Source organism: Amycolatopsis ultiminotia, from assembly GCF_039536925.1.
Lineage (GTDB): Bacteria > Actinomycetota > Actinomycetes > Mycobacteriales > Pseudonocardiaceae > Amycolatopsis > Amycolatopsis ultiminotia.
In genome coordinates this window covers 40,086-95,782 of the sequence record NZ_BAAAZN010000025.1, presented here as the reverse complement: position 1 = coordinate 95,782, position 55,697 = coordinate 40,086, and the positions used below count along the sequence as shown (strand labels likewise).

55 protein-coding genes (1 of these 55 only partly in view) are annotated in these 55,697 nt (G+C 70.3%); 18 read left to right on the top strand and 37 right to left on the bottom strand.

Annotated elements, in window-relative coordinates; genetic code table 11:
* On the top strand, positions 1 to 221 hold the final stretch of the coding sequence (locus ABD793_RS37945) for a GntR family transcriptional regulator (RefSeq protein WP_344868352.1). It extends 457 nt beyond the left edge of the window; 221 of the gene's 678 nt are visible here — the last part of the coding sequence; its start codon lies beyond the left edge, outside the window; the stop codon is at positions 219 to 221.
* A gap of 13 nt (positions 222 to 234) precedes the next feature.
* Here the strand turns inward: ABD793_RS37945 and ABD793_RS37940 are convergent, their stop codons facing one another.
* The 15 genes from ABD793_RS37940 to ABD793_RS37870 form a co-directional block, all read right to left on the bottom strand.
* Positions 235 to 1,446 (bottom strand): alpha-hydroxy acid oxidase, encoded by a 1,212-nt coding sequence (locus ABD793_RS37940; protein ID WP_344868350.1) that lies wholly within the window; start codon positions 1,444 to 1,446, stop codon positions 235 to 237.
* Positions 1,443 to 2,294: a fumarylacetoacetate hydrolase family protein gene (locus tag ABD793_RS37935; RefSeq protein ID WP_344868349.1), complete on the bottom strand. Its 852-nt coding sequence runs from the start codon at positions 2,292 to 2,294 to the stop codon at positions 1,443 to 1,445. Before ABD793_RS37935 ends, ABD793_RS37940 begins: the two co-directional genes overlap by 4 nt.
* Positions 2,295 to 2,313: 19 nt before the next feature.
* The gene (locus tag ABD793_RS37930) at positions 2,314 to 3,618 is read right to left on the bottom strand and encodes an MFS transporter (protein ID WP_344868347.1); all 1,305 of its coding nucleotides are present in this window, start codon (positions 3,616 to 3,618) and stop codon (positions 2,314 to 2,316) included.
* Between the two features lie 238 nt (positions 3,619 to 3,856).
* Entirely contained in the window at positions 3,857 to 4,636 is a 780-nt protein-coding gene (locus ABD793_RS37925; RefSeq protein WP_344868345.1) for a maleate cis-trans isomerase family protein, read from the bottom strand.
* Complete coding sequence (locus ABD793_RS37920; RefSeq protein ID WP_344868343.1) at positions 4,633 to 5,679, bottom strand: 2,5-dihydroxypyridine 5,6-dioxygenase NicX family protein; 1,047 nt, start codon at positions 5,677 to 5,679, stop codon at positions 4,633 to 4,635. The genes ABD793_RS37925 and ABD793_RS37920 overlap by 4 nt, the downstream gene beginning before the upstream one ends.
* A gap of 66 nt (positions 5,680 to 5,745) precedes the next feature.
* Positions 5,746 to 6,624, bottom strand: a complete 879-nt coding sequence (locus ABD793_RS37915; protein WP_344868341.1) for an alpha/beta fold hydrolase — start codon at positions 6,622 to 6,624, stop codon at positions 5,746 to 5,748.
* A 17-nt stretch (positions 6,625 to 6,641) separates the two neighbouring features.
* Positions 6,642 to 7,304 (bottom strand): isochorismatase family protein, encoded by a 663-nt coding sequence (locus ABD793_RS37910; protein WP_344868339.1) that lies wholly within the window; start codon positions 7,302 to 7,304, stop codon positions 6,642 to 6,644.
* Entirely contained in the window at positions 7,291 to 7,968 is a 678-nt protein-coding gene (locus tag ABD793_RS37905) for an SRPBCC family protein (RefSeq protein ID WP_344868338.1), read from the bottom strand. Before ABD793_RS37905 ends, ABD793_RS37910 begins: the two co-directional genes overlap by 14 nt.
* Positions 7,965 to 8,495: a (2Fe-2S)-binding protein gene (locus ABD793_RS37900; RefSeq protein ID WP_344868336.1), complete on the bottom strand. Its 531-nt coding sequence runs from the start codon at positions 8,493 to 8,495 to the stop codon at positions 7,965 to 7,967. The genes ABD793_RS37905 and ABD793_RS37900 overlap by 4 nt, the downstream gene beginning before the upstream one ends.
* Entirely contained in the window at positions 8,492 to 10,915 is a 2,424-nt protein-coding gene (locus tag ABD793_RS37895) for a xanthine dehydrogenase family protein molybdopterin-binding subunit (protein ID WP_344868334.1), read from the bottom strand. Before ABD793_RS37895 ends, ABD793_RS37900 begins: the two co-directional genes overlap by 4 nt.
* Entirely contained in the window at positions 10,912 to 11,799 is an 888-nt protein-coding gene (locus tag ABD793_RS37890; RefSeq protein ID WP_344868333.1) for an FAD binding domain-containing protein, read from the bottom strand. The genes ABD793_RS37895 and ABD793_RS37890 overlap by 4 nt, the downstream gene beginning before the upstream one ends.
* 28 nt (positions 11,800 to 11,827) lie before the next feature.
* Complete coding sequence (locus tag ABD793_RS37885; protein WP_344868332.1) at positions 11,828 to 13,222, bottom strand: MFS transporter; 1,395 nt, start codon at positions 13,220 to 13,222, stop codon at positions 11,828 to 11,830.
* A 33-nt stretch (positions 13,223 to 13,255) separates the two neighbouring features.
* Entirely contained in the window at positions 13,256 to 14,524 is a 1,269-nt protein-coding gene (locus tag ABD793_RS37880) for an FAD-dependent monooxygenase (protein WP_344868331.1), read from the bottom strand.
* Between the two features lie 376 nt (positions 14,525 to 14,900).
* A complete protein-coding gene (locus tag ABD793_RS37875; RefSeq protein ID WP_344868330.1) occupies positions 14,901 to 15,413 on the bottom strand; it encodes a MarR family winged helix-turn-helix transcriptional regulator in 513 nt (170 codons plus the stop codon).
* A gap of 153 nt (positions 15,414 to 15,566) precedes the next feature.
* Positions 15,567 to 17,003 (bottom strand): amidase, encoded by a 1,437-nt coding sequence (locus ABD793_RS37870; protein WP_344868328.1) that lies wholly within the window; start codon positions 17,001 to 17,003, stop codon positions 15,567 to 15,569.
* Positions 17,004 to 17,098: 95 nt separating this feature from the next.
* Here ABD793_RS37870 and ABD793_RS37865 point away from each other — a divergent pair, with 95 nt between their 5' ends.
* From ABD793_RS37865 to ABD793_RS37855, 3 genes are all read left to right on the top strand, one after another.
* Positions 17,099 to 17,950: a helix-turn-helix domain-containing protein gene (locus ABD793_RS37865; RefSeq protein ID WP_344868326.1), complete on the top strand. Its 852-nt coding sequence runs from the start codon at positions 17,099 to 17,101 to the stop codon at positions 17,948 to 17,950.
* A gap of 157 nt (positions 17,951 to 18,107) precedes the next feature.
* Positions 18,108 to 19,175, top strand: a complete 1,068-nt coding sequence (locus tag ABD793_RS37860; protein WP_344868325.1) for an esterase/lipase family protein — start codon at positions 18,108 to 18,110, stop codon at positions 19,173 to 19,175.
* A complete protein-coding gene (locus ABD793_RS37855; RefSeq protein WP_344868323.1) occupies positions 19,172 to 19,750 on the top strand; it encodes a QsdR family transcriptional regulator in 579 nt (192 codons plus the stop codon). Before ABD793_RS37860 ends, ABD793_RS37855 begins: the two co-directional genes overlap by 4 nt.
* 30 nt (positions 19,751 to 19,780) lie before the next feature.
* Here the strand turns inward: ABD793_RS37855 and ABD793_RS37850 are convergent, their stop codons facing one another.
* The gene (locus tag ABD793_RS37850; protein ID WP_344868321.1) at positions 19,781 to 20,509 is read right to left on the bottom strand and encodes an SDR family NAD(P)-dependent oxidoreductase; all 729 of its coding nucleotides are present in this window, start codon (positions 20,507 to 20,509) and stop codon (positions 19,781 to 19,783) included.
* Between the two features lie 124 nt (positions 20,510 to 20,633).
* On the opposite strand from ABD793_RS37850, the gene ABD793_RS37845 reads away from it, so the two are divergent.
* The 3 genes from ABD793_RS37845 to ABD793_RS37835 all read left to right on the top strand — a co-directional run bounded on the left by ABD793_RS37845 (position 20,634) and on the right by ABD793_RS37835 (position 22,816).
* Positions 20,634 to 21,266, top strand: a complete 633-nt coding sequence (locus ABD793_RS37845) for a TetR/AcrR family transcriptional regulator (protein ID WP_344868320.1) — start codon at positions 20,634 to 20,636, stop codon at positions 21,264 to 21,266.
* 88 nt (positions 21,267 to 21,354) lie between these two features.
* Positions 21,355 to 22,575, top strand: coding sequence for a cytochrome P450 (locus ABD793_RS37840; RefSeq protein ID WP_344868319.1), 1,221 nt, complete (start codon positions 21,355 to 21,357; stop codon positions 22,573 to 22,575).
* 40 nt (positions 22,576 to 22,615) lie between these two features.
* Positions 22,616 to 22,816 carry a ferredoxin gene (locus ABD793_RS37835; RefSeq protein WP_344868318.1) on the top strand — a complete coding sequence of 67 codons (201 nt, stop codon included), beginning with the start codon at positions 22,616 to 22,618 and terminating at the stop codon, positions 22,814 to 22,816.
* Between the two features lie 57 nt (positions 22,817 to 22,873).
* Here ABD793_RS37835 and ABD793_RS37830 read toward each other — a convergent pair whose 3' ends face one another.
* From ABD793_RS37830 to ABD793_RS37820, 3 genes are all read right to left on the bottom strand, one after another.
* On the bottom strand, positions 22,874 to 24,634 hold the full coding sequence (locus ABD793_RS37830; protein ID WP_344868316.1) for a 3-keto-alpha-glucoside-1,2-lyase-like domain-containing protein: 1,761 nt from the start codon (positions 24,632 to 24,634) through the stop codon (positions 22,874 to 22,876).
* Between the two features lie 71 nt (positions 24,635 to 24,705).
* Entirely contained in the window at positions 24,706 to 26,529 is a 1,824-nt protein-coding gene (locus ABD793_RS37825) for a glycoside hydrolase family 2 protein (RefSeq protein WP_344868315.1), read from the bottom strand.
* On the bottom strand, positions 26,526 to 27,566 hold the full coding sequence (locus ABD793_RS37820) for a LacI family DNA-binding transcriptional regulator (RefSeq protein ID WP_344868314.1): 1,041 nt from the start codon (positions 27,564 to 27,566) through the stop codon (positions 26,526 to 26,528). The genes ABD793_RS37825 and ABD793_RS37820 overlap by 4 nt, the downstream gene beginning before the upstream one ends.
* A gap of 157 nt (positions 27,567 to 27,723) precedes the next feature.
* Between ABD793_RS37820 and ABD793_RS37815 the strand changes: the two genes are divergently transcribed.
* Positions 27,724 to 29,067 (top strand): MFS transporter, encoded by a 1,344-nt coding sequence (locus ABD793_RS37815; RefSeq protein ID WP_344868313.1) that lies wholly within the window; start codon positions 27,724 to 27,726, stop codon positions 29,065 to 29,067.
* Positions 29,068 to 29,089: 22 nt separating this feature from the next.
* A complete protein-coding gene (locus ABD793_RS37810) occupies positions 29,090 to 30,550 on the top strand; it encodes a sulfatase-like hydrolase/transferase (protein ID WP_344868311.1) in 1,461 nt (486 codons plus the stop codon).
* Between the two features lie 9 nt (positions 30,551 to 30,559).
* On the opposite strand, the gene ABD793_RS37805 is transcribed toward ABD793_RS37810, so the two are convergent.
* Together ABD793_RS37805 and ABD793_RS37800 are read right to left on the bottom strand one after the other, a co-directional pair.
* Positions 30,560 to 31,486: an alpha/beta hydrolase gene (locus tag ABD793_RS37805; protein WP_425548838.1), complete on the bottom strand. Its 927-nt coding sequence runs from the start codon at positions 31,484 to 31,486 to the stop codon at positions 30,560 to 30,562.
* The gene (locus ABD793_RS37800; protein WP_344868309.1) at positions 31,483 to 32,577 is read right to left on the bottom strand and encodes a saccharopine dehydrogenase family protein; all 1,095 of its coding nucleotides are present in this window, start codon (positions 32,575 to 32,577) and stop codon (positions 31,483 to 31,485) included. Before ABD793_RS37800 ends, ABD793_RS37805 begins: the two co-directional genes overlap by 4 nt.
* Before the next feature lie 72 nt (positions 32,578 to 32,649).
* On the opposite strand from ABD793_RS37800, the gene ABD793_RS37795 reads away from it, so the two are divergent.
* On the top strand, positions 32,650 to 33,234 hold the full coding sequence (locus tag ABD793_RS37795) for a TetR/AcrR family transcriptional regulator (RefSeq protein ID WP_344868308.1): 585 nt from the start codon (positions 32,650 to 32,652) through the stop codon (positions 33,232 to 33,234).
* 117 nt (positions 33,235 to 33,351) lie between these two features.
* Here the strand turns inward: ABD793_RS37795 and ABD793_RS37790 are convergent, their stop codons facing one another.
* The 7 genes from ABD793_RS37790 to ABD793_RS37760 all read right to left on the bottom strand — a co-directional run bounded on the left by ABD793_RS37790 (position 33,352) and on the right by ABD793_RS37760 (position 39,892).
* On the bottom strand, positions 33,352 to 34,533 hold the full coding sequence (locus ABD793_RS37790; protein WP_344868307.1) for an exo-alpha-sialidase: 1,182 nt from the start codon (positions 34,531 to 34,533) through the stop codon (positions 33,352 to 33,354).
* Between the two features lie 219 nt (positions 34,534 to 34,752).
* Positions 34,753 to 35,736, bottom strand: a complete 984-nt coding sequence (locus ABD793_RS37785; protein ID WP_344868306.1) for an alpha/beta fold hydrolase — start codon at positions 35,734 to 35,736, stop codon at positions 34,753 to 34,755.
* Between the two features lie 128 nt (positions 35,737 to 35,864).
* Positions 35,865 to 36,377, bottom strand: coding sequence for a formaldehyde-activating enzyme (locus ABD793_RS37780; RefSeq protein WP_344868305.1), 513 nt, complete (start codon positions 36,375 to 36,377; stop codon positions 35,865 to 35,867).
* Positions 36,374 to 36,520: a hypothetical protein gene (locus ABD793_RS37775; RefSeq protein ID WP_344868304.1), complete on the bottom strand. Its 147-nt coding sequence runs from the start codon at positions 36,518 to 36,520 to the stop codon at positions 36,374 to 36,376. Before ABD793_RS37775 ends, ABD793_RS37780 begins: the two co-directional genes overlap by 4 nt.
* A 16-nt stretch (positions 36,521 to 36,536) precedes the next feature.
* Positions 36,537 to 37,967 (bottom strand): NAD-dependent succinate-semialdehyde dehydrogenase, encoded by a 1,431-nt coding sequence (locus tag ABD793_RS37770; protein ID WP_344868303.1) that lies wholly within the window; start codon positions 37,965 to 37,967, stop codon positions 36,537 to 36,539.
* 30 nt (positions 37,968 to 37,997) lie between these two features.
* On the bottom strand, positions 37,998 to 38,774 hold the full coding sequence (locus ABD793_RS37765) for an IclR family transcriptional regulator (protein WP_344868302.1): 777 nt from the start codon (positions 38,772 to 38,774) through the stop codon (positions 37,998 to 38,000).
* Positions 38,771 to 39,892: a zinc-binding dehydrogenase gene (locus ABD793_RS37760; protein WP_344868301.1), complete on the bottom strand. Its 1,122-nt coding sequence runs from the start codon at positions 39,890 to 39,892 to the stop codon at positions 38,771 to 38,773. The genes ABD793_RS37765 and ABD793_RS37760 overlap by 4 nt, the downstream gene beginning before the upstream one ends.
* A 421-nt stretch (positions 39,893 to 40,313) precedes the next feature.
* Here ABD793_RS37760 and ABD793_RS37755 point away from each other — a divergent pair, with 421 nt between their 5' ends.
* The 4 genes from ABD793_RS37755 to ABD793_RS37740 are packed head-to-tail and all read left to right on the top strand — an operon-like array spanning position 40,314 to position 45,240.
* The gene (locus ABD793_RS37755; protein ID WP_344868300.1) at positions 40,314 to 41,594 is read left to right on the top strand and encodes an MFS transporter; all 1,281 of its coding nucleotides are present in this window, start codon (positions 40,314 to 40,316) and stop codon (positions 41,592 to 41,594) included.
* 30 nt (positions 41,595 to 41,624) lie between these two features.
* Positions 41,625 to 42,401: an SDR family oxidoreductase gene (locus ABD793_RS37750; protein ID WP_344868299.1), complete on the top strand. Its 777-nt coding sequence runs from the start codon at positions 41,625 to 41,627 to the stop codon at positions 42,399 to 42,401.
* 29 nt (positions 42,402 to 42,430) lie between these two features.
* The gene (locus ABD793_RS37745; RefSeq protein ID WP_344868298.1) at positions 42,431 to 43,876 is read left to right on the top strand and encodes an FAD-binding oxidoreductase; all 1,446 of its coding nucleotides are present in this window, start codon (positions 42,431 to 42,433) and stop codon (positions 43,874 to 43,876) included.
* Complete coding sequence (locus ABD793_RS37740) at positions 43,876 to 45,240, top strand: FGGY-family carbohydrate kinase (RefSeq protein ID WP_344868297.1); 1,365 nt, start codon at positions 43,876 to 43,878, stop codon at positions 45,238 to 45,240. Before ABD793_RS37745 ends, ABD793_RS37740 begins: the two co-directional genes overlap by 1 nt.
* Before the next feature lies 1 nt (position 45,241).
* Here ABD793_RS37740 and ABD793_RS37735 read toward each other — a convergent pair whose 3' ends face one another.
* The 3 genes from ABD793_RS37735 to ABD793_RS37725 all read right to left on the bottom strand — a co-directional run bounded on the left by ABD793_RS37735 (position 45,242) and on the right by ABD793_RS37725 (position 47,193).
* Positions 45,242 to 45,796, bottom strand: a complete 555-nt coding sequence (locus ABD793_RS37735) for a glycerol-3-phosphate responsive antiterminator (protein WP_344868296.1) — start codon at positions 45,794 to 45,796, stop codon at positions 45,242 to 45,244.
* A gap of 79 nt (positions 45,797 to 45,875) precedes the next feature.
* Positions 45,876 to 46,316: a nuclear transport factor 2 family protein gene (locus ABD793_RS37730; RefSeq protein WP_344868295.1), complete on the bottom strand. Its 441-nt coding sequence runs from the start codon at positions 46,314 to 46,316 to the stop codon at positions 45,876 to 45,878.
* Between the two features lies 1 nt (position 46,317).
* Entirely contained in the window at positions 46,318 to 47,193 is an 876-nt protein-coding gene (locus ABD793_RS37725; protein ID WP_344868294.1) for a TIGR03619 family F420-dependent LLM class oxidoreductase, read from the bottom strand.
* A gap of 154 nt (positions 47,194 to 47,347) precedes the next feature.
* Here ABD793_RS37725 and ABD793_RS37720 point away from each other — a divergent pair, with 154 nt between their 5' ends.
* The gene (locus tag ABD793_RS37720) at positions 47,348 to 48,187 is read left to right on the top strand and encodes a hypothetical protein (protein ID WP_344868293.1); all 840 of its coding nucleotides are present in this window, start codon (positions 47,348 to 47,350) and stop codon (positions 48,185 to 48,187) included.
* A gap of 432 nt (positions 48,188 to 48,619) precedes the next feature.
* Here ABD793_RS37720 and ABD793_RS37715 read toward each other — a convergent pair whose 3' ends face one another.
* Together ABD793_RS37715 and ABD793_RS37710 are read right to left on the bottom strand one after the other, a co-directional pair.
* Complete coding sequence (locus tag ABD793_RS37715) at positions 48,620 to 49,429, bottom strand: Fpg/Nei family DNA glycosylase (RefSeq protein ID WP_344868292.1); 810 nt, start codon at positions 49,427 to 49,429, stop codon at positions 48,620 to 48,622.
* Positions 49,429 to 49,902, bottom strand: a complete 474-nt coding sequence (locus ABD793_RS37710; RefSeq protein ID WP_344868290.1) for a ribose-5-phosphate isomerase — start codon at positions 49,900 to 49,902, stop codon at positions 49,429 to 49,431. The genes ABD793_RS37715 and ABD793_RS37710 overlap by 1 nt, the downstream gene beginning before the upstream one ends.
* Positions 49,903 to 49,981: 79 nt before the next feature.
* Here ABD793_RS37710 and ABD793_RS37705 point away from each other — a divergent pair, with 79 nt between their 5' ends.
* A complete protein-coding gene (locus ABD793_RS37705) occupies positions 49,982 to 50,767 on the top strand; it encodes an MBL fold metallo-hydrolase (protein WP_344868289.1) in 786 nt (261 codons plus the stop codon).
* A 4-nt stretch (positions 50,768 to 50,771) separates the two neighbouring features.
* Here ABD793_RS37705 and ABD793_RS37700 read toward each other — a convergent pair whose 3' ends face one another.
* Positions 50,772 to 51,389 carry a mycothiol-dependent nitroreductase Rv2466c family protein gene (locus ABD793_RS37700; RefSeq protein ID WP_344868287.1) on the bottom strand — a complete coding sequence of 206 codons (618 nt, stop codon included), beginning with the start codon at positions 51,387 to 51,389 and terminating at the stop codon, positions 50,772 to 50,774.
* 186 nt (positions 51,390 to 51,575) lie between these two features.
* Between ABD793_RS37700 and pepN the strand changes: the two genes are divergently transcribed.
* A complete protein-coding gene (pepN, locus tag ABD793_RS37695) occupies positions 51,576 to 54,143 on the top strand; it encodes an aminopeptidase N (protein ID WP_344868286.1) in 2,568 nt (855 codons plus the stop codon).
* 87 nt (positions 54,144 to 54,230) lie between these two features.
* Here the strand turns inward: pepN and ABD793_RS37690 are convergent, their stop codons facing one another.
* The 3 genes from ABD793_RS37690 to ABD793_RS37680 form a co-directional block, all read right to left on the bottom strand.
* Positions 54,231 to 54,725, bottom strand: a complete 495-nt coding sequence (locus ABD793_RS37690) for a DUF5130 family protein (RefSeq protein ID WP_344868285.1) — start codon at positions 54,723 to 54,725, stop codon at positions 54,231 to 54,233.
* Positions 54,712 to 54,963: an aa3-type cytochrome oxidase subunit CtaJ gene (gene ctaJ / locus ABD793_RS37685; protein WP_344868284.1), complete on the bottom strand. Its 252-nt coding sequence runs from the start codon at positions 54,961 to 54,963 to the stop codon at positions 54,712 to 54,714. Before ctaJ ends, ABD793_RS37690 begins: the two co-directional genes overlap by 14 nt.
* A gap of 308 nt (positions 54,964 to 55,271) precedes the next feature.
* A complete protein-coding gene (locus tag ABD793_RS37680) occupies positions 55,272 to 55,409 on the bottom strand; it encodes a hypothetical protein (RefSeq protein WP_344868283.1) in 138 nt (45 codons plus the stop codon).
* A 19-nt stretch (positions 55,410 to 55,428) separates the two neighbouring features.
* Here ABD793_RS37680 and ABD793_RS37675 point away from each other — a divergent pair.
* Positions 55,429 to 55,697 (top strand): hypothetical protein (locus ABD793_RS37675; protein WP_344868282.1); only part of this gene is annotated, 269 nt, incomplete at its 3' end.

The following is a 55,697-nucleotide window of genomic DNA, read 5'->3' as shown; positions in this document are numbered from 1 at the left end:
TGGAGCGGGTGCAGGCGCGGGTCATCCTCGCCACCTATTCGACCGCGTGGAGTTCCAACCAGCTGCAGGCGGTGCCCGAGCACGCCCGGATCGTGGCCGCCCTCGCCGCCCGTGACGGCGAGGCCGCCGGGCGCGCCGCGACGGTGCACCTGGAAAACCTCGCCGACCGGGTCCGCCGGGAATGGCTGCGCCGCGACCACGAGGAGTCGCGCACCGCCTGATCCGGCATCGCCGTCAGCGCAGCCGGATCCGGTCCGGGGTGAGTTCCTTGACCGAGGCCGCGCCCAGCAGTTGCATCGTCTCCCGCACCTCGGCCGCGAGCAGCTCCAGGACCCGCCGGACACCCGCCTGCCCGCCCGCCATCAGTCCGTAGAGGTAAGCGCGGCCGACGAGAACGGCCGTCGCGCCGAGGCACCGCGCCGCCACCGCGTCGGCTCCCGAGCGCACACCTCCGTCGAGATAGATCTCGGTGCGGTCACCGACCGTCGCCACCACCGACGGCAGCTCCTCCAGCGGCACCGGGGCGCGGTCGAGCTGCCGCCCGCCGTGGTTGCTCAGTACCACTGCATCAGCGCCGGCCTCGACCACCGCGAGCGCGTCCGCTGCCTGCTGCACGCCCTTCACGATCAGTTTGCCCGGCCAGGTTTCGCGCAGCCAGGCGACGTCCTGCACGGTGGCGGACGGATCGAACATGTGGTTCGCCAGCTCGGCGACCGTGCCCTCCCAGCTGCCGAACGACGCGAACTGCAGCGGCTCGGTGGTGAGCAGGTTGAACCACCAGCGCGGGCGCAGTGCCCCGTCCAGGAAGGTCTTGGCCGTCAGTGCCGGCGGGATCGTCATTCCGTTGCGAACATCGCGCAGCCGCGATCCGGCGACCGGCGTGTCGACGGTGAGCACGAGCGCCTCGTACCCCGCTCTTTCCGCCGCCCGGATCAGTTCGAGGCTGCGGTCGCGGTCACGCCACAGGTAGAGCTGGAACCACCTGCGCACGTCGGGGACGGCCTCGGCCAGCGCCGGGGCCGAGGTCGTGCCCATGGTGGACAGCGCGTAGGGCACACCGGCTGCCGCCGCAGCGGCGGCCACCGCGATCTCGCCTTCGTGGTGCATCATGCGGGTGAAGCCGGTGGGCGCGAGCGCGAGCGGCAACGCCGACGACCGGCCCAGTATCGTGGCGGAGGTGTCCACATCGGACACGTCACGCAGCACGTTCGGCCGGAACTCGACTCGTTCGAACGCGGTCCGGTTGCGCGCCATGGAAGTCTCTTCGCGCGCGCCGCCGTCGGTGTAGTCGAACACCGCTCGCGGGGTGCGCCGCCGGGCGAGGATCCGAAGATCGCCGATCGTCGCGGCGTTGCCGAGCCGCCTGCGGGTTCCGTCGAGGACCACGGGCTTCGGGTGCAGCAACGGTGCGAGGTCGCGCCAGCGGGGAACCCGCCGCCGGGTCATGCCGGCACCTCCGTACCGGCCACGCAGCGATGTGTCATCGTGCCGATGCCTTCGACGGTGGTGACCACGACGTCACCGCTTGTGAGGTAGCGCGCAGGCTTGCGGCCCATGCCGACGCCGTCCGGGGTACCGGTGAAAATCACGTCCCCGTGGCCGAGCGGGCAGATCCAGGACAGCGCGGACACCAGCCGGGCGACCGGGTGGATCATCAGGCTGCTTCGCCCTTCCTGCACGGTCTCGCCGTTGACCCGGCAGCTCAGGAGGAGGTCGTCGCGGTCGTCGAACTCATCGGGCGTCACCAGTGCCGGACCCAGCGGTCCGTAACCCGGGAACGACTTGCCCAGCGAGAACTGCGGTGGCGACCCGGCCATTTGCACTGCGCGGTCGGAGAAGTCCTGCCCGGCAGTCAGCCCGGCCACGTGGTCCCACGCCTTCTCCGGAGCGACGCGGTGCGCCGGCCTGCCGATGACCGCGACCAGCTCGACCTCCCAGTCCACCTGGTCGCCGGACAGCACGAGGTCGCCATCGGGACCGGCGATGCTGCTGGGGAACTTGGTGAAGGTGAGCGGGCGGGCGGTCGCGGCCGCGAGACCGGTCTCCTCGGCGTGGCGCACGTAGTTCAGCCCCACCGCGAAGACCTGCGGCGGCCGTGGCACCGGTGATCGCAACGGTCCTTCCGGCCCGCCGGGTCCGGGGCGCACCGTTGCCGCCCACGCACCGAAGGCGTCCCATTCGGTGAACAAGGACTGGGGATCGGGGCCGAACCGACCCGAACTGGCGGTGGCCACGTCGGCCCGGCCCGCCGCGGTCTCGAGCACGGCGCGGCCGTCCACATTGAGCACTCGCATGAAGCACCTTTCCGTTCTGCTAGGCGGCGATGAGGTCGGAATGCGCGGTTTCCCGCGCGGCCAGCGCCGCCACGAGTGAGACGATCGCCCCCGCCATCACGAAGAATGCCGGTGCGGCGGTATTTTCCGAACGCGAAATGAGGAACGTCGCGATGAGCGGGGCGGTCCCGCCGAGCAGCGTCACCGGGATGTTGAGGCTCAGGGAAAGCCCGGTGTAGCGCACGGTGGTGGGGAACAGTTCGGCGACCACGGCCAGCATCACCGCGGAGTGCGGCGCGAAAGCCAGTCCCAGCAAGCACAATCCGGACACGACCACGGCGACGTGCGCGCTGCCGAGCATCAGGAACGCCGGATAGGCGAGCACCACCAGTGCGACCGTGCCGGCGATCATCAGCGGTTTGCGCCCGATCCGGTCGCTCAACCGCGCGAAGAGCGGGATCAGCACGCAGTAGAACGCCAGCCCGGCGAGGTTCGCGGCCTGTGCCTCGAACCGGCTGTGCCCGACGACCTGGCCCAGATAGGTCGGGGTGTAGACGAACAGGACGTAAATGCAGATCGCCGGCGTGACGACCACCCCCATGCCGATCAGCAACGACCGCCACTGGCGCCGGATACCGGCCATCACGGGTGCCCGCACGACCTCGGTGTTCTCCTTGGCCGCGAGGAAATGCGGCGTCTCGTCCAGGCGCATCCGCAGGTAGAGACCGATCAGTCCGAGCGGGACGCCGACCAGGAACGGCAGTCGCCAGCCCCACGCGCTCAGCGCCTGCTCGGACAGGCTCGCGGTCAGGACGGTGGCGATCGCACCACCGGTGAACAGGGCCAGGCCGATGGTGAAGGTCTGCCAGCCGGTGTAGTAGCCGCGCCGCCGGTTCGCGTACTCGGCGATGAACGAGGTCGCCCCGCCGTACTCTCCCCCGACGGCGATGCCCTGCACCATCCGGGCACCGGTGAGGATGATCGGCGCGGCGATGCCGATCGCGTCGTAGGTCGGCAGCAATCCGATGACGGTGGTCGACACGGCGATGAGGATCACCGATACCGCCAGCGGTGTGCGGCGCCCGTGCTTGTCGCCGAGGTGGGAGAAGATGACCGCGCCCAGCGGACGCGCGGCGTAACTGACCGCGAACGCGGCGAAGGTGAGCAGCAGACTTGCCGCGGTGTCACCGCTCGGGAAGAACAGCTTCGCGATGACGGACGCGAAGTAGCCGTAGACGACGAAATCGTAGTACTCGATGAAGTTGCCGATACACGCCGCCGTGATCGCCTTGCGGCGCTGAGTTGCGGCCAGGCCGGATGGCGAGACAGGGGCGTGCACGGTCATGCCCAACCTCCGTTGGTCGGCGATACAGAGGATCACCATCCTGCATGCAGCATGCAGGAGGTGTCAATCTCTCTCCCCGGGTCGCCGATGCTGTTGGAGGTCGGAGTGCCGGCCACGCGCTCGTCCGGGAGGGCCACGGAAGCCGCGCCGATGCCGAAACACGGGTGCAGACCGGCCACTGGGCCGGTCTGCACCCGTGTGACCGGCCGGATTGACCGGCCGGATGTGCCGCGGACCGCTACGCGGCGTGGGCGGCGTCCGGGTCGCTCACCTCGCCGCTGAGCAGGTGGCCCGCGTCCGGGACCTCCGGTTTGAGCCCGAGTTCGCTGAGGATCCGGAACGTCGTGGCGGTGGCCGCGGAGAGCACCGGGATGCCGACGGCGTCCTGGACCGGCTGGATCGCCGACAGCGAGGGCATCTGCACGCACGCGGACAACACCAGTGCATCCGCACCCGCGAGGTCGAGCTTGCGGTGGTGCGCGCGCAGATCGGCCGGGTCGAGCCGGGCCACCGCGAGGTTGTCCGGAACCTCGAGCGACAGTGCGTCGACGACTTCGACGCCGGCGTCCTCCAGGTACTCCACGACGGCCTGGGTCAGCGGCTTGAGGTAGGGCGTGATGATCGCGACCCGCTTCGCGCCGAGTGCGGCGATGCCCGACAGCAGCGCGCCTGCCGACGACACGACCGGGGCGTCCGAACCTTCGGCCCGCAGTGCCGAAGTGATCGCATCCTCGGCAGTGCAGTGATAGCCCGGCCCCTGCGCCATGATCGCGACCAGGCACGCGGTGGCCACGACCCCGGGCCGGACGTCGGCCAGTTCGGTCGCGGCACGCTCGGCCTGCGCGTTCATCGCCCGCAGCTGCTCCGGCGTCACGTGCTGCATCCGCGCCCTGGCGGCATGGAACACGAACCGTTCGCCGGGGTAACGCTCCTCCCGTGCCCGCAGCATCCGCGGGAGCTCGGTCTCCATCGTGCGGTTCGAGCTCGGGACGATCATCCCGATGTGGTGGTCGGTCATCGCTTCTCCGCCGGGCGCATCTGCTCGACAGTCAGCTCGCCGGCGTCGACGATCAGTTCGTCGTCGAGGTAGAGGCTGTTGCCGCGCATCGGGATGTCGAAGTGGCAGGCGGTGTCGTTCGGGCCGCCCAGTTCGTTGTTCGGGCCGATGGAGAACATCACGTTGCCGTAGAAACTGCGCAGCTCCATGCCCATGCCGCCGGGGAACTGCGTCAGGCCGTGCCAGTGCGCGCGCTCGTCGAGGCCCCATCCGACGTGGGACATGCCGTAGCCACGGGGATCGTGGAAGGACTCGATGTAGCTGCGCAGCAGATCGGCATCCAGGCCGGACGATCCGGCGCCGCCGCGGATGTCCTGGATGAAGCCCTTCTCGATGGTCAGCTCTACCGGGGTCTGCACGTAGGTGTTGAACGGCAGCAGCACATCCCCCGGCGCCAGCACGATCTTCCCGTCCACGCCGTCGTCGGAGCCACCGGTGAACACGAACGCCGCGGGCCAGTGGTCCCAGCGGCCCGGCTGGTCGGTGTAGCCGTACTCGCTCAGCGTCGGGTAGACGCCGAGCTGGTAAGTGACGTCCGTGCCGTGCGGGCTGGTGATCCGCATGGTCTTGGCCTTCGCCAGCAGTTCCGCACCGATCTCGACGCGCTCGCGCAACTGCTTCGTGGGCATCAGCCGGGCCAGCAGCTCGGGCGGCTCGACCGCGGTCAGGATCCGGGTGCCTGCGCCCTGAATCGCGAACTGCTCCTCGCTGAAGAGCAGGAACGTGCAGTCCACGACCATGTCGACCGCCTTGAGCGCCTCCACCGCGAGCGGCAGCCGGGCCAGCCCCGAGTCACCGACGGCCCAGGCGCCGGACGCGTTCGCCGGCGGCGGGAGCCGCAGGTGGTAGGTGGCCGCGCCGAGCTGCTGGGCGGCCCACAGGAACGCGTCCGCGTACTCGGCGCGCTCGGCGCCGCGGGTCAGCACGACGACGGTCTCCCCCTCGTGCACCCCCGAAAAAGTCAGCTGGCGCAAGCAGATGTCGTTGAACAGGTTCCGGTCCATGACGACCTCCTCCTAATTGATCCGAATACGGGCTGTCCGGGTTTGCCGGTCCGGCACGGGCGGGCCTCAGCGCGCGGTGGTGACGAAGTCCTTCAGCACGGCCCGCAGCGCCTGCAGAGCGGGCCCAGGCTGATCCCAGAAGACCATGTGCCCGGCGCCTTCGACGGCCACGAGCGGATGCACCGGGTTCACCGCACCGAGGCCGGCGACGTCCGCCGCGGTCACCACCGGACTGTCCGAACCGAACAGCAGTGCGGTGCGACCGGTCAGTTTCTCCCAGAGCGGAAGGAATTCCTCGGACTCGAACCCCGCGTGCGTCGCGGCGATCGCGGTAGCCGAACACGACGCGAGCCAGCCCGCGCGCAGTTCCTGCTCGCGGCGCGGCCACCGTGGCCACGACGCGGCCACCTCGTCGGCGTCGGTCCCCCGCCGGGCCTGGTCCAGCTGGGCCGCGAAAGTGTCCACTGTGGTCGGATACGGCCGGCCAGGACCGCTCATCGGCGGATCCACCAGAACCGTACCCGCGACCCGGCCGGAAAGCGCGCTCCTGGCGGCGATCCGGGCGCCCATCGAATGCCCGAGCAGAATCGGCGCCGGAAGCCGCAGCTGTTCGATGACCGCGTCGACGTCCGCGGCGTAGGCGTCGAGGTGATACCCGTGCAGTGGCCCGGCATCGGGTGCGTCGTCGGAGAGGCCGCGGCCGCGGACGTCCAGCACCAGTGGCCGGACCAGGTCGGTCAGCTCGCGGGCGACGAAGTCCATGGTCACCGCCGGGCTGGTGATCCCCGGCAGCACGACGAGCGGAACGGCGTCGGCGGGGCCGTAGTCGAGCAGGTGCAGGCGCACCTCGCCGGAGCGCACCCAGACGCTGGTCGCGGGCACGTCCGCCAGTTCGGCCAGTGCCGGCTGCGTGAGCACGCGTGGATTTGCGGTGGGAGTGGACATACGAAAACCCTTCCCGGCTAGCGGACCGCATCGAGGGTCGCGATGCCCTCGGCGAGGTCGATCACGTCGGCGTACTTGGCTTGCAGATCGAACAGGGCCGCGTCGTGCGGGCCTCGGGCGCGATCACCGCAGGCGTCCCGCACGACGAGGGTGTCGAAGCCGGACTGCAGGGCATCGACCGCGGTGGCTCGCACGCAGCCGGACGTCGTGGCACCGCACACCAGCACGGTGTCCGTGCGCAGTCCGGTCAGCAGGGCGGCCAGGCTCGTCCCGTGGAACGCGGAAGCGCCTTTCTTGGTGATCAGGTGATCGCCGTCGCGGCGCTCCAGCCGCGGATCCAGGGCGACCTCGGCGCTCCCCTCGAGCAGGCTGCGCATACCGGGTGCCTTGCGCAGCCAGGCGATCGAGTCGCCGCGTACCTCGGCGTCGCGGTAGCTGATCGCCGTGCAGACGACCGGCGCCCCGCTCCGATGCGCGGCACGCATGAGCTCCCCTGCTGCCGCGACCTCGGCCGAAAGGTCTGCGCCCAACGGGAAATCCGGCTCGGTGAAACCGCGCGTCAGGTCGACCACCAGCAGTGCCGGGCAATTCCCCCGTGGCACCGCCCCGCCGAAACCCGCCCGCGCGTAGGTGCGATCGGTTTCGGCGCCGTGCAGCCCGGTCGTTTCAGGCACGTCCACGCAGCAGCTCCTTGATCAGTTTGTCCTGGGAACGGATCCGGCCGAGCAGCCAGCCCTGGAAGAACCCGAGAGCACCGACGGCGGCGACGGCGAGATAGCGTTTGGCATCCGGCGGCAAGAGCATCGCCAGCCCGTCGAGCGACTCCGCGTCGGCAGCGGGGGCGGGCGCAGCCGACGCGGTGGCCGGAACAGCCGCAGGTACAGGTGCAGCTGCAGTACCGCCGTTTTCCAGCAGAGCACCGAGGTTCTGGGCGAACTGCGCCAGGATGCGGTTGGACACGGTGCTGATCGCGCCCTTGCCGAACTGCGCGATCTTGCCCCGCACGACGAGGTCGGTGCGCAGGTGCAGAGCACAGCCCTGCGGATCGGGGACGACGGTCAGCGTGACGTCGGCCTCGGCGTCGCCGTTGCCGTGGCTGTCCGCGCCGCGGGCCGAAAGCCGCAGCCGGTGTTCGGCTTCGGCGATCTCGGTGAAGCGGACCTTGCCTGCGTACGCGGCCTTGACCGGCCCGACCTTGAACGTGACCTTGCCGAGGTAGGCCTCGCCGTCCCGGCCCTCCAGCACGGCGCCGGGGAGGCAGCCCGCCACCCGCTCCACGTCGTTGAGCAACGCGAACACGGTGTCCGGGTCGCCGGGGAGGCCGAGCTTGTTCTCCAGGATCATCCGACGGTCTCCTTGCCGGGGTCGAGGGGTTCGGCGACCGGACCGGACGCCTCGCCACGGCGGCGGGCGGCGGTCTCCTCGATCGCGTCGACGATGGTCTGGTAACCGGTGCAGCGGCAGAGGTTGGCCGACATGGCCTCCCGGATCCCTTCCCGCGTCGGCGCGGGCTCCTGTGCGAGGAATCCCTCGGCGAGCATCAGGAATCCGGGCGTGCAGAACCCGCACTGCAGGCCGTGGTGTTCGGAAAAGGCCTGTTGCAGGTCGTTCGGCTGCTCGGGGGTGCCGAGTGCCTCGACCGTGCGGATCTCGTACCCCTCGGCCTGCACCGCGTACATCAAGCAGGCCCGCACGGGTTCGCCGTCGACCAGGATCGTGCACGCCCCGCACACCCCGTGCTCACATCCGACGTGGGTGCCGGTGAGCCCCACCTCGTGCCGGAGCACGTCGAGCAGGGTCCACCGCGGTTCGACGAGGAGTTCGTACTCGGCGTCGTTGACGGTCAGGACGATCAACTGCTTTTCGCTCATGCGCTGGTACCCGCTTTCTGCCGATCGCCCGCGGCCAGCGCGGTGAGCACCGGCTCCGGGTGGATCGGGGTTTCTTCGAGCTGCACGCCGGTGTGCCACAGCAGGTCGTTGACCGCGTTGAGCACCGCGGCAGGTGCTCCGATGGTGCCGCCCTCACCCGCGCCCTTCGCACCGCTTTCGGTGAACGCACAAGGGGTTTCGAGGTGGTCCACGGTGATGTCCGGGATCTCGGTCGCGGTCGGCACGAGGTAGTCGATGAAGCTGGCGGCCGAGGGCTCCCCGTTTTCGGTGTAGGTGACCGCTTCGAACAGCGCGCCGGCGATGCCCTGTGCGATCCCGCCGCGGGCCTGCCCGTCGACCACCTTGGGGTTGATCACCACCCCGCAGTCCTCGACACAGGCGTAGCGCAGGATCTTCACCTGGCCGGTACCCGGATCGGCCTCGGCCACCACCGCGTGCGTGGCGTTGGAGAACGTCCCGTCGCCGGGCACGTCGAACGCCGCGGTGGCGGTGAGCGTGGGTTCGGCCTCCTTGGGCAACAGGTGGCTGCGCAGGTAGGCGACGTCGGCGATCTCCTCGAACGAGAGCCGCTTCGCCGGGTCGTCCAGCTGGAGCACGCCGCCGTCGCCGTCGAGCCCGACGTTCTCCGGCCGGGTGTCCAGCAGATGCGCGGCGATGACGCAGAGCTGCTCGCCGAGCCGGGTCGCGGCCGTGGCGACCGCCGATCCGCCGATGGTCACCGACCGGGAGGCGAACGTGCCCCAGCCGTAGGAAATGCGCTCGGTGTCGCCCTGGCGCAGCTTGACCTTGGCGAGATCGACGCCGAGCCGCTCGGCGACGATCTGCGCGAAGGTCGTCTCGTGCGACTGCCCGTGGTTCACCGTGCCGCTGGTGACCACGACCGAGCCGGTGAGATCCATCCGGATCTCGGAGACGTCGAACCCGGGTACGACGGTCATCTTCCGCTTGGCGAACGCCTCGGACCCGTAGCCGGTGCGCTCGGAGAAGCAGCTGTAGCCGATGCCGAGGTGCCTGCCTTCCGCCGCGGCCTTCTCCCGGAGTTCGTACCAGCCTTCCTCGCGCAGGGTCCGTTCGGCGAGTTCGAGCGATTCGAGGTAGCTGCCCGGGTCGTAGGTGACGTTGTTGATGCCCCGGTACGGGAACTCGGTGATCACGTTGCGGCGGCGGATCTCCACCGGATCGAGGCCGAGCCTGCGGCCGGCGAGGTCCATGATCCGCTCCATCACCAGCACGTACTGCGGACGGCTCACCCCGCGGTACGGGGCGGTGGGTGCCTTGTTGCTGGTGATCGCCCGTGCCCGTACACGGTAGGCGGGCACCCGGTACACCGACGGCATTTCCGCCGCGGCCATCAGCGGCTCGATGCCGACGGTGAACGGGTAGCAGGAGTAGGCACCCATATCGCAGACGATGTCGGCATCGAGCGCGGTCAGCTCGCCCTCGGCGGTGAACGCGGCACGGGTGCGGTACCGCTGTTCGCGCGCGAGGAACCCGGAGCTGAGTGCTTCGCTTCGGTCTTCGATCCACTTCACCGGGCGGCGCAGGAGCTTCGCCGCGGCAGCCACGGCGATCTCTTCCCGGCCGACGACACACTTCTGCCCGAAGCCGCCGCCCATGTCCGGAACCACCACCCGTACTGCTTGCTCCGGCAGCCGCAGCGAGCGGGCGAGAACGGTGCGGACCTGGTGCGGCACCTGGCTGCAGGTCTGCACGAGCAGCTGGTCGTCACGGTCGTCCCAGGAGGCGACGGCACCGCGCGTCTCGAGCGGCAACGCGTTCTGCCTTCCGCTGCGGGTGACCAGTTCGATCATGCACCCGTCGCCATGCTCGGACACCGAAAACGCCTCGTCGACCCCCGGCGTATCGAACGAGGTCACGTCGAGCAACACGTTGCCCGGCGCTTCTTCGTGCACGCTGGGCGCGCCGTCGGCCAACGCTGTCTCCTCGGAGACGACCGCGTCGAGCACGTCGTAGCTCACCTGGGCCGCTTCGACACCGTCCTCGACCGCGTAGGGGTCTTTCGCGACGACCAACGCGACCGGCTCGCCGACGAAGCGGACCTTGCCCCGGGCGAGGATCGGCATCGTGGTCGGGGTGAACTCCTCGGGCGGCCGATCCAGCAGCGCGACCATGTCGCCGAGCTGGAGATCCTCGGCGGAGTACGCAGCGACGACCCCTTCGACCTCACGGGTGGCGCCGAGATCGAGTCCGGTGATCCTCCCGTGCGCGACGGTGGCCCGGACGAATCCGGCGTGCAGCATGCCGTGCAGGTGGATGTCGTCGACAAAGCGTCCCCTGCCGGTGACGAGACGCGGATCTTCCCGGCGCCGTACCGAGGCACCGATCCACCGCCCGCCGCGGCCGTCGAAGCGCGGCGACCGGGTGCCGTCTCCACTCATCGGCCTTCTCCCCTTTCCCATGCCTGGCCGAGGCTGCGCGCGACCAAGGTCTTCGTCAGCGCACGGCGGTAATCGGCGCTGCCTTGGGCGTCGCTCGGCGGATCGATCGCTTCGGCCGCCGTCCGGCCGCATTCGGCGAACAGCTCCGGCCCCGGCGTCCCTCCGGCCAGGACCTGCTCGGCCTCCGGGATCCGGGTCGGCGCGGGAGCGATCCCGCCGAGCACCACGCGCCCGCCCCGCAGTGCGGCGTCCGGACCCGGTTCGAGACTGACCGCGGCCGCGACCGTGGCGAAATCCCCGGCGCGCCGGGCGAACTCGGTCAGCGCCGCCCGTGGTGCCGCCCGGGTGAACCGGACCTCGGTGACGACCTCGTCCGGCTCCACCGCGGTGGCATAGAACCCGTAGAACATCTCCCCCGCCGGGATTTCCCTGCGCCCGCCGGGACCCTCGGCGACGATCACAGCGTCGAGCAGCAGCGCAAGCATGCACCATTCGGCTGTCGCGTCGCCGTGCACGATGCTGCCCGCGACCGTGCCGCGGGAGCGGATCGGCAGGTGCCCGACGTACTGCATCGCCTGCGCCAGCACGGCGAAGCCGGGGCCCAGCTCGTCGGCGGCCAGCTCGACCCGGCGGTGGGTCACCATGGCGCCGAGGCGCAGGGACGATCCGGCGGGTCCGAGGTCGGCCATGCCCGGCAGCTCCCGGAGCCGCCCGAGATCGACCAGATCGCTCGGGCGGGCCAGCCGGAAACTCATCATCGGCAGCAGGCTCTGCCCTCCCGCGAGCACCTTGGCATCCCGGCCCTGCCCGGTGAGTTCGGCGAGCAGCCCGACGGCGTCGGCGACGTCGTGTGCCCGGTGGTACGCGAACGCGGCGGGTTTCACGCCGGGTCCTCCTTTCTCCGGCTCCGGTTCAGCCGGCGTCCACTTCGGACCGTTGCCGGGCGGGTGCCGGCCCGCCGGTGATCCGGTCGAGTTCCCGTCCGCGGGTTTCCGGTGCACCGAAGACCATGAACACCACCGCGGCGACCAGCAGCGCACCGAGCAGCGTGAAGGTCAGCGGCAGTCCGAGGACCGGCCACAGGACGCTGCCGAACAGCAGCGGTGCGAACCCGGTGACCGCCCGGCTCGCCGAGGATGCCCAGCCGAAGCCCGAGGCACGCAGCTCGGTGGGATACAGCTCGGACACGTAGGCGTACATCACCGGGATCACGACCAGCGAGAACAGCCCGAACGCGCAGATCGCCGCGACCGCGGCGCCGGCCGAGCCGAGCACCAGCGAGAAAACCACCAGGGTGAGCGCGCACAGCGGTCCGGCCGCCGCGATCACCCGTTTGCGGCCGATCCGGTCGACCAGCAGCACGGCCAGCGCGACCCCGACGATGCCCAGCGCGTTCATCAGCGTGGTGGACGCGAACGCGGCGATCTGGCCGAATCCCTGTGCCCGCAGGATCGAGGGCATCCAGCTGAGCGCGGCGTAGTAGACGAGCATGACCGTGACGAACAGCGCCCACGCGACACCGGTGATCCGCGGATTGAACGCCCAGACGCGACGGAACTGGTCGACTGCGGCGAAAAGCCCTCCGCCACGGGTGTCCTCGGCCACCGCAGGCGGGATCCGGTACGGCTCCGCCGGTGCGCCGGTACGGGCGACGAGGTCGTCGATGACCAACCGCGCTTCGGCTTCCCTTCCCTTGCGCACCAGATACAGCGGCGACTCCGGAATGCCGCGGCGGGCCCAGAACAGCAGCAGTGCCGGCAGGATCATCAGCACCAGCATCCAGCGCCAGTTCCCGGAAACCGGAACGAGCAGCGTTGCCGACACCCCGGCCAGCGTCGTGCCGACCGGCCACCATCCGTCCATTGCGGACAGCACCCGGCCACGCTGCCGTCGCGGGGAGAACTCGCTGACGATGGCGTAGTCGACCGGAATGCAGCCACCGAGCCCGACCCCGGCCAGGAATCGCAGCAGCAGGAACACCTCGATGTTCGGCGACAACGCCGCGAAGACCGAGAAGAACGCGAAAAGCAGCAACGTGACGGTGAAGGCACGCTTGCGGCCGATCCGGTCGGCGACCGTCCCCCAGATGACCGCCCCCACGGCCATGCCGATCAGGTTGGCGGTGGCGACGAACCCCCGTTGGGTGGCGGACAGGCCGAAGTCCGTCCCCACGAGCGGGGTGAGGAACCCGTTCAGCGCCACGTCCCAGGCGTCGAAGAGGTAGCCGAGCCCGCCGATCAGGAAGATCTTGCCCTGCACTCTCCAGCGCCAGGGCAGATCCTGGACGACCTGGTCTCCGGTACGCATAGCTTGCTCCTTAGCGAAGTCCTGCGTGTGCCGTTATCGAGCGAACTGGTAGTGGATCGATTCGCGGTCGGGGTCGTGCAGTGCGGTGCCGTTCCACAGCCATTCGTACGACACATCGGACTCGCCGTCGAAACGGCGCAGCTTCTCGTCGCGCTCGCGCTGGGCCGGACCGTCCGGCAGGTGGTAGAAGCTCATGTTCTGCAGGGAGGCATCCTGCACCATCCCGGCGTGTTTGGCCCGGCGGTGCACGTACCGCACGAGCGCCCCGTCGATGCCCGTCCTGGTGACCTGCCCCAGTTCCTCGGCGAGGACCGCGGCGTCCTCCATCGCCTGCGACGCGCCCTGCGCCTGGTAGGGAAGCATGGCGTGGCAGGCGTCCCCGAGCAGGGCGACGCGACCGTCCACCCAGACCGGGTCGCGGTGCCGGCGGTACATCGCCCAGACCGAGACGTCTTCCTTGGCCTTGGCCAGCATCGTGGGCACCCGGTCGTCCCATTCGGCGAACTCGCCGGCCAGCTGGTCCGCGGTCGCCGGACCGCTCCACTCCCGTTCGACGGTCTCCGTGCACGGCACGATCGCGACCACGTTGAGGTACTCGCCGCCGCGGATCAGGTAGTGCACCAGGTGTTTGCCGGGGCCGTACCAGATCGTGGAGTGGTAACGGTCGAGCAGAAACCGGGTGGCCGGGTCCGAGGCGATGAGGTCGCCGGGGATGAGCGCGCGGTAGGCCATCTCGCCGGAGAAGGCCAGCGTGTCGGCGAAACCGGCGAGTTCGCGCACCGCCGAACGGATCCCGTCCGCGCCGATCACGAGGTCCCCTTCGAAACGGCGGCCGTCCTGTGTGCTGACCGCGGGCCGTTCGGGATTCGAGCGGTCCAGGCCGGTCACCTTGGCGTCGGTGGCCACCTGCACGACCGGTCCGGCACCCGCCGGATCGAGGCAGGCCCGCAGCAGTACCGCGTGCAGGTCCGCGCGGTGGTAATGCCAGTAGGGCGCACCGTATTCCTCGATGACCCGCTGTCCCAGCGGCAGCTGCGCGATGATGCTGCCGTCCGCCCAGCGGCGCCGGACCTGGTCCTGCGGCTCGCACCGGATCTTCTCCAGCTCGCCGCGCAGACCGAGGCCGATCAGGATCCGGCTGGCGTTCGGCGCGGTCTGGATGCCGGCCCCGATCTCGCCGAGCTGGGGAGCCGCCTCCACGACGGTGGCCCGCAATCCGCGCTGCCGCACGGACAACGCCGCGCAGAGCCCACCCAACCCGCCTCCGGCGATCACCACTTCGAACGACTGACTCGCCGCCACGCTGACCTCCTGCCGTCTTCGCCTCCGACCGTCACCCGGACCGGTTAATCCGAACACGTATTATCCGAACACGCAATACTCGGCCGGGAAATTAACTGCGGGTAGCGTGCAGTTAACAGCGGCCACGGCGCGCGTCACCCGGCATCGGGCCCGGAGCCCGGTGGAACCCCGTTCCCGCGGCGGGTCGCGGCCGGATAGCGCGCAAATCTCGCAACACTCAACCCACCGAACGGCACGCAAACCTCGCGGCGCTCAGCCGACCGAACGGAGCTCAAACCTCGCAACACTCAACCGACCGAACGGCACGCAAACCTCGCAACACTCAACCGACCGAACGGCACGCAAACCTCGCGGCGCTCGGCCGGCCGGACGGTGCTCAGATTTCGCGGCGTTCGGCGACGGCTTCCCATGCCGCGCCCAGTTCGTTGAGCAGCTCGGCGAGCCCCTCGCGCCGCTCCGGCGGGCAGTCCGCGAGCAGTACCCGATCCAGTTTCCTGGTCCGCCGGGTCACCTCGCGGAAGGCGACAACGCCTTCTTCGGTCAGGGTCAGCACTTTCGCGCGGGCGTCGTGCGGCGCCGGGCCACGGGCGATCAGCCCCCGCTTCTCGAGCCGGCGGCAGACATCCGCCATGGTCGAGGTGTCCAGCGCGACCGCATGGGCCAGCGCGGTCTGGTCGTACCCCGGATACGCGCGGACCGCCGACAGCACCGCGAACTGCGGACCGGTGAGCACCGAATCGACGTGCCGGTTCCAGGCGGCCAGATAGGCCTGGTACAGCCGACGGGCCCCGTACCCGGGAGCCGCGGAAAGATCCGCGGGCGCGACCACGCCGTCCCTGCGCCCGGCCCGCGGGCCGCTCTTCGATGAACCACCCACTGCAGCCGACATCCCTTGACCTTGTGCTCCGTGCCCTCGCCCCGCCCAGCGGTCCGCTCCGCGGAACCGGCTGGTCACCCGAGCTTATAATACGTGCCCGGACCAACTGCGATGTGGGCGAATCCCCGGCGGGCCTTGATGGTGACGACCTGCCGACCTACCGGTTCAGGACAACGGCGGCCTGCGCTCGGTCCAGCGGTACTCCTGTTCGAGCATGCCGGCCACCTGCAGCAGCCGATCTTCCCGCCACGGCGCGGCCACGATCTGCGCGCCGACGGGCAGTCCGGTTTCGGCGTCGTGGTGAACCGGGACGGAGATCGCCGGCTGGCCGGTCACGTTGAACAGCGAGGTGAAGACCGCCATCGGAAAGCTGCTGACCACCGCGGCACGCGGGTTCTCGTCCGCGCCGGCCCGCCAGGCCCCGATGAACGGCGGCAGGCAGGCCATCGTGGGGGTCACGAGCAGATCGAAGTCCTCGGCGAAAGCTTCGACGATGCGGCGCGACAACTGCTGGGCCTTGCGCACGCTCTCGGCGTACGCCCACGAGTCGACCGCTTTCGCCGCTGCGCGCTGCACCCGGTTGTGCGGTTCGATGCGGTCCGGGTCGGCCAGCGGGATCCCGGCACCGCCGACCGCCCAGATCTTCATGAACGTCGACACGAGCTCGCCGGACGAGGGCAGCGGAAGGACCCGATCGACGACGTGGTGACCGGCCGATTCCAGCGTACGGAGTACCGCGTCGACCGCTGTCGTGCACGCCGGGTGCACGCTGATGCCGTCGATCGGCGGTTCGGTGAGCACCCCGATCCGCAGCCCTGCCGGAGGTTCCCCGGACAGCGCGGAAGTGAGCGACGAAGCGGGCTCCGGCGGCGACCACCACGCACCCGGGTCGTGCCGCGCGAGGACGTCCAGCGCGGCCGCCGTGTCCGCGACCGAGCGGGTGAGCACCCCGTGCGTGCCGAACCCCTCGACCTCGACGACCCCGTTGGTCACCAGGCCACGGGTGGGTTTCAGCCCGACCAGACCGGTGCAGGACGCCGGGACGCGGATCGACCCGCCGCCGTCGGCGGCGTGCGCGAGGGGCGCCATCCCACCGGCGACCGCGATCGCCGCGCCGCTCGACGATCCGCCGGGAGTGCGGTCCGGGTCCCACGGGTTGCGGGAAATGCCGAGTGCTTCGTTCTCGGTGAAGGACACCGCGCCGAACTCCGAGGTGGTGGTCTTGCCCAGCAGCAGGAATCCCGCGTCCGCGAACCGCCGCACGACCGGGTCCGAGACCGTCTTCGGCGTGCGGTCGGCACCGGCCGAACCGTAGGTCGTCGGCCATCCCGCAACGTCGACGAGGTCCTTGACGGGCAAGGGAACCCCGTGGAACGGCGGCAGTTCGGCGGGCGAACCCGCGCGCACGAGGGCATCGGCGGCAGCCGCCGCGGCCTTGCGGACCTCGTCGTCGGCCCGGTGGCAGAACGCGGTGAACTGCGGGTCCCGGATCGCGATCCGGTCCAAATAGGACTCGGCGACCTCGACCGGGCTCACCTGCCCGCCGCGGATGGCCGCCGCGAGTTCGACGGCGGAGGTGAACGGATCGATCGGACCGGACATCACGGGTCCCCACTTTCGGCCGGGTGCTCGGAGCACAGCGTCGTCGCGGTCGGCATTGCGCGTCTTGGAGGAATGTCAGCCCGTACGATGGCGCCATGCGACCTGCCGAGTGGGCGCGCGACGGTGCGGCGGTGTGGGACATCGCGGTGCCGTCCCGGCCGAGCCGCCTGCCGGGCGTCAGCATGGCCGGATTCACCGGCCGCACCACCGATCTCATCGACCTCCGGGTGGTGCCGTACCCGGCGGTCACGCTGTTCCTCGACCTCCGCGAAGCGCTGCTCGTCGACGACACCGGTGGGGCGCGGCGGCTCGGCAGTACCGTCGCGGGCCTGGCACCGGGCGCAGTTCGCGGCAGCGGGCAGGACATCGAATGCCTGCAGATCCGATTGTCCCCCGCGGTCGCGCACGCGGTACTGGACGCCACTGCGGAACTGAGCGGGACGGTCGTCTCGCTCGCCGACCTCTGGCCGCACGAGGCGGAACTGTTCGCGGAACGCTTGCGCCACACCGATTCCTGGGCAGACCGGTTCGCGATCGCAGAGCGTGCTCTCGCGCAGCGGTACCAGACCGGCCGCGCGCCGGACCCGGAAGTCGCCTTCGCCTGGCGCCGGATGGTGGAAGGCAGGGGCGGCGTACGGGTCGACCGGCTGGCCGCCGAAACCGGGTGGAGCCGGCAACGCCTGTGGTCCCGGTTCCGCGCGCAGATCGGCCTCACCCCCAAACGGGCTGCCCGGCTGATCCGCTTCGACCATGCGGTGCACCGGCTCGCCGCTGGACACCAGGCCGCGGACGTGGCAGCGGAGAGCGGCTACGCCGACCAGTCCCACCTGCACCACGACGTCGCGGCCTTCACCGGCATGACGCCGACCGCAGTGGCCGCCGCCCCCTGGCTGGCGGTCGACGACGTGGCATGGCCGGTCGAACCGGCATCCCCGACCCAGCGGTGAACCAGCCCGGGGCCGACACGGCACGCCCGGTCGAACCGGCCGCTCCGGCCCGGTGGTGAACCCGGTCCGGTCGCTCGTCCCGGGTTGTTCGATGCAACCAATTGTGTTTTAGTTGCATCGGCGGCGCGACGAGGCGACGCCGGCCGAGAGGAATCCCATGCGCACACCGCCGCGGCACCGTTTGCTCGGCACCGCCTTGCACGCCGTCACCGGTCTCGTCGTCACCGCACTCGTCGTCACCGCACTCGTCGGCGGCGGTGGTGTCGCCGCTGCCGGCACCCCGGCCTATGCGCCGGTCGACCAGCCGGGACCGGCGTTGACGGTGCCCGCCGCAGACCTCGCGAAGAGCCTCGAGTGCACCGCGAACGTCCGCAACGCCACGCGCGAGCCGGTTCTGCTCACGCCGGCCACCACAGTGGACAGCGACCAGAACTTCGGCTTCAACTACGAGCCGCTGTTGCGCAAGCTCGGCATTCCGTACTGCACGTCGAACGCACCGGCCGACCGCGCCAACATGGGCGATATGCAGACCCGGGCCCAGTACGTCACCTACGGCATCCGGACGATGCACGAGCTCGCCGGTCGCCGGATCGCGGTCCTGGGCCACAGCCAGGGCGGGATGATCATGCGCTGGTCACTGCGGTTCTGGCCGGACACCAGGGATCTGGTCGACGACGTGATCGGCATGGCAGGCACCAACCACGGCTCGGCGATCGTGCCCGCGCTGTGCGTTCCGAACTGCGCAGCGGCACTGTGGCAGCAGCGCGCGAACTCGGAATTCGTGCAGGCACTCAATTCCGGGCAGGAAACCTTCCCCGGTATCAGTTACACCGAGATCTACTCCCGCACCGACGAGTTCGTGCAGCCCAACCTCGACGACCACGGCACCTCGTCACTGCACGGCGGTGGTGGTGCCGTCACCAACGTCGCGGTGCAGGACGTCTGCCCGCTCGACGTTTCCGAGCACCTGCTCATCGGCACCATGGACCCGGTGACGTCCGCGCTCGCGCTCGACGCGCTGGCGCACCCCGGCCCGGCAGATCCCTCCCGGATCGCCCGGTCCACCTGTGCACAGCTGCTGATGCCCGGCGTGGACCCGGTCCGCGGCCCGCTCACGTTCGCGACGTTGACCGCGCAGGTCGCCGCACAGCTGACCGTCGCGGCGCCACGCGTGGCGTCCGAACCGGCACTCGCCTGCTACGTCACCGCGAGCTGCGTGAAGTGACCCGGAAAGCACCTGCGGCCACCCAGGCTCGTGCCGACCGCGAGACCGCACTGCGGCTGGCGCACAAGACCTTCGTCGCACGGCAGCGGGTGGAGGTGAACGACCTCGCCACCGCATTGGGCGTCAACCGGGTGACTGTCTACCGATGGCTCGGCGACCGGGACGCCATCCTCGCCGAGGTGGTCTGGCGCCTCGGCGAGCGGACCATGCTCGACGCGTACGCCGCGGCCACCGGAGCGGGCGGCCCGCGCATCGCCGCCGCGATGTCGACGTTCGTCCGGCAAACCCTTGCCCACCAAGGCATGCGCCATTTCCTCAGCACCGAAACCGAGACTGCGCTGCGGGTCCTCACCCGCAGCGAGCAGACGTTCCAGCCCCGCCTGGTCGCACTGGTGGAAACCCTCCTGTCCCGCGAACACGACGCCGGCGCCCTGTCCACCGCCGACATCGACCTGCACGATCTGGCCTACCTGTGCGTCCGGGTAGGCGAATCGTTCGTCTACACCGACGCGATCACCGGAGAACCCCCGGACCCGGACCGCGCCGAACGAGCCCTGCACTACCTCTTGCGCTAACCGCCAGGACGTGGTGCCGGCGAGCGCGGGTCATCTGACCGTCAATCCGCCGTCGACCGGCAGCACCGTGCCGGTCACCCAGCCGGCGTCCTCCGAAGCGAGGTAAACGGCGGCTTCGGCCACGTCCTCGGGTGCACCGATCCGCTGTGCCGGATACGCGTCGTGAACGTAGCGCTCGTGCTCGGCGCGCTGTGCCGGGGTCATCTTCGCGAGGTACGCGCGTTCGAACGTCGGCGTACGGACCGAGCCGGGCGCGATGGCGTTCACCCGAACAGCCGGACCGAGTTCGCTGGCCAGTGCCTTGGTGAGCGACTCGAGCGCACCGCGGGTGGCCGAGTAGACCGAGGAGGGGCGCCCGGCGACCATCTTGCCCGCCCAGTAGCTGGAGATGTTGACGATCGCGCTCAGCCGCTCGTGCAGCAACTGGGTCAGCAGCACCGGTACGCGCAGGTTGAGGTGGACCATCGCGTCGAACTGGGATCTGGTGAGTTCGGGCAGCGGCGGCAGGTGCGCGAGGCCGGCGTTGTTCACGAGCACGTCGACGTCGAGCGATTCGACCGCGGCGACGAGTGCGTCCTCGTCGGCGAGGTCGACGGCGAGGGTGCGCGTGTGCGCCGAGGCCAGTGCGTCGAGCTTCCGCCGGTCACGGGCGAGGAGCACGAGGTTCGCCCCTTCCCGCGCGAACGCCCTCGCGATCGCGAGGCCGATTCCGTCGCTGCCGCCGGTGATCAACGCGGTCTTGCCGGTCAGCCGACCCATCGGGTCTCCCCGGCTGCGAGTGGACGGATGAGCACGCCGGTCCGGCGACGGCGTCCCGGCGGTTCTGGTCTTCCCATGCTCGCCAGGCTAGACGGAGAACACCTCTCCGTCTAGCCTGGCGAGCATGACCGGACTGCGGGCGGACGCCCGGCGAAGTGAAGCGGCACTGGTCGCGGCGGCGCGGAAGGCCGTCGCGGAGGTCGGGCTCGAGGTGTCGACCAACGAGATCGTCAAGCGTGCCGGTGTCGGACCGGGCACGTTCTACCGGCGCTTCCCGTCCCGGCAGGCACTGCTCGAGACGATCCTGCTGGAGGTCGTCGGCGAACTCGAGACCAAGGCGCAGGCCGCGCTCGAGGATCCCGATCCGGCTCGGGGTTTCGCCCGGCTGCTGCGGGCGTTCACGCTGTCCCAGGTGGAAAACCGGGGCCTGTCGGACGCATTGGCCGCGCACGGCGGAAGTCCCGAGGCCGACGCCAAGCGCGAACGCTTGCGCGATCTTCTCCGGCAAGCGACCGAACGGGCACAGCGGTCCGGCGCCGTGCGCCCGGATCTGTCCTGGGCCGACGTACCGTTCCTCGCCGCCGCGGCGGCAGGGATGCCGCTGAACTGCCTTGACCTCCAGGCCGGCTCCGGACAACGGGACCGGGTGCTCGCGGTCCTCCTCGCCGGGACCGCGAACTCCGGCCCGCACCTGCCCGGACAGCCCGCCACCTTCGCCGCGGCGGCGGAATCAACCACCGCGCCCCAGCGCACGTGAGACGACCATTTTAAGTCAGGTGATTGACTCATACGGCGGCTTCGGCCATGCTCGGAAGGGACCCCGCACCACCGAGGAGGAGCCCGCGATGACCCGGAGCGAGACCGAGCAGCTGCCGCGTTTCCCGTTCGAGGCGGACGCTGCACTGGCACCGCCCGCGGAGTGGGCCGAGTTCCGGGACCGCTGTCCGGTCGGCCGGGTACGGCTGGCCAGCGGGGACGAGGCTGCGCTGATCACCCGCTACCAGGACGTCCGGAGCGTGTTGTCCGATCCGCGGTTCACCCGCCCGACGCCTGCCGACGACGCGGCCCGCGTCGCGGACACCGAAAGCGGCGGCGTGTTCAACAGCGAGATGGCCGAGGTCCTCCCCCAGCACGGCCCGGCGCATCTGCACTGGCGCCGGACGATCGGCAAATGGTTCACCGCCAAGCGGATGAACGCGCTGCGCCCGGGGATCGCCGCGATGGCCGGGCAGCTCGTGGACGAGATGGTCGCCGGCGGCGCGCCTGGCGACCTCAAGGCCGGGCTCGCCTTTCCGCTGCCGGTCTGGGTGATCTGCGACATGCTCGGCGTCCCGGACACCGATCGGGACCGGTTCGCGGTCTGGTCCGACGTCATGCTCAGCATGACCCGTTACACTCAGGCCGAATTCGACGACGCGCAGGCGGAGTTCGGCCGGTACCTGCGCGGGCACCTCGCGGCCAAGCGCGCGGAACCGGGCGAGGATCTGCTCAGCGCGCTCATCGCGGAGACCGGCCCGGACGGCGAACCGTGGTCGGATGCGATGCTCAGCGCCACCGGTATCGGGCTGTTGATCGCCGGGCACGAGACCACCGCCAACATGATCGCGAAGATGGTCGCGATGCTGCTCGCCGACCGGAGCCGGTGGGAGCAACTGCTCGCGGACCCGGCGCTGGTGCGCACCGCGGTGGAGGAAGCACTCCGGCTCGACGCCAACGCGGGCGTCGGGATGCAGCGCTACCTCACCGAGGATTACGAGGTCGAGGGCACGGTGCTGCCGAGCGGCACCACCGCGATGTGCAGCATGGCCGCGGCCAACCGGGACGAACGCGCCTTCACCGACCCCGCCGAGATGGACCTGCGCCGCAGCCCGAACCCGCATCTGGCGTTCGGCGCAGGCGCGCACGCCTGTCTCGGCCAGCCGCTGGCCCGCACCGAACTGCAGGTCACACTCGAGGTCCTGCTGCGCAAGCTGCCGACGCTGACGCTCGCCGTTCCCGAGTCCGGACTGCGCCGGATCGAAGGGCTCGCGGTCGGCGGCCTGCAGGAGCTGCCCGTGCGGTGGTGAAGACCGGACACAGTGCCCAACCGAGAGGGAAACGAGGGACATGCAGGTCTCAGTCGACGAAGACAAGTGTTGTGGCGCAGGTACTTGTGTCCTGCTCCTGCCGGAGGTCTTCGATCAGCGGGAGGACGACGGCATCGTGGTCCTGCTCGAACAGCGGCCGGATGCCCGGCAGCACACACTCGTGCGCGAGGCCGCCAGCGTCTGCCCCGCGGGAGCGATCACGGTGCACGAGGACGCCTGAGCGCACCCGCCGGTCCGTCCGGCCGGTCCACTGTGGACCCGTGGACCGGCCGGACGGTCACGCTTGCACGGTGATGTCGCGCCAGCTTCCGGTGCCCGTCTGGTCGCGGACGCCGACGGCGCCGTGGGTGAACGTGCAGCCGTCGTCGGTGTAGTCGAGCGTGGTGGGTGTGCCGGAACCGTCCTTGGTTCCGGTGATGGTGAAGGTGCAGCCCTGCGCCTGGACCGACAGGTGGTACCAGGTGCCCGCGGCGAGTCCGTCCGGGATCGGTACCGACGCCAACGGCGTCCAAGCACCGTCCTGGCGGCCCAGGAACAGCGACGTCTCCGAGACGCCGACGTAGTAGCCGTTCACCGCGTCGGCGCCGACACCGGGGTTGCTCGCGCGGACCACGAACCCGGCTTCGGGTCCGTTGTCGAGCCGGACATCGCCGGCGAGGGTGTAGTCGCCCCAAGCGGTCGAGCCGGCGAGTGACTTGTTCCCGCCGTCGCCGCCGCAGGTCTCCGACAGCACACCGTCCGAAGTGGACCAGCAGCCGCCGTAGTCGATCCAGCCGGAACGGCCACGGTCGAAGGCGCTCGTGTACGGAAGCGTCCCGGCCTGGCCCACCGCGGTGCCCTCCATGCACCCGCTATCCCCGACCGCGGTCGGCGTGGTGTAGCGCACGCTGGTGCCGTCCTCGCTCAGCAGGAGGTCCGGGCTGTAGCTGGTACTGCAGTTGGCCGCCGAACTCTCCAGCGGCTGGAACGGTGCGGGCAGCCACGACCACGGGCCCTGGGCACCATCGGTGCTCACGAAGATCGCCTGCCGGTCCTCGGGGGTGAAGCCGTCGCCGTCGAGCAACCGGGTCCGCATGCCGGTGAGCAGCAGCCGTCCGCCGTCGGCCGGGCTCCAGACCAGGTAGGGGCTGCTGCCGAGGTAACGGCCGTCGGTGCTGACCGCCTTGGTGCCCAGGTCCTCCGGCCCGCCGCCCCACGTCGTACCGCCGTCGGTGGAGGTCTTGAGGTGTGCCTCGCAATTGCGCCCGTCGCCGCAGATCTCGTACGCCATCGCGATCGTGCCGTCGGGCAGCTGGGCCAGCGTCGGCATACCGGGCCGGTCGGTGTCGGTGGTGCTCTGCACGTCGATCACCCGGCCGGGTTCGAAGTTCGTCGACCCGTCGGGATTGGCGCTCCAGCTCACGCCGCCGTCGTCGGACACGATGTGCGCGAGAACCTGGGCGTGCTCGGGTTCGGTGCGCTCGTCGGAGAAGTACATCGCCAGCCGGCCGGCGCCGTCGACGATCACGAACGGCTCCCACACCCCGGAGCCGCCGTGCGGTGCGCCCCCGCCGCCACCGCCGGTCTGGATGATGGACTGGAACTGCCAGCTGGCGCCGTGGTCGGTGCTGCGCCACGACACGAAGTCGGTGCGTTCACCGCTGCTCGGTGCGACGTTCCCGAACAGCAGCAGGGTGCCGGCCGGGAACTCGCCGAGCTGGGTGGGCAGCTCGAACAGGAACGGTTGCCACAGCTGGTCGGAAGGGTGGCCGGGGCCGGTCAGCGGATCGCCGAGGGTGGCCTTCGTCGTCCAGTTCGCACCGTCGTCTCCTGACTCCCGGAGCACGAAATCGGCCGGCGTGCCGTCGGAGCGGGCGTGTTCGAAGCTGCCCAGCAGTGTGCCGTTGAGGGATCCGCTGTGCTGCAACCGGATGACCCGCGCATACGCGAGCCGCTCGGTATCCGAGTCGCGGGTGTACATGCTGGCACCGAGATCATTCGCCGACGCGATCGGCGGGGCCAGCGACCCGAACAGCAAGGCGGCGAACAGAATCAGCAATACTCGTGGTGTGCCCGGCCTTCGCATCCGTTTCCCTTTCGCGGGTATCACACGCGACGCGACTCGTGGAACTATCCGAGTTTGTCGTCGGGTGCGTCGAGCCCCAGCAGTTCCCCGGCCACCGAACGGGCCGGACGCATCGTGATCTCCCTCAGCACCGCCGGATCGGCCTTCGGCTCGCGCGCGGCGGTGAGCAGCCCGTTGGTCTCCTGCCCGGTGTCGGTCAGCTGCGTGTAGCAGAACCCGGCGACCGCGGCGCAGTCGAGCAGCGCGGTGGTGAGGTCGCGGTAGCGCTCGACCAGCTCGGCTGCCGAGCGGGCAGTGCTGTAGCCGTACCAGAGTTCGGCCTCGGGCGCGTAGCTCACCCCGCCGTACTCGCTGAGCATGATCGGCTGCCCCGCACGGGGTTCCCCGCCGACGTGGATGCGACGGCCACCCGGCCGGACCGTGCGCAGCACGTCCTCGATCGCCGCCGGGTCCGCGTAACGCTGCCGGAGCACCTCGCCGGCAGGTGCGTAGTCGTGCACCGTCCAGATGTCACTGCCGACGTGTTCCCAGCCGTCGTTGGAGATCACCGGACGGCTGGGGTCGAGCGCGCGGGTGAGCCGGTAGAGCGCGGCTGCGTAGTGCTGCTGGTCCTCGCGAGTGGCCACTTCGGACACTCCCCAGCTCTCGTTGAGCGGAACCCAGGTGACGATCGAGGGATGGCCGGCGTCGCGTTCGAGTGCTTCGGTCCACTCCCGGGTGAAGCGGTCGATCGCGGTGGGCGAGAAGGCGAAGCTGCTCGGCATCTCACCCCACACCGCGAGCCCGAGCCGGTCGCACCAGTACAGGAAACGGGGGTCCTCGACCTTCTGGTGGATCCGCACCCCGTTGAAGCCGAGCGATATGATCAGCTCGACCTCCTTGCGCAGTGCCTCGCCGTCCGGTGCGGCCAGATGGGTCTCCGGCCAGAAACCCTGCTCCAGCACCATCCGCAGGAAGTACGGACGCCCGTTGAGCAGGAAATGCCCGTCGCCGGTACCGACCTCGCGGAATCCGAAGTAGCTGCGTACGCGGTCGATTTCCGCGCCCTCGCCCAGCAACGTGATCTCGGCGTCGATCAACGCGGGGTGTTCCGGGCTCCACAGCAACCGCCCGGCACGCCGGCTGTCGCGGGCGGCGGGAATGGCGATCCGCTCGGTGAGCTCACCACCTTCGGGCAACCGGAACGTACTGTCGGCCAACGTCTCCTCGCCGAGACGGAGCACGACGCGGACGGCAAGGGTGTCGTCCCGCTTCGCCCGCGCGCGCAGCCGGAGCGCGACACTGCCGCCGGTCACGTCGGGGGTCCAGCGGAGGGATTCGACGTGCCGGGCCGGCACGGTCTCCAGCCACACCGGCTGCCAGATCCCGCTGGTGCGGTGGTACCAGATGTCCGACGGCGCTTCGTCGGAATGCTGCTTGCCCCGCGGCTGCGCCGGATCGCGCGGCTCGTCCTCGGCACGCACGACCACGACCTGGTCCTCGCCGACCGCGCGCAGTGCGGGCGTGATGTCGGCGTGGAAGCCCACGTGCCCACCCTCGTGGGTGACCACGACCTGGTCGTTGACCCACACCGTGGCCCGGTAGTCGACCGCGCCGAAGTGCAGCAGCACCCGTTCCCCCGGTTCGGCCGCGATCCGGAATTCCTTGCGGTACCACAGGATCGGGTGTTCGCCGCGATCGCCGATGCCGCTCGCGGACGACTCCGGCGGATAGGGCACCGTGATGGTCCGGCCGAACGCGGCCGGCTGCCGCCACCAGTGCCCGTCCCTGCCCTCGTCGGCATCGTCGTAGCCGAACCCCCACTGTCCGCACAGGTCGGTCCAGTGCTCGCGGACGAGCTGCGGACGGGGGTGCACCGGATCGGTCACAGGGTTCCTTCCGTCTCCGTGGCGGGTGCGGAGCTCTCCCGCACCACGAGTTCGTAGCCGACCTCGGTGCGCACGGGTTTGCGCTGCGAGCCGGCGGATTCGATGCGATCGGCCAGCAGCGCCACCGCCTGCCGGGCGATCTCCGGTTTGTCCGGCGAGACCGAGGTCAGCGACGGGACACCGTACCGGCCCTCCTCGGTGTCGTCGAAGCCGACGACCGCGACGTCCTGGGGCACCCGGACGCCGGCTTCGTGAGCCGCCCGCAACGCACCGAGGGCGAGCATGTCGCTGAAGCAGAAGACGGCGTCCGGCGGTTCGGGCAGCGCCAGCAGCCGCCGCATCGCCGCGGCGCCCTCCGGCGGGGAGAAATGCGTGGCCGGGGCCACCAGCTCGGCCAGTTCGGGCGCACCGGCCGTGTGCACCGCCTCTCGGTAGCCGCACAGCCGCAGATGCGCGGTCGCCGAGGAGGGCCCGCTCTGCGCACCGATCGCCGCGATCCGCTTGCGGCCGGTCGCCAGCAGGTGGGCGGTGGCGTCGCGGGCCGCGGCGACGTTGTCGATCAGTACGTGGTCGAAAGTGTGCGCGTAGTCCCGTTCCCCCAGCAGGACCACCGGGACCCGGCCGGGTTTGCCGGACAGATCCGACTGGCTCAGCGCGAGCGGGCTGAGGATCACGCCGTCGATCAGGGTGGACCCCAGGCCACGGGCCATCGCCAGCTCGGCGCTGCGCTCCGCGTCGGTGACCTCGATCAGCACGGTCATCGCGTGCCGCCGCGCCTGTGCGATGACCGCGGTCGCCAGTTCGGCGAAGTAGCGGGCGGCCAGGTCCGGCACGGCGAGTGCGATCACGCCGGTGCGGCCGGAACGCAGCTGCCGCGCGGAAAGGTTCGGACGGTAGCCGAGGTCGTCGATCACGCCCTGCACGCGCAGCCGGGTTTCGGGCGCCACCCGGTCGAAGTCGTTGACCACATTGGACACGGTCTTGATCGAGACCCCGGCCGCAGCGGCGACATCCTGCAGCGTGACTCGTCCACCCACGGATCGCAGATTACAACGTTGTACACGCAGATCGCAATCCGAATACCGAGAGACAGCCAAATCTCTGGACACCCGTTGACTATCTCCCCCGATCCGATTACAAGGTTGTAATCGGTGGCGGCCCCGTCACCGCCGGCACCGGTTGGAGGCAGCACCCATGCCCGCAGGCAGCGACGACGCCGCGGACGGCCCGGCCACCGGCACCCCGATGCGCCGGGTGGTCATCGCCAGCTTCCTCGGCGCGACGTTCGAGTGGTTCGACTTCGGCCTCTACGGGACCTCGGCCGCGATCGTGTTCAACAAGGAATTCTTCCCGACGATGACCCCGCTGGTCGGGACGCTGCTGGCGTTCGCGACCGCGGCCGTGGGCTATCTCGCCCGCCCGATCGGCGGGCTCGTCTTCGGGCACTTCGGCGATCGGCTCGGCCGCAAGTCGATGCTCACCACCACAATGCTGATCATGGGCGTGTCGACCGTGCTCATCGGGGCACTCCCGACCTACCACGCGATCGGGGTGACGGCCACGATCCTGCTCGTCGCACTGCGCGTGCTGCAGGGCATCGGGCTCGGCGGCGAGTACGCCGGCGCAGCGCTGAACACGCTGGAGTCCGCGCCGCAGGCCAGGCGCGGGTTCTTCGGCAGCCTGCCGCAGGTGGGCAATCCGGCCGGCGGGCTGCTGGCGACGTTGCTGGTCGCCGCGTGCGCCACACTGCCGGAGGATCAGTACCTCGGATGGGGCTGGCGGGTGCCGTTCCTGCTCAGCTCGATCCTGCTCGTGCTCGGCCTGTACTTCCGGCTGCGGCTGAGTGAGCCGAAGGAGTTCGCCGAGGTCCGGCGCGCCGGGAAGCAGGCGAAGGTCCCGGTCGTCGAACTGCTGCGCACCTGCCCGCGCAACTTCTTCCTCGCGCTCGGCTCACGGACGGTGGATGCGGTGGCGGGCAACGTGTTCGGCGGGCTGGCAATCGCGTACGGGGTCACCGTGATCGGCGTCGACCGCGACGTGGTGCTGTTCGCCAGCGCCGCGGCGGCCGCGGTGGAGATCGCCTATGTGCCGTTCATCGGACGGCTCGCGAACCGCGTGAGCCGCAAGCGGATCTACCTCATCGGGGTCGCGCTGATCGCCGCGATGTCCTACCCGTTCTTCGTGGGCATCGGCACCGGCAACGCCGTGGTGATCTGCGTGGTCATGATCGCCGGCCTGTCGCTGGCCAGCGGGACCGAGTTCGCGGTGCAGAGCACATTGCTGGCCGAGGTGTTCCCGGTGCACCTGCGCTACACCGCGATCTCGCTGGTGTACCAGCTGACCGCGACCGTCGGTGGACTGAGCAACCTGGCCGCGGTGTCCATCCTGATCGGCATGGACGGCAGCCCGTGGCTCGTCGCCGGACTGCTCGTCGCAGTTGCCGCGCTCGGCTTCTGGTGCACGGCGAAACTGCGGCCCGCCACCGCACCGGCGCTCCGGCCGCACACCGGCGACGAACTCCCGGCCACGACCCGCTGACCCCAGAACCCGGAGCACGCGAATGACCGCCCGGAACATCGTCGTCGTCCTCAGCGATCAGCAGCGCGCCGATCTGTGCGCACGCGAGGGTTTCCCGCTCGACACCACACCGAACACCGACCGGCTGGCGCGTGAGGGCGTGTGGTTCAACCGCGCGTACACCACGTCTCCGCTGTGCTGCCCCGCGCGCACCAGTCTGCTGACCGGCCGGTACCCCGGTGCGCACGGCGTACGGGAAAACCCGGCCATGAGCCTGGCGCGGTTCGAACAGGATCTGCCCGGCCTGCTGCGCTCGGCCGGTTACGCGACCGCGCTCGTCGGGAAGAACCACAGCTACCTGACCGAGCGCGACCTCGACCACTACGAGCCGTACCTGCACGGCGGCGCACTCGGGCCGGTGCGCGAGGACGAGGCCCGGTTCGACCGGTGGCTGACCGAACTGCGTCACCGCACGCACCCCGAACCCACGCCGTTCCCGGTGGAACTGCAGTGTCCACATCGGATCGTCACGTCGGCGCAGCGGTGGGTGGAGACCGTCGGCGACCAGCCGTTCTTCCTGTTGCTCTCCTTCCCCGAGCCGCACAACCCGTACCAGGTGCCCGAGCCGTACTTCTCGCTGTTCCCACCGGAATCCCTGCCCCCGGTTGCCACCGGCCCGGAAGACACGGCCGGGCGCTGCTTTCCGTGGCAGTACCTGCGCCGGCTGGAGGAGGCCGCCGATCCCGAGCTGGCACAGTCGATTCCGCGCGCCCGCGCCAACTACCTCGGCATGCTGCGGCTGATCGACGACCAGATCCAGCGCTTCACCACGTTCCTGCACGAGCGCGGTCTGCTCGCGGACACCGTGCTGGTGACGACCGCCGACCACGGTGATTTCGTCGGCGAATACGGGTTGCTGCGCAAGGGACCGGAGGTTCCCGAGGTGCTCTGCCGGATCCCGCTGACGGTCCGCGGCCCCGGCGTCGTGGCACGCCCTGATCCCAGCTCCGCGCACGTGTCACTGGCCGATCTCCTGCCGACGCTCGCCGAGGCCGCCGGGCTGCCGGTGCCACCGGGCGTGCAGGGCCGCAGCTTCTGGCCGCTGCTGACCGGCGACCGCCCGGAACCGGGCGAATTCACCAGTGCCTACGTGGAACAGGGCATCGGCGGTCGCACCTACACCGCCGCCGACGTGCCCGACCCGATGCCCGGCCTCGGCGGACCGCAGGACTTGTTCGACTTCGACGAACTGAACGCTGTCACCCAGGGCGGCCACCGCCGGATGGTCCGCCGCGGCGACTGGAAACTGGTGCTCGACGAGGCCGGCACGGGCCAGCTGTACCACCTCGCCGAGGATCCGTTCGAGACGGTGAATCTCTGGTCCGGCCCGGAGCACGCGTCCACTCGCGACGGACTGCTGGTGGAGCTGCTCCGGTGGATGCTGCACGCGCAGGACCCGTTGCCACTGCCCGACCACGGATACCCGCGGAAGCTGCCCGGCTGACGGCGGCGGTCAGGCCGAAACGAGGTGCTCGACGAACCATTCGCGCGCCGCGACGATCGTCTCGTCCTTGAAATCGGTGTAGACCGAATAGTGGTGCCCGTCGACCACCAGCAGTTTTTTCGGTCCGGGGATCGTGTCGAACGCGGGTTTGGCCAGGGCCGGCGGGCAGTACGCGTCGGCTTCGGCGACCACGAGGAACACCGGGGTCGGGCTGATCAGCGGAAGCAGCGGCCGGATGTCGTCGGCAAGCGAGGGCGCGAACGAGGCGACCGTGACATGCGGCGTCCAATTCCGTTTCTCGGCCTCGCCGAAGCCGGCCCAGTAAGCGTCGTACTCGTACTCCGGGCCGATCGGGAAGTCGACGTACTCCGGCTCGGCACCGAGCGCCCGGTTGCGCAGGTCGTCGGCGAGAATCCGGTCGGCCTCGTCGCGGGAGGTCGTGCCGAGCATCATCGGGATCGCCTCGGGCACGCTGCCGATCGGGGGCACCTGGGCGTAGATGCACCGGATCCGGTGGTCGAGCGCGCCGGCCGCGAGCACGTTGCGGCCGCCGAGGCTGGTGCCCCACAAGCCGATCCGTTCGGAGTCGATCTCCGGCAGCGTGGTCGCGAAGGTGACCGCGTTGCGCCAGTCGTCGATCTGGCCGGGGTGGTCGACTTCCTCCCGGGGCTGCCCGTCGCTGTCGCCGAAGTTGCGGTAGTCGAAGGCCAGTGCGGCGATTCCCGCCTCGGTGAGCGCCGCCGCGACCTCGGGAATGGTCCACTCCTTCAGTCCGCCGAGGCCGTGCGCCAGTATCACCAAGGGATGCGGCCCCTCGGTGGCGGGCGTGCGCAACCACCCGCGGAGGGTCACCGGACCGGAGCGGAATTCGACGTCACGCTCTTGTACGGCAGTACTGGTCATGGGGATGTCCTTTCGTCGAAAGTGAACGGTCAGTTGAGGACGAAGGTGCCGCCGGCGCTGACCGCGAGGTCCGGGCCGAACGCGGCCGCCGGGGTGTAGGCGCCGGGTTTCCCTTCGCCGCGGGCGAGCCGGAGCGCGACCTCGGTGATGACGGCGGCCGTGTAGTCCATTCCGTCGTCGGCGCGCAGCCAGCCCTCGCGCACGGTGCCGTCGGGCCAGGTGAGCACTGCGTGCCCCCAGGAATGCTGCCGGGGGCGGGGCGCCGCTTTCGTGGTGGCCTTGGCCATCTGGCGGACCGCGAGCCGGCGCAGCGGCGGAACGGACAGCAGGGTGGCAGCCAGCGGCAGGACCGCACGCACCAGCGTCCCGGTCGGTGCCAGCCCGGACGTGCCGCTGACCGACGGCGCCCCACTCGCCCGCTGGGCGGCCACCAGCTCGCCCATCGGGATGCCGCCGGACTTCGCCGTCTCGCCGTCCGGCAGGGTCAGCCTCTGCGGGTCGGCACCCAACCGGGTCTTCACCAGTTGACCGTTCTCGTAACGCAATCCGCCGTTCAGCAGCGTCCCGACCATCGCGGAGGCGAACGGGGCGCCGATCACCCCGGCCTCCATGGCGACCGAGGCGAGCGCGTCGACCCGTACCTGACGGGGTGCCGGACGGTCGGCACACAGTTTCGCAACCACCGATTCCGTGGCCAGCACCCCGAATCCGGCGCCGGTCACCAGGGTGCTGCCCGCCGCGGCGGCCTCCGGGTGCTTGTCGAGCAGCTGCGGCACAGCGGTCGCGTCGGAGGCCAGATCGGTGTAGTGCCCTCCGGGCATGACCGCGTCGGCGATCGCGGGCGCGGTCTCGATGTAGTTGCCGATGAGGTTGATCACCACCGACGGCTTCCGGCTGCGGATCGCGTCCGCGATCGATTCCCCGCCGTCGGCGACGACGACTCCGGTTTTCCCGCCGTACCCGGCCTGCAGGTCGACGAGACTTTCGCGACGGCGACCGACCAACACCGGATCGATGCCTTCGCCGGCCAGCCGCGTGACGACGGACCGGCCGATGCGGCCGGTGGCGCCAAGAACCCAGATCTCGCCGGACGGCGTGCCCTCGGTCATTCCGTGTCCTCTCATGATGTCTCACTGTGTCGTCATGAGCGTAGCACAAGTGACGACACAGTGAGACATCGCTGGTACCCTGATCGGGTGGCGAGATGGGATCCGGGAACCGAGCAGCGGCTGACCCGTGCCGCATTGGACCTCTTCGGCGCGCACGGCTACGACGACGTCACCATCACGCAGATCGCCGAACGAGCGGGCATCACCCGCCGCTCCTACTTCCGGTACTTCCCGGACAAGCGGGAGGTGCTGTTCCCGCGGTCCGAACAGCTGCCGCCGGCGATGGCCGACATGGTGCTGGCCGTCGACGAGCACGCCGATCCACTGACCGCCGCCCTGCACGGGGTCACCGAGGTCGGCACCCTCCTGGTGGCACAGGCCGAGCGGGCAGCCGAGCGGCGTGCGGTGATTTCGGCCAGCGCGGAACTCCGCGAGCGCGACCGTACGAAGGGCGCCGCCGTCGCCGCCGCGATCGAGGACGCACTGCAACAGCGCGGCAGCCCACCGGACGAGGCGAAACTGGTCGCCCAGATCGCCGCAATCGTGTTCGAGAACGCCTTCGAACGCTGGGTGGACGCGGCCGGACAGACCGGCTTCGCCGCGTGCGTGCAGTCGGTCGCCGCGACGATCCGCACGGTGGTGACCCGCGCACCGGACGATGCCACCGGCTGAGCCTGCCCCGGTGGTGACGGGCCGGTCAACGCGTTCCCGGCCCGATCCGGCGCATCGTCAGGTTCGTCCGCCGGTACCCGCTCGCCGAACCGGCCTGCCGGACCAGCCCTTGCCCGGTCAGGGCATCGGCGCCGAGGCGTAGAACGGTTTGCAGACGTCGCCGTCGCGGTCGTCGGCGATTTCGAGCAGTGTGCTGCCGTCGGCGGGAGTGACGAGGGTGGAACTGTAGTTCGCGCACGGTTCGTTCTGCGGATCCGGCACCGACACCGGCGCCGGTGCGGCACGCCACGGCCCGGCGGCTCCGTTGTCGCTGATCAGCACGGTGTTGCCGCTGCCGGGAACGAGGTCGCCGTTCGCGTTCCGCAGTTGCTGGCCGACCACGGCGAGCCGGGTCGCGCCGGAGCCGTTGTCGATCCGGTTCACCGTCGGGGCGTGCGTGAAGTAGTCGCCGGATTCGGCGGCAAGGCGCGGTCCGACGTCGTTGGGCGGGCCCCAGTCGGCGCCGTCGGCGGAGGTGCGGGAGTACGTCGCGCAGTCGTAGTTGTCCCCGCTGCCGCAGATCTCGTAGACGAGGATGTAGGTCCCGTCACCGAGCCTGCGCACGGTCGGCATGCCCGGACGCAACCCGGCGTCGTCCGGCGCGACCGTCGGGTACGGCTCGGTCCAGGTGACCCCGTCGGTCGAGAACGACTCGCGCAGTTGCTGGCTGTGCGCCGGATCCGTCTCGTCGGCGTAGTGGCAGGTGAGCCTGCCCCCGGCGTCCACGGACAGCTCCGGCTCCCAGATTCCCCGGTCGTTCTCCGCCTGCCTGCACACCGACAGCGGCTGCCAGCTGGTGCCCTGGTCCCGGCTCTGCCAGATGGGCACCGACATCCGCCGATCCGCCGCGTCCTGCCCGATCGAAGCCGCCCACAGCAGGGTGCCCTCGGGCAGGTCCCCGACCTGGCTCGGCAGCTCGAACAGGGTGGTGCAGCAGAGCCCGTCCTTGGCTCCCGGGTCACGGACGGCACCGACCTCGGTGAAGGTCGCCCCGTTGTCGGTGCTGCGGTAGATCACTCCCTTGCCGCCGTCCGCGTCGAAGTCGACGACGCTCGCGACCAGTGTTCCGTTGGCATCACCGGAATGGTCCAGCCGCACCAGCCGCGGGTAGAGACCGGTGCCGTCGCGCAGCGGTGCGCGGTCGGCAGGCCGGGCACCGCTGCCGGCCGGTTCGGCACCTGCCGGCGGCGCGGCACACACCAGCGCGACCAGCAGGAGAATGGCGGTACCCCAACGAGCGGCGACGGAAGCGGCAGACATCTCGGGTCCTTTGCCGTAACCGGATCTGAATGGTCCGGACCACTTTGATCATGATCGCGGACACCCACCGGAACAACCCGCCTTCCGGCCTACCCGATGCGACCGATCGGCGGATCAAGGACACTTCGAGACGAACCGGGACGGCTGCGCGCCGGGCCGTCTGCTGCCCGCCACCCGGCGGGCACGCACCTGCCGTGCCCCGCCGGAGCGGCCGGCCGATCAGCCGAAGATCGCGGCCCGGCCCGGTTCGGAGTCGAACATCGCACCGCTGTCGTGGCCGACGCCTGCGACGATCGTCTGCTCGTGCGGGGCCGAGGGATAGGCCTTCTGCATCGCGGAGAAGTAGTTCTTCCCGCGCTCCAGCCGGTTGTGGCCCTGTGCCTCGGCTTCGCAGGACTGGTCGATGCCGTGGTCCTGGTGCACGTCGTCGCCACCGAGGAGGTAGGTCACCTTCCGGCCGGTGTACTGTCCGGCCAGCTTGCCTTCGGGGTATCCGGCCAGATACGGGTTCAGGTGCTCGAGCCCGTACTTGTAGTCGTCGAAGCCGGGGCACGAGTCGGGCAGGCCGTCGGGCACCGGGCGGTCGGCCGTGAAGTACAGGTACGACGACGGGTTGGCCGGGACGAAGTGGAAGGACAGCCCGGTCAGATCCGCCGGGGCCTTGCCGCCTGCCGCGTACCGCTGCACGAACTGGCCGCCCGCGGAGTGTCCGGCCAGGGTGACCTTGGTCAGCTTCGGGAACGCCTTCTTGTCCGCCAGCTTCGCGAGCACTTCGTCGATCACGGTGAACGAGCTGATCTCCGGCGAGGACACCGAGTTGCCGCCGTCCTTCCACGAGGTCTCGTCGCCGTTGGTCCAGCTCACCTCGCCGTCGCCGGGATCGTCGTCCGAGGTCTGGAAGTGCGGGGTGACGATCTCGGTGCGGTCCCCTGCACCGGCGTCCTGCGCTGCCTGCACCATGCGCTCGAAGTACCCGTCGGCGTTGCGGCCGGTGCCGTGGATCACCACGACGGCCTCGGTGACCGTGCTCGCGCCGGACAGCGGATAGCTGGCGAGGTAAGGCATCTTGGCCCCCTCGGCGAGATCGAGCGTGTGCGCGCAGCTCTCGCCGGAGGTGCACGGCCCGGCCGCGGCCGCGGCCGGCATCGCGGTGCCCAGCGCCAGCGCGCCGACCGCCGCCGCCACAGCCGAACGTCGGATCATGAAACGCCCCTTCCCATCCTGACCGGCCACTGCGGTCCGGCCGATCGGCACGCTAACCGGGAAGATCGGGACCGGTCCCCGTACGGCCGGTACCCAGGCCGGGTGGGAACCGGCGCAGGAGCCGAGTCTCAGGGCGTGTAGAACGGGTGCGTCACCGTGTCCCGGTCGGCGACGAGATCCGCGATTTCGGCGTGTCCTCGCACCGCTTCCCGCACGCCCTTGCGCATCGCCTCCCTGGCGGCTTCCCGCACCGCGTTCCCGGAATCGGCCTCGGGGTTGAGCCAGACCGCGGCGAACACGAGCGTTTCCTGATCGCCGGCGAGCACCCCGTCGGCCACCGAATCGAGCACGCCCTGTGCGATACCGACCTGGCAGGCACCGGAGACCAGGTTCGCGTGCTGCTCGGTGGGCGATGCGGTCTTGGTCAGCATGATCGTCGGCGGGTACACCGTGCGGTACGAGGGCTGGTCCTCGCCGACGCACACCAGGATCGGGGTGAATCCCGCGCTGGGAGCGGCGAACGCACCGGTCATCGCCGCGGCCGTGGCGGATCCACGCTCGGCGAGAACGACGTTGAGGTGCACGCCGTCCGGGTTGGTGCCACCCCATGCCTGGGCGCTGCGGCCGTCGAGTGCGGTCATGTCGCGAGTCCTTTCCGTGGTCCGCCGGAGACCGGCAGCGCGCCGCGGGTCTCCGGCGCAAGTACGAGTGAGCTGACGCCGCCGATCAGGCAGACCCGGCCATCGGCGCCATGGCGGGCAGCGGGGCGGGAGGTCGTGGTCATGCGGTTGTCCCCCGTTTCACCGGCCCAGGGCGAAGTAGCCGGTCTCGAGGTATTCCCCGATCCCGCTCCGCCCGCCTTCCCTGCCCAGCCCGGAAGCCTTGACCCCGCCGAACGGCGCGGCCGGCTCCGACACGATCCCGCGGTTGATCCCGACCATGCCCGTCTCGCAGGCCTCCGCGACTCGCACCGCGCGCGAGACGTCGCGGGTGCAGACGAACGCGACGAGGCCGTACCGGGTCGCATTGGCCAGTTCGAGTGCCTCGGCCTCGGTGTCGAAGACCGTGATCGGGGCGACCGGCCCGAAGATCTCCTCCTGCAGGACGCGCTGTCCCGCGCCCACCCCGGTCAGCACGGTCGGCTCGAAGAAGTACCCGGGCCCGGCCACCGGTCCGCCGCCGGTGACCGCCTCGGCACCGCCGGCGACCGCATCCCGCACCAGCTCGTGCACCTTGTCCCGCTGCCGGGCATCGATCAGCGGCCCGACCGTCGAGGACGGATCGAAACCGTTGCCGGGCACCAGTTCCCGCACCCGCTGGGTGAACCGCTCGGTGAATTCCCGGGCAATCGAACGGTGCACGAGGAACCGGTTGGCGGCCACGCAGGACTCGCCGCCGTTGCGGAACTTGGCCAGCATCGCGGCGTCCAGCGCGGTGTCGAGGTCGGCGTCGTCGAACACCAGGAACGGCGCGTTGCCGCCCAGTTCCATGGACGTGCGCTGGACGTGCTGCGCCGACTGGCGGATGAGCGCGGAGCCGACCGCGGTGGAGCCGGTGAAGGAGACCTTGCGCAGCCGGTCGTCGGCCATCAGTGCAGCGGACAGCTCGGGGGCGCGGGTCGTGGTGAGCAGGTTGACCGCGCCTGCGGGCAGGCCGAGCCCGGCGAGCACCTCGGTGAGCAGCACCGCGGTGAGCGGGGTCTGCTCGGCAGGCTTGAGCAGCGTGGGGCAGCCCGCAGCCAGCGCCGCACCCAGCTTGCGGGTGAGCATCGCCAGCGGGAAGTTCCACGGCGTGATCAGCAGCGCCGGGCCGACCGGCCGGTGCGTGGTGAGGATGCGCGAGCCTCCGTCCGGCGACACCACGAAGTCACCGTGCAGCTGCGTGGCCTGCTCGGCGAACCAGCGGAGGAACTCGGCCCCGTAGGCGAGTTCGCCCCGCGACTGCGCGAGCGGTTTGCCCGTCTCCCTGGTGATCGTTTCGGCGAACTCCTCGGTCCGCGCCACCACCGCGTCGAACGCGGCCAGCAACCAGCCGGATCTCGTGCGCGGACTGCTCGCGGCGAGCTCGGCCTGTGCTGCGTGCGCCGCGTCGAGTGCCGCGAGCGCGTGCTCCGGCGTCGCGTCGGCGGCTTCCGCGATCGGCTCTCCGGTGGCCGGATCCTCGACCGGGAAGGTCGCCGGGGTATCGAGCCACCTGCCGCCGACGTACAGCCGGCTGTTCTTCGCTGGCATCTGTTTCGCTTTCGTTTGGGGCCAAGGGGATCAGCGGTGCCGGGCCAGTTCCCCCGCGGCCCAGCGGACCTCGGCGGCCAGTATTTCCGCACGGCCGGGGGGCACCGAGTTCGTCGGCACGCAAGCGGTCACCGCGGCGACTGCCCGTCCGTCGCCGTCCAGCACCGGAGCCGAGAAGCAGGACAGATCCGCAGTCATCTCCTCGACCTCGGTGGCGTACCCCCGTTCGGCCACCAGCGCGAGTTCGCCGCGGAACACCGCTTCGTCGTGGATCGTCGCCTCGGTGAGCTGGGGCAATCCGGTGCCGAGCACCGGCCGCAGGTCCGTCTCATCGCGGAAGGCGAGGATCGCCTTGCCGCTGGCGGAGGCGTGGGCAGGCAGCTGCCTGCCGATCCGGGTCTGCAACCGCACCGGTTTCGTGGTGTCGACGTGCGCGACGAAGGTGACCTGCGCACCGGAAAGCACTGCCAGCTGGACGGTTTCGTCCTGCCGGTCCCGGATCTGCCCGGCACACGTGTAGAACATGCCGAGCAATCCGGTCAGCTCCCCGCCGGGCTCGGCATAGGCGGCCATCCTCGGGCCGACGACGAACCGGCCGTCCCCGGTTTTCCGGGTGACGCCCAGCTCGCCCATCGTGGCCAGCAGCCGGTGCACCGAGCTCTTCGGCAGGCCGATCGCCACCGCGATCTCGCTCAGCCGCAGTCCCCGCTGCCGTTCGGCGAGCACGTCGAGCACCGCGAACGCCTGCGCGACCGCGGGACTGCGCTTCCCCGTCTCCACGGGTGCCCCGGCCGCTTGCGGTGTCACCGACCGGCCAGTTCCTCGTCGACGATCACCACTCCGCGCCGGTTGGACCCGCCGGTCAGATCGGCGAACGCGGTGTTGATCTCCTCGAACCGGTAGGTCTTCGAGATCAGCTTGTCGATGGGCAGCTTGCCGGTGTGGAACAGGTTCAGCAGCTTCGGGATGTCCTGGGTCGGACGGCTCGATCCGTAAAGGCTGCCGGTCAGGTACTTCTCCTCGCGCACGAACCGAGCGGCGGGGACGCTCGCGTACGCAGTGGCCGCCGGAACCCCGACGCACACCACCGTGCCGCCCGGGGCGGTCGCGTCGAAAGCCTGCTCCAGCAAGCCTTCCTTGCCGACCGCGTCGATGGTGACGTCGGCGCCCTGCCCGCCGGTGAGCGCACGCACCTCGGCAACCACGTTGTCCTCCGGCGTCAGCACGCGGGTGGCGCCGAAGATCGTCGCGCCGTCACGCTTGTCCGGATGCGGCTCCACCACGACGATGTGATCCGCACCGGACAGCCGCGCGGCCATGATCGCACTGAGCCCCACCCCACCCGCGCCGTAGACCAGCACCGCGTCGCCGGGTGCCACGCGGGCGCGGTTCACCACGGCGCCGTATCCGGTGAGCACACCGCAGCCGGCGAGCGCGGCGACAGTCAGCGGCACCGATTCCGGGATCTTGATCGCACTCGCGGCGGGCACCACCGTGTGTTCGGCGAAGGTGGACAGGAACGAGTAGTGGTACACATCCCGGTCGCCGTCGTGCAGCCGGACAGTGCCGTCGAGCAGCGTGCCCGCCAGCAGTGCGGGGGCGCTGGCGGAGCACAGGACCGGACGGCCCGCCTGGCAGTAGCGGCACCGGCCGCAACTGGGCAGCCACGACAACGCGACGTGGTCGCCGACGCCCACGTGCGGCACGCCGGCACCGACCGCGGTGACCACGCCGGCGCCCTCGTGCCCGAGCACGGTCGGCGTCGGCGAGGGGATCCGCCCGCTGATCGTGTGCGCATCGCTGGCACACACCCCGGTCGCGGCGATCTTCACCGACACCTCGCCGGCACCGGGCTCGTCGAGGGTCAGCGTGCGGAACGTGAGCGGGGAGGCGGTTTCCTCGAGAACGGCGGCGAGAGTTTCCATTCGAGCAACTCCTCGGTGGGTATTTCAGATGGGCCACCCGAACGGCATTTGTTCCACCGGTGGAACGCGTTCCCTTTGGGCCGGCGTCGAGTATGCGGACGGCTTCCGAGGAGTGTCAATAGATCGGCCGGAGCACTTTCCGGCGGCACCGGCGCGCACGGTGCGGCCGCCGCTCGCGGCCTCCGGACGGCCGCGGACCGTCGGCCGCACCCTCGCCAAGATCCGATGACAACCAGGTAAACCTGCTGGAGGACGGGCCTTGACACCCGCTCGCACGCGTGGTTACGCTGCAGTAGAGCACAACTGAATACAACGTTACTAGAGACGCAGAGAACAGTAACCCCATTCGGCCGACGGGGAAACTGTTCTCTTTTTTTGTGTCCGGATCCCCGATTCCGGACCGCACAGTGAGGTGGTCGAGGTGCGCGGTACCCGACGGCGGCTGAGTTATCTGCTGCTGTGCATTTCCGGTGGCGTCGTTTTTCAGGTCGCCTATATCCGGTTCGTATTCCTGGAACCGACTTATCACGCGCTCGGGCTGACCGCACAGGAATACGGCGACATCATGTCGGTGTTCGGCGCAGTGGCCGCGGTGATGTATTTCGTCGGCGGCTGGTTCGCCGACCGGTTCTCCCCGCGCACGCTCGTCGTGTCCGGGCTGCTGATCACCGGGATCGCCGACCTGTCGCTCACCGTCGCACCCGGCTACGGCACGGTGCTGGCCGCGCACATCGCGATGGCCTTCGCCGGGATGGCGCTCTACTGGCCGGCCCTGGTGAAGGCGATCGGCTCGTTCGGCGGCGCCGAGCGACAGGGCAGGCTGTTCGGATTCCTGGAAGCGATCCGCGGCCTCGCTTCCACGCTGATCAGCGGCCTCGGCGCACTGCTCATCGGCAGCCTGCTCGCTCCGGCCACCGGCGTGCGCATGCTCATCGCGCTCTACGGCGGGATGTCGCTGGTGACCGCCGTCGCGCTCTGGTACACGCTGCGCGGCCAGGCGGACCGCCCGCCCGGTGGCGAACGATCCGCGCTGTCCCTGCGCCAGCTGGCCGCCGCCGCACGGAACCGCTACACCTGGCTGCTCGGCGGATCGATCATGCTGATGTACTGCTTCTACACCACGCTCGGCTACTTCTCCCCGTTGCTGCAGCACAATTTCGGGCTCACCGCCGGGCTGATCGGGGTGCTCGGCGTGGTGCGCAGCTACGTCTTCCAGTTCGTCGCCGGCCCGCTCGGCGGATTCGGGGTGGACAAGCTGACCCATTCGACCCCGCGGTTCCTGCGGCTGGCCTTCGCCGGCGCGACGGTGTGCGTGGCGGTGCTGGTGTTCCTGCCGGGCACCCCCGCGCTGTCGTGGGCGGCGCTGACGTTGATGTTCGTGTTGTCCCTCATGGTCTTCGCCAGCCGCGGGGTGTACTGGGCGAGCATCACCGAGGCGCGGATCCCGGCCGAACAGCGCGGTGGCGTGATCGGACTGGCCTCGGGCCTCGCCTACCTGCCGGACGCCTTCCTGCCGGGCCTCGTCGCATGGTGGATCGGCGACCCGGCCACCGGCACCGCCGCACACGGCGGCTACGGCACGCTGTTCGGCTTCCTCACCGTGGCCGGTGTGCTCGGCCTCGTCCTGACCACCGTGACCCTGCGGGTGCAGCGGCGGGAACCGGCCGGGCAGCCGCAACCGCGCGCCACCGCACTGACCTGAACCCCTGCATCGGCCGGAAAGGCACTTCCGTTGGAAATCCAGGACTTCTCCCTCGAGCTGTTCTCCCTGCGCGGCCGCAACGCGATCGTCACCGGCGGGAACACCGGCCTCGGCCGCGCGTTCACCGTGGCGCTGGCCAAAGCCGGGGCGAACGTGTTCGCACCCACCGTGGTGGACGACGGCGGCGAGACCCGGCAGCTGGTCGAACAGGCGGGTGCCCGCCTGGAGACGCTGAAGACCGACCTGACCGAGCCCGATGCGCCCGCACGGGTCGTGGAGTCCTGTGTGGACCGGCTCGGTTCGGTGGACGTACTGGTCAACTCCGCGGGCATCTCGAAACTCGCGCCGGTGGCCGAGTTCGGCCGCGAGCAGTGGGACCCGATGCTCGCGCTCAACCTCACCGCACCGTTCGAGCTGGGCCGGCTGGCCGGACAGCGGATGGTGGCACAGGGGCACGGCAAGATCGTCAACATCGCGTCGCTGTTCTCCTTCCTCGGCGGACAGGGCTCCCCCGCCTATGCCGCGACCAAGCACGGCATCGTCGGCTTCACCCGGGCCTACGCCGACGAACTCGGTGCGCACAACGTGCAGTGCAACGCGATCGCGCCCGGCTACTTCGCCACCCCGATCACCGCGCAGACCCGCGCGGACCCGGTCACCAACCAACGCGTCCTCGACCACATCCCGGCAGGCCGCTGGGGTGAGCTCGGCGATCTGATGGGCGCGGTGGTCTTCCTGGCGAGCCGGGCGTCGGACTACGTGAACGGGCACGTGCTCACCGTCGACGGCGGCTACCTCACCCGATGAACCGAAAACCGAACGGAGCAAAGGAAACCATGGACACGACCGGCATCCTCGACCGGCTGCGCGAGATCGCAGGCAGCGACCGCGTCGACACCGACGAGCAGCTGCTGCGCGAGGCGAGCGTCGACCGGTTCAAGAAGTACACCGCCGTGCACGGCATCTACGACGGGCCGTTCCCGATCGCCATCGTGCGGGCAGGCAGTACCGAACAGGTCGCCGCAGTGCTGGCGTTCGCGAACGAGCACGGCGTAAACATCGTCCCGCGCACCGGGCGCACCGGCACCGAGGGCGGGCTGGAGACCAGCTTCGAGCGCACCGTGGTGCTCGACGGGTCCGAAATGGACGAGATCGTGCACGTCGATCCGGTCGACCTGCTGGTCACCGCGCAGTGCGGCGTGCCGTTGCAGGTGCTGGAGGACCGCGTGCGCGAACTCGGCCTCACCACCGGGCACTCCCCGCAGTCCAAACCGCTGGCGCAGCTGGGCGGGCTGGTCGCGACCCGTTCGATCGGCCAGTTCTCCACGCTCTACGGCGGGATCGAAGACCTGGTGGTCGGGCTGGAGGCGGTGTTCCCGGACGGCACCGTGAGCCGGATCAAGAACGTGCCACGCCGCGCCGCGGGCCCGGACATCCGCCACGTGGTGATCGGCAACGAGGGCGCACTGTGCTTCGTCACCGAGGTCACCGTCAAACTGTTCAAGTACCGGCCGGAGAACCACCGTTTCCACGGCTACCTGCTCGACGACGTCCGTACCGGGATCGAGATCCTGCGCGAGGTCATCACCGAGGGCTACCACCCGTCGGTCGCGCGGGTCTACTCCGAACAGGACGCTGCCCAGCACTTCGCGCACTTCGCCGGTGGGAAGTGCGTCGCGGTGTTCCTGTCCGAGGGGCCCGCGCCGCTCGCCGAGGCGACCGGCACCGCGATCGAGGCCATCGTCGGCAGGTACCACCACGAACGGGTGGACCCGCAGCTGATCCGGGACTGGTTCGACAACCTCAACTGGGGCCCGGACAAGATCCGCGCCGAACAGCAGAGCATGCTCGCCGAGCAACGGCTGGGCTACACCACCGAGGTGTCCGCGAACTGGTCGGTGATCGGCGACATCTACGATGCGGTGCTCTCCCGGATCACCAAGGAGTATCCGCACTTCGCGGACCTCACCCTGCTGGGCGGGCACTCCTCGCACAGCTACCAGAACGGGACGAACATGTACTTCGTCTACGACTACCGGATCGACTGCGAGCCACGGGAGGAGATCACGAAGTACCACATCCCGCTCAACGCGATCATCGTGGAGGAAACGCTGGCCCGCGGCGGTTCCATGGTGCACCACCACGGTATCGGCAAGTACCGCGCGCGGTGGACCGAACAGGAGCACGGCACCGCCTACCCGATCCTGCGCAGGCTCAAGGACGCCTACGACCCGAACGGCATCATGAACCCCGGCACGATCTTCCCGGCGGGGGAACGCTGATGGCCCGGTACCTGCTCGGCATCGACAACGGTTCGCAGAGCACCAAGGTGACCGTGTTCGACGAACACGGTGTCCCGCATGCGAAGGCCCGCGTTCCGTTGCGTCCCAACGACACCCCGCAGCCCGGCGTGGTCGAGCACCCGGACGACGACCTGTGGGATTCGATCGGCGCGGCCACCCGTGCGGCACTGGAGTCCTTCGACGGCAGCCCGGCGGACATCGCCGGCGTCGGGCTGTGCACGATCCGGTTCTGCCGCGCGATGCTGCGTGCCGACGGCACCCTCGCCCAGCCGGTGCTGAGCTGGATGGACGAACGGGTGTCCCGGCCCTACGAACCGGTGAATCCCGACGTGCGCTACGTGAGCGCGTCGTCCGGCTACATCACCGCGCGGATGACCGGGCAGTTCCGCGACACCGCGGCGAACTACCAGGGCGTGTGGCCGATCGACACCGACACCTGGGCGTGGGTGGACGAGCCGGACATCCCGCGCGACATGCTGTTCGAGCTGGTGTCCCCCGGCGAGCTGCTCGGCACGGTAACTGCGGAGGCGGCCGCGCACACCGGGCTGCCGGCGGGCGTGCCGGTGTTCGCCACCGCCAACGACAAGGCGGTGGAGGCACTCGGCAGCGGGCTCGGTGACGAACGCACCCTGCTGCTGTCGCTCGGCACCTACATCGCCGGTATGACCACCGGCGCGCGAAATGTCCACGACGCCAAGGCGTTCTGGTCGAACTTCGCCTGCAGGCCGCACGAGTACCTGTACGAGAGCCACGGCATCCGGCGTGGCATGTGGACGGTCAGCTGGCTGCGCGACCTGCTCGGCGACGAGGACCGGCTCAACGCGGGTGCGGCCACCGTGGCCCCGGGTTCGGACGGGCTGATCGCGGTACTCGACTGGCTGGCCCCGGTCGAGGCGCCGCAGCGCCGGGGCGCGTTCCTCGGCTTCGACGGCAGGCAGGGCCGGTTCCACCTGTACCGCGCGGTACTCGAAGCGATCGCGCTCACCTTGTGCGGCAACGGAAACGCGATGGCCGCGGAGCTGGGCACGGAATTCGACCGGGTGCTGGTGTCCGGCGGCGGGGCCGGTTCGGAGGTGATGATGCAGATCGTCGCGGATGCGTTCGACCGGCCTGCCCTGCGCGCACCGGGCGGCGCCGAGCTCGGCTCGGCGATCTGCGCGGCGGTGGGCCTCGGCTGGTACGGCGGGTTCGACGAGGCGGTGGCGGAAATGGTCCGGCCGGGCACGGAATTCGTGCCGGACCGGACGAGGCACGAGCAGTACCAGCGGCTGCAGCAGGTGCACCGGCAGATACGCGACTACACCGATCCGCTGTTCAGCTGGCTGGCCGAGGTGCAGCGGTGAGCTACATCGCCCAGACGTCCACATTGGACGTCGCAATCGCGGTGGCGCCCGCGCCGAGCGCGGCCAGCACGTCGTCCTTGTCGCACACCAGTCCGCCGGCGATGATCGGCACGTCGGTGTCGGCCTTGAGCCAGGTGAGCACGCGGGGAACGCAGCCGGGCAGGATCTCGACGTAGTCGGGCCGGGAGATCGCCAGCTGCCTGCCGAGGTTGTGGTAGGAGATCGAGTCGACCAGGAAGAACCGGTGCACGGCGAGCAGGCCACGCGCCTTGGCCGCCTTCACGATGGCGGCCTTGCTGCTGAGCACCCCGTCGGCCTTCGTCTGCTGCGCCACGAAGTCCACCGCGATGTCCCGGCTCACCAGCCCCTCCACCAGATCCACGTTCACCAGCACGGTCTTTCCCGCGGCGTGCAGCCGCTCGACCAGACCCGGCAGGGTGAGGATCGACCCGAAGAGCAGGAAGACCACCGGCGGTTCCGCCGCCACGACGGCACGCAGCCCCGCCTCGTCCTTGACGCTCGCGACGACCGGGTGATCCGGCAGGAGTTCAGCCACGATTCCACTATGACACAGCGGAACGAGCGGTCACCGCGGCGCGCGAGCCGGACCGCGGTGACCGGGCCGGCCGGACCGGTCAGACCTGGCGGGCGGTGGCCATCGCCCGCTCGGTCTCCCAGAACGCGCGCATCGAGATGATCAGCCCGGCATCGTCCACCCGGTAGACGAACACCCCGTCGGTGTCCACCCGGTAGCCGCCGGGCAGGAACGTGGTGATGGTGCCCACGTTGGCCACCTCGGCGCCCGCCGCGAACGAATCCCGGATCACGAACTCGAAGCGTTCCACGTTCGCGATCGTCAGCTCCCAGAACGCGGCGATGCCCTCGTGGCCGTGGTGCCCCCTGCCCTGTTCGTCGAACATGGACGGACCCACCGGGTCCTCCACCACCGCCTCCGGGGCGAACAGCGTGAGCCAGCCGTTCTTGTCCCCGGCCGCGACCGCGGTCATCGATGCGTACGCGGCCGCGCGCGCGGGCGGCTGCTCCGCTTCGGTGTCCCAGCTGACTTCGACTCCCACGTCACTCCCCCATCTTCGCGATGACCTCGTCGCCGAACTTGCGGATCGCGTCGACCTTCGGGCCCAGTTCGGCGTCGAACCCGATACCCTCGAACACCCACGGCATGGTGATCGCGTCGGTCACCCCGGCCTCGGCCTGCTCGCGGAACCCGTCGAGGCCGAACCGGTCGACACAGACCGCCTGGAACTCGAACGGATCGTCGGCGCGGCCGCGTTCGGCGAGCAGCACCTTGAGCTTGCCGATGGTGTCCCGCAGCTGGTCGAGCGTCATCATCGCGGACGACCACCCGTCGGCCACCCGTGCCGCGCGACGGAGCGCGACGTCGGTGTGCCCGCCGATGTAGAACGGCACCCGCTTCGGCGGCGTCGGGCTCATGCGCAGCTTGTCGAAGTCGAAGAACTCGCCGTGGAACTCGACCATCCCGCCGTCGAGGATCAGCCGCAGCACCTCGATCGCCTCGTCGAAACGCTTGCCGCGGCGCGCGTACGGCGCGCCGCACCATTCGAACTCCTCGGGCGACCAGCCGATGCCGAGGCCGAGGCCGAACCGGCCGCCGGTGAGCACAGCCACCGAGTTGACCTGCCGGGCGAGCAGCACCGGATTGCGGGAGCCGAGTTTGAGCACCGAGGTGTAGAACTCGATCCGCTCGGTGCGCGCACCCATCGAAGCGGTCGCCACGAGCGGGTCCACCCACGGCGTTTCCTCGTCCCAGAACCGGCTGCCGTCCGGCGTGTACGGGTAGTCCGCGGACACCTTCTCGGAGTAGAACAGCGAATCCGGCAGCACGATCGAGGAGAATCCGGCCTCCTCCGCGGCGCGGGCGAGCTCGCCCAGCTGATCGAGGGGGTTCAGCGCGATCGAGAGGGAGAACTTCATGCCGCGGACTATAACGTGTTCTACTTTACTCGGCCACCGGCAGGCCGGGGGTGCTTTCGGCCGGGTCGCGGGAACTTCCCGCATGCTGTCCCCGTTGTCCGGTTCAAGAGGCGGCCTCGCGGCCGCCGCAGCAGCGGAAGACACGGAGTGACCCATGGGCACCGCGATCCTGTTGATCGTGCTGGTCGTCGTCATCGTCGGGGGTGGGCTGTACTACACCCGTACGCAGGCCGCCGCCCGGCAGCGGCAGCTGGAGGACGCCAAGGCCGACGCGCGGCGGCTCGTCGAACGGCTCGGCGGCCAGGTGCTCAACATCACCGGCGCGGACACCGCCTCCCAGCAGGCGATGGCGGACGCGAGTGAGCGCTACAACGCGGCCGGTTCGCAGCTCGAACAGGCGAAGACCGTGGAGCAGGCCAAGCTGGTCAAGGAGACCGCGGTCGAGGGTCTCTACTACGTGCGTGCCGCCCGCACCGCGATGGGCATGGATCCCGGTCCGGCCCTGCCGGACGAGGCCGAGCGCGAACGCGCGGGCAAGGTGACCGAACACCGCTCGGTGGACGTGGAAGGCCAGCACTACGAGGCTTCGCCCGAGCCCGGCCAGGGCACGCCGTACTACTACCCCGGCGGCCGCGTCGCGGGCCGTCCGGTACCGCAGGGCTGGTACAGCGAACCGTGGTGGAAGCCCGCACTGGTGGCCGGCGCGTGGGGGCTCGGCTCGATGTTCCTGTTCAGCGCGATGTTCTCCGGGATGGGCGGCATCGCCAGCGCCTCGGCCTGGGAATCGGGCTACGACGCAGGCCAGCAGGACGCCCTGGACTCCGGCGACAGCGGCTTCGACGGCGACGGCGGCGATGGCGGCGGCTTCGACGGCGGCGGCTTCGACGGCGGCGGCTTCGACGGCGGCGGCTTCGACGGGGGCGGCTTCGACGGCGGGGGTTTCGACGGGGGCGGCTTCGACGGCGGAGACTTCGGCGGCGGCTTCGACTTCTGACCTCCCACCGAACTATCGGCAACCCCACGATCCGCAGAGGCACACCCCAGCGCGGCTCAGCAGCCCCCGAGCCGCACCGCCGCGCTCAAGCACCGCCCCACCCGACCGCTGCCACGCCAGTCCGTTGCCCCGCCAGCCCGGCTCCGCGTCAACCTGCCCGCCGCACCAGCCCGGCTCCGCGTCAACCTGCCCGCCGCACCAGCCCGGCTCCGCGCCAACCCCCTGCCGCACCAGCCCGGCCCCGCGCCAACTTCCGCGTTGACCCGCTGCCGCGCCAGTCCGGTCCGACACCGTCTCGGTCCCCCGCACCGCCAACCCAGGACGGCGCCAGTCCAACACCGCTCGATCCGTTGTGCCCCAAACCGACATGGCTGCCGGCCCCCGGAGTGGCCGTGGGGAGCCGGATCGGTCAGTGGCGGGCGGGCCGGGGGCTCACGCCGGCTGGCAGGTGGGGCACCAGTAGAGGTTCCGCCCCGCCAGGGTCTGGTGTGCGACCGGGGTTCCGCACACCAGGCAGGGCATTCCGGCGCGGCGGTACACGTACACCTCACCGCCGTGCCGGTCCTCGCGCGGGGCCCGGCCCATCGCGGCCGGGAGGTGTTCCGGCGCGACCGTGTCGATGCGGCCGACGCGGACCCCGGCGCGCATGAGCGTCACGAGGTCCGTCCAGATCTCGTCCCACTGCCCGCGGTCCAGGGCACGGCCGGGCAGCAGCGGGGTCACCCCGTGCCGGAACAGCACCTCGGCGCGGTAGACGTTCCCGACCCCGGCCAGCACCGCCTGGTCCATCAGCAACGCGGCCACCGACGTGCGGGACCGGGAGATCCGCTCCCACGCCCGGTCCGGTTTCGCGCCGCGGCGCAGGGGATCCGGGCCGAGCCGCGCCTTGATCGCGTCGACCTGGGCCGCGTCCAGCAGTTCACAACGGTTCGGGCCGCGCAGATCGGTCCAGTGCGTCCGGCCGGTCAGCCGCATCCGCACCTGGCCGACCGGATCGGTCTCGGGCAACGGTGATTCGCCGAACGTGCCGTACAAGCCGAGGTGCACGTGCACTGTCCCCAGTGGACCGTAGTGGTGGAACAGGTGCTTCCCGTACGCCTCCGCGGAGGTGAACAGCTGCCCGTCGAGTTTCGCCGCTTCCCTGGCGAACCGGCCCTGCGGGCTGCTGAGGGTGACCGGCGCGCCGGCGTAACGGCGCTGGTGCAGGCGGGCCAGCCGGTGCAGCGTGTGCCCTTCCGGCATCAGTCCTCCGGCAGTGGCGGCGGGGTGCCGGTGCGCTCGTAGTCCAGCAGCTGCCGGACCCGCCGGGCGTGCCGCTCGTCCGGGGACGGCGGGGTGGCCAGGAATGCCTCGACGATCTCGGTCGCCTGCTCCTCGGTGTGCATCCGCGCGCCGACCCCGAGCAGCTGGGCGTGGTTGTGCTCACGGCACAGCTGTGCGGTCTGGACGCTCCAGCCGAGGCCGGCCCGTGCACCGGGCACCTTGTTGGCGGCGATCTGCTCACCGTTGCCGGATCCGCCGACCACGATCCCGAGGCTGCCCTCGTCGGCGACCACGCGGCGAGCGGTCTCCACGCAGAACGCCGGGTAGTCGTCGGCCGCGTCGTAGACGTGCGGACCGACGTCGACGATCTCGTGCCCCTGCCCGCCGAGGTGGCGGACGAGGTGGTTCTTCAGCTCGAAACCGGCATGATCGGATCCCAAGTAGACACGCACAGCGCGAAGTCTGCCACCCTGCCCCGCACGCAGCATGCTCCGGGGTGGGCACCCCACCGGATCGCAGCCTGGAGGCGGGATGAGCTGGACCGAGGTGGCCGAGGGCGTCCACGCACGCCGGCACGAAGAGCTGGATCTGACCACCGGACTGGTGCTCGGCGCCGAACGGTGCCTGGTGGTCGACACCAGGGGCGACGTCGACCAGGGCACGGAATGGGCCGCCGCGGTAAGGGAACTGACCGATCTGCCGTGGACAGTCGTCTACACGCACGCGCATTTCGACCACGCCTTCGGCAGCACGCCGTTCCTGCCGTGCGACGTGTGGGCGCACCCGGGCTGCCTGACCGAGCTGGTCGAGCACGGCGACGCGGAGAAACGGAAATGGGCCGCCCGTTACCGCGAACAGGGCAGGCCGGACATCGCCGGCGCCCTCGACCGCACCGCCGTCGTGCCCCCGGACCGGCTGGTGCCCGAGCACGTCGAACTCGACCTCGGCGGCCGGACCGCGGTACTGCGGCACCCCGGCCGCGGCCACACCGGTCACGATCTGCTGGTGCACGTTCCGGACGCCGGTGTGGTCTTCGCGGGCGATCTGGTCGAGCACGGGCCGCACGGGTTCACCGAGGGCTCGTTCGGCCCGGACACCCACCTCGCGCACTGGCCGGCCGCACTGGACGCGCTGCTCAGCCTGGCACCGCAGGTGGTCGTACCGGGGCACGGCGAACCGGTGGACGCGGCGTTCGTACGCCGGCACCGGGACGGCCTGCGCACGCTCGCCGGTCTCAAAGCCGCCGGCGCGACGCCGGCCGGGGCGGTCTCGCCCTACCCGGCCGACGTCACGCGCGCCGCGCTGGAGACCCCGTGAGAGGTCAGTCGAAGTTCAGCTCACCGGTGCGGGTGCGCTTGAGCTCGAAGAAGTCCGGGTAGCTCGCCAACGCGACAGCTCCGTCGAAGATCTTCAGCGCGTCCTCGCCCCGCGGGATCGAGCTGAGCACCGGGCCGAAGAAGGCCACGCCGTTCACGTGGATGGTGGGCGTGCCGACGTCCATGCCGACCGGGTCCATGCCCTCGTGGTGGCTCTTGCGCAGGGCCTCGTCGTAGTCCGTGGAATCCCCGGCGGCGAGCAGCTCCGGTGCGCCGACGGCGTCCAGCGCCTCCTTGAGCACCGCGACCCGGTCCTTGTTGCCCTGGTTGTGGTAGCGCGTGCCGAACTCGGTGTAGTAGGCGCGCACCGTCTCCTGGTCCTTGTGCTGGGCGAGCGCGGTCGCGACCCGGACCGGCGGCCAGCCTTCGTTCAGCAGCGCCTTGTAGTTCTCCGGCAGCTCGTCGCGGTTTTCGTTGAGCACGGACAGGCTCATCACTTTGAAGGTGAGGTCCAGCTCGCGGTGTTTTTCGACCTCGAGGATCCAGCGCGAGGTGATCCACGCGAACGGGCAGATCGGATCGAAGTAGAAGTCCACCTTCGTGGGCTGGGCAGCGGCAGTCATCTCTGAAGTAGCTCCTCGACGAGGTTCACCACCGGCGAAGGTGCCGGACGGCGGGGCCGTCCCCCGCACTGCGGGCCAACGCACGGGACCGGTCTGGTTGTTCCCTTCTCGCCCGCGCGGGCGCGCGCATGATTGGATGCTCGGCAGTGTGCAAACCGTAACCGGACTCGAAGACCAGAGGTGCCCGTGCCCGCCCCCAACCTGACTCGTGACGAAGCCAAGCAGCGCTCCGGCCTGCTGGAAGTCGCGTCCTACGACATCGAGCTGGACCTGACCGACGGCCGCGGCGGCCCCGGGGAGAAGACGTTCCTCTCCACCACCACCGTGCGGTTCTCGGCCGCCCGGCCCGGTGCGTCGTCGTGGATCGACCTCGTCGCCGAGGGTGTTCGCTCCGCCGTGCTCAACGGCACCGAGCTCGACGTGCACGGCTACGCCGAGGACAAGGGCGTTGTCCTGCCGGAGCTGGCCGCGGAGAACGAGCTCGTGATCACCGCGGACTGCCGCTACATGAACACCGGCGAGGGCCTGCACCGGTTCGTCGACCCGGTGGACGAAGGCGTCTACCTGTACACGCAGTTCGAGACAGCCGACGCCAAGCGCATGTTCGCCTGCTTCGACCAGCCGGACCTCAAGTCGGTGTACCGGATCACCGTGCACACGCCGCGCGGCTGGAAGGTCGTGTCGAACGCGCTCGCCGAATCGGCCGAGGACACCGCCGAGGGCGGCCGCCGCATCCGGTTCGCCGAATCCGAGCGGATCTCCACCTACCTGGTGGCGCTCATCGCGGGCCCGTACGCCGAATGGCGCGACGAATTCCGCGACGGGCACAAGACGATCCCGCTGGGCCTCTACTGCCGCGCGTCGCTGGCCGAGTACCTGGACACCGACCGGCTGTTCACCGAGACCAAGCAGGGTTTCGCCTTCTACCACGAGAAGTTCGGCATCCCGTACCCGTTCTCCAAGTACGACCAGCTGTTCGTGCCGGAGTTCAACGCGGGTGCGATGGAGAACGCCGGCGCGGTCACCTTCCTCGAGGACTACGTGTTCCGCAGCCGGGTCACCCGCTACGCCTACGAGCGGCGCGCCGAAACGCTGCTGCACGAGATGGCGCACATGTGGTTCGGCGACCTGGTCACCATGCGCTGGTGGGACGACCTGTGGCTGAACGAGTCGTTCGCGACCTTCGCGAGCGTGTTCTCCCAGGCCGAGGCCACCGAGTACCGCAACGCCTGGACCAGCTTCGCGAACATCGAGAAGTCCTGGGCCTACCGCCAGGACCAGCTGCCCTCCACGCACCCGATCGCGGCCGACATCGTCGACCTGCACGCGGTCGAGGTGAACTTCGACGGCATCACCTACGCCAAGGGCGCCAGCGTGCTCAAGCAGCTGGTGTCCTACGTCGGCATCGAGCACTTCCTCGACGGGCTGAAGGTGTACTTCGGCAAGCACGCGTGGGGCAACGCCACCCTGGCCGACCTGCTGGCCGCGCTCGAGGAGGCCTCCGGACGCGACCTGTCGTGGTGGAGCGCGCAGTGGCTGGAGACCACCGGGCTGAACTCGCTGAGCCCGCGCTACGAGATCGGCGCGGACGGCACGTTCTCCTCGTTCGCCGTGGTGCAGTCCGGCGCCGAACCGGGTGCCGGGGAGCTGCGCACGCACCGGGTCGCGGTCGGCGTGTACGACGAGGACGGCGACGGCCGGATCGTGCGGGTCCGCCGCGCCGAACTGGACGTGGACGGCGAACGCACCGAGGTGCCGGAGCTGGTCGGCCTGCCCGCGGGCAAGCTCGTGCTGGTCAACGACGACGATCTGACCTACTGCAAGATGCGGCTGGACCCGGCGTCGCTGACCACGCTGATCGACCGGATCGCGGACATCACCGAACCGCTGCCGCGCACGCTGTGCTGGTCGGCCGCGTGGGAGATGACCCGCGAGGCGGAGCTGAAGGCACGCGACTTCGTGACGCTGGTGGCCCGCGGCATCCACGCGGAGAGCCAGGTCGGCGTGGTGCAGCGGCTGCTGCTGCAGGCGCAGACCGCGCTCAACTCCTACGCCGAGCAACAGTGGGCGGCCGAACAGGGCTGGCCCGCGTTGTCCGGACGGCTGCTGGAACTGGCCCGCGCCGCCGAGGCCGGATCGGACCACCAGCTGGCGTTCGTGAACTCACTCGCCGGCGGCGTGCTCGACGACGAGGCGCTCACCGCCGTAGCGGGCTGGCTGGACGGTTCGGCGCCGCTGCCCGGCCTGACCGTGGACACCGACCTGCGCTGGCGGCTGTTGCAGGCGCTCGTCGCGCACGGCAAGGCGAGCGCCGCGGAGATCGACGCCGAGCTGGCCAAGGACGACACGGCGGCAGGTCGCCGGCACGCCGAACGGTGCCGTGCGCTCCAGCCGACCGCGGAAGCCAAAGCGGAAACGTGGCGGCGGGCGATCTACGACGACGAGATCCCCAACGCGGTCAGTGACGCGCTCATCTCCGGGTTCTCCCACCCGGGGCAGAAGCACCTGCTGGGTGGCTACGTCTCACGCTACTTCGAGGTGATCGACGAGGTGTGGGCGCGCCGCTCCAGCGAGCGCGCGCAGCCGACCGCGATCGGGCTGTACCCGTCGTGGGCGATCGAACCCGACGCGGTGACCGCCTCCGACGCCTGGCTCGAGGGTGAGCACCCGGCCGCGCTGCGCCGGCTCGTGTCCGAGGGCCGCGCCGGCATCGTGCGCGCCCTCGCCGCGCGGGACTTCGACAGCCAGGGCTGAGGACAGCGACGAAAAGGGCCGCCACAGTTGCCTGTGGCGGCCCTTTTCGTCGCTGGTGTCGGCACCGGCCTTCTTCGTGCCCGGTGGTCAGGCCTTCGGGGCGGGCCCCGCCTGGTCGCTGAGCATGCGCAGGGCGTTGACGAGACCGCCCACCAGATCGCCCTCCTTGAAGGAGGCAACCATGCTCGCCACCGCGAGCTTCGCGCCGCGGTCCGGAAGCCGGAGGTACGCACGCTGCCCGGTGACGATCTCGATCGCGCGCTGCTCCGGGGACACCGCGATCAGCACCGCGTCGCGCGGGTCCGCTGTGGACGCATGCAGCCGCTCCGCCTCGGCGCGGGTGTCCTCGCCGAGGTCGCCGAGGTAGACGCTGAATGCCAGGTCGCATTCGCGGGTCGCGAAGGTGAGCGCCTCGTCGAGCCGCGCGAGCTGCTGGACGGTGAACGGGCTGGTCGGCGTCTCCGGCTCGTACATCTTCGCGGCCGACCGGCGGCCGCTGTTCGTGATCACCTCGCCGAACGGGAGATCCTGCTCCGCCACCTCGACCGTGCTGCCCGGGTGCGTCAGCTCACCACTTGCCACGAGCGCCTCCCGCTGCCGTTGCGGCACCCTCGGGCGCCGCACTCTCCACGCCGGCCCGGTGACCGGCGCCGACGCCGTCCGGATTTCCGGTCCACCACATCGCGGGGTACTCCCACGGCTGGCCTGGTCGGTACCGCGACGTCCCCGAGGACTTCTTCCGCAAGGTGGCCGCGCCGACCACCAGGTAGATGGCCAGGGGGATGACCGCGTAGACCAGGATCGTCTCGACAACGTTCACGCCGGTGAGCGTATCGGATGCCGGTTCAGGGCACCGCACGGCGCCACTACCGCTCGCCTACCGCTCGCCGTGGGAGAACGGCCGTCCGCCGCTTGGCTCGCTCCCGCTCGCACGTTGGGGCGAAGCGGCGCACGCCGAATGATGGCAACTCACCGTACAGGCGGCCGTACCAGTGGATACCGGGTTGTCGGGGGCTTAGAATCCTCGTAGCTTTTTCACCTGTACGGGCCTTGCGCCCCACTCTCCAGCCCCAGCAGGTCACGCACCGGTCCCAGGAGGCCCGTCATGGACAGCTCCCAGCCCCCCGCTCAGGCGATCACCGAGACCATTTCGTCACCCAGCGGGATCGAATTCGTCCCCGGAACGCGTGTGACGTCCGGCACGAGGGTTACCCGGGGCACCCGGGTCACCCGCGCGACGCGGGTGACGATGGGTACCAGGGTCACCCGGGGTACACGGGCCACCATGGACACTCAGACCGCCCGCGGCACGCGGGTCACGATGGGCACGCGGGTCACCCGAGGCACGATGGGCACCCGAGGCACTCGCGTCACCATGGGCACCCGAGTTACCCGAGGCACCCGCGTCACCATGGGCACCCGAGTCACCCGAGGCACCCGCGTCACCATGGGCACCCGAGTCACCCGAGGCACCCGCGTCACCATGGGCACCCGAGTCACCCGAGGCACCCGCGTCACCATGGGCACCCGAGTCACCCGAGGCACCCGCGTCAC

Bases quoted from the DNA above. Each gene is read 5' to 3' on its own strand.
- ABD793_RS37800 (WP_344868309.1), bottom strand. From the start codon at position 32,577: ATGAGAGGACACGGAATGACCGAGGGCACGCCGTCCGGCGAGATCTGG.
- ABD793_RS37815 (WP_344868313.1), top strand. From the start codon at position 27,724: ATGCCCGCAGGCAGCGACGACGCCGCGGACGGCCCGGCCACCGGCACC.
- ABD793_RS37785 (WP_344868306.1), bottom strand. From the start codon at position 35,736: ATGATCCGACGTTCGGCTGTGGCGGCGGCGGTCGGCGCGCTGGCGCTG.
- ABD793_RS37720 (WP_344868293.1), top strand. From the start codon at position 47,348: ATGGGCACCGCGATCCTGTTGATCGTGCTGGTCGTCGTCATCGTCGGG.
- ABD793_RS37850 (WP_344868321.1), bottom strand. From the start codon at position 20,509: ATGGGTCGGCTGACCGGCAAGACCGCGTTGATCACCGGCGGCAGCGAC.
- ABD793_RS37925 (WP_344868345.1), bottom strand. From the start codon at position 4,636: ATGACCGACCACCACATCGGGATGATCGTCCCGAGCTCGAACCGCACG.
- ABD793_RS37790 (WP_344868307.1), bottom strand. From the start codon at position 34,533: ATGTCTGCCGCTTCCGTCGCCGCTCGTTGGGGTACCGCCATTCTCCTG.
- ABD793_RS37715 (WP_344868292.1), bottom strand. From the start codon at position 49,429: ATGCCGGAAGGGCACACGCTGCACCGGCTGGCCCGCCTGCACCAGCGC.
- ABD793_RS37760 (WP_344868301.1), bottom strand. From the start codon at position 39,892: ATGGAAACTCTCGCCGCCGTTCTCGAGGAAACCGCCTCCCCGCTCACG.
- ABD793_RS37835 (WP_344868318.1), top strand. From the start codon at position 22,616: ATGCAGGTCTCAGTCGACGAAGACAAGTGTTGTGGCGCAGGTACTTGT.
- ABD793_RS37930 (WP_344868347.1), bottom strand. From the start codon at position 3,618: ATGACCGTGCACGCCCCTGTCTCGCCATCCGGCCTGGCCGCAACTCAG.
- ABD793_RS37845 (WP_344868320.1), top strand. From the start codon at position 20,634: ATGACCGGACTGCGGGCGGACGCCCGGCGAAGTGAAGCGGCACTGGTC.
- ABD793_RS37915 (WP_344868341.1), bottom strand. From the start codon at position 6,624: ATGTCCACTCCCACCGCAAATCCACGCGTGCTCACGCAGCCGGCACTG.
- ABD793_RS37780 (WP_344868305.1), bottom strand. From the start codon at position 36,377: ATGACCGCACTCGACGGCCGCAGCGCCCAGGCATGGGGTGGCACCAAC.
- ABD793_RS37775 (WP_344868304.1), bottom strand. From the start codon at position 36,520: ATGACCACGACCTCCCGCCCCGCTGCCCGCCATGGCGCCGATGGCCGG.
- ABD793_RS37875 (WP_344868330.1), bottom strand. From the start codon at position 15,413: ATGTCGGCTGCAGTGGGTGGTTCATCGAAGAGCGGCCCGCGGGCCGGG.
- ABD793_RS37770 (WP_344868303.1), bottom strand. From the start codon at position 37,967: ATGCCAGCGAAGAACAGCCGGCTGTACGTCGGCGGCAGGTGGCTCGAT.
- ABD793_RS37745 (WP_344868298.1), top strand. From the start codon at position 42,431: ATGGACACGACCGGCATCCTCGACCGGCTGCGCGAGATCGCAGGCAGC.
- ABD793_RS37705 (WP_344868289.1), top strand. From the start codon at position 49,982: ATGAGCTGGACCGAGGTGGCCGAGGGCGTCCACGCACGCCGGCACGAA.
- ABD793_RS37810 (WP_344868311.1), top strand. From the start codon at position 29,090: ATGACCGCCCGGAACATCGTCGTCGTCCTCAGCGATCAGCAGCGCGCC.
- ABD793_RS37865 (WP_344868326.1), top strand. From the start codon at position 17,099: ATGCGACCTGCCGAGTGGGCGCGCGACGGTGCGGCGGTGTGGGACATC.
- ABD793_RS37725 (WP_344868294.1), bottom strand. From the start codon at position 47,193: ATGAAGTTCTCCCTCTCGATCGCGCTGAACCCCCTCGATCAGCTGGGC.
- ABD793_RS37905 (WP_344868338.1), bottom strand. From the start codon at position 7,968: ATGATCCTGGAGAACAAGCTCGGCCTCCCCGGCGACCCGGACACCGTG.
- ABD793_RS37940 (WP_344868350.1), bottom strand. From the start codon at position 1,446: ATGACCCGGCGGCGGGTTCCCCGCTGGCGCGACCTCGCACCGTTGCTG.
- ABD793_RS37895 (WP_344868334.1), bottom strand. From the start codon at position 10,915: ATGAGTGGAGACGGCACCCGGTCGCCGCGCTTCGACGGCCGCGGCGGG.
- ABD793_RS37860 (WP_344868325.1), top strand. From the start codon at position 18,108: ATGCGCACACCGCCGCGGCACCGTTTGCTCGGCACCGCCTTGCACGCC.
- ABD793_RS37885 (WP_344868332.1), bottom strand. From the start codon at position 13,222: ATGCGTACCGGAGACCAGGTCGTCCAGGATCTGCCCTGGCGCTGGAGA.
- ABD793_RS37740 (WP_344868297.1), top strand. From the start codon at position 43,876: ATGGCCCGGTACCTGCTCGGCATCGACAACGGTTCGCAGAGCACCAAG.
- ABD793_RS37900 (WP_344868336.1), bottom strand. From the start codon at position 8,495: ATGAGCGAAAAGCAGTTGATCGTCCTGACCGTCAACGACGCCGAGTAC.
- ABD793_RS37840 (WP_344868319.1), top strand. From the start codon at position 21,355: ATGACCCGGAGCGAGACCGAGCAGCTGCCGCGTTTCCCGTTCGAGGCG.
- ABD793_RS37920 (WP_344868343.1), bottom strand. From the start codon at position 5,679: ATGGACCGGAACCTGTTCAACGACATCTGCTTGCGCCAGCTGACTTTT.
- ABD793_RS37700 (WP_344868287.1), bottom strand. From the start codon at position 51,389: ATGACTGCCGCTGCCCAGCCCACGAAGGTGGACTTCTACTTCGATCCG.
- ABD793_RS37870 (WP_344868328.1), bottom strand. From the start codon at position 17,003: ATGTCCGGTCCGATCGATCCGTTCACCTCCGCCGTCGAACTCGCGGCG.
- ABD793_RS37935 (WP_344868349.1), bottom strand. From the start codon at position 2,294: ATGCGAGTGCTCAATGTGGACGGCCGCGCCGTGCTCGAGACCGCGGCG.